Genomic DNA, 57671 nt, shown 5'->3' on the forward strand with positions numbered 1-57671 from the left:
CGTCGTAGTATCGTTGGCCTGTTTCAAAATTGAATTTGGGTATTTCAACTTCCTTGCCGGCCAGTAGTCCCAGTAACTGATCGTTAAAAAGTTCGACATCCAATGCATTTAATGCTTCAAAGTCATAATCTCCGTTTTCATCGAGTGGCGTATTTTCACGGTTCACAAAATAATTATCAAGTGAAAGGTTAAGCGGTTTCATACCGGCAACCATCAGTTGAATAGCCAGTCGCTTGCCAAAGGTGGTTTTGCCGCTGGATGAGGGGCCACTTATAAGAACCAGTTTAACTGACTTCTTGCGCTCATCGATCATATCGGCAATATGTCCGATTTTCTTCTCATGAAGCGCCTCCGAGATCTTTATTAGTGTTTCGGCTTTGCCATTGGAGCAGGAATCATTTATATCAGCCAGGTTACGTACGTTTAAAACGCGATTCCATTCAGCGAATTCCTGGAAAATATCGAACATCTTATTCTGAACAACAATTTCTTCCAACTCATTGGGATGTGTGCGCTTGGGTATTTGCAGCAACATGCCTTTGTAGTACTTGATAAGATCAAATACTTTTAAATAACCGGTAGATGGAACAAGGTGTCCATAGTATAAACCGATGTGTTTCTCAAGCTGATGATAGGATGTGTACAATTGTCCGCGATGGCGGATAAGGGCCGTTTTATCCGTCTGATTTTGCTGTTCGAAACGTTTCACCACATCTTCCGATTCCTCCTGTCGGTGAATAAAAGGCGTATCAGATTTAATTATCTCCTCCATGCGATCACGTATCTTCATCACATCATCAATGTCCAGCTCTTCGCCTTCCACCGAGCAATAGGTGCCTTTTGACACCGAATGTTCTATCCGAAGTTGTGCCATGGGGTAGATCTCATTAACAGCTTTGTATAAAACCAATGATAAACTGCGAATATACATGCGCATACCGTCAGGTCGGGTAATATCAATGAATTCAATGTTTTTTGGATGATAGATTTCATATGATAATTCACGCAGTTTATTGTTGACATAAGCACCAAGAAGAGGTGTTTTAAGCTTGATGTTCATGTCTTTTGCAATATCCTTTAATGATGTACCAACATTGTAGCAGATGGTTTTTCCATTATTGAGGCATTTTATATGTACGGTCTTCATTGTATGTATTATTTATTGGCTAATAAAAATATAACTTTTAATGAAGATATATTGAATTAAATGTTCAAATCGGCTGAAATGATGTATGGAATAATTGGCTTTCTGCAAGCAGGAGTGCATTTCAGTTTAGAGATTGTGTCAATTGCCAGAGAGAAGTGCCCTGTCAGCATGCGATAAATCCTTATTTTTGCATTGTAGTTTGCAAATATTAAGGAAAGGATAATCATCTCAAGGATGATGCCCGTAAAACAGAATATGAGAATAGGAGTTATAGGAGGTGGAGCAGCTGGTTTCTTTTCAGCTATAGCAGCTAAGGAGAATTATCCTGATGCTGATGTCATAATATTTGAGAGGTCGCGAAGAGTCTTGTCTAAAGTCAAGGTTTCGGGAGGAGGGCGTTGCAATGTCACCAATGGATGTACATCCATACCTGAGTTGTGTGAGGCCTATCCCAGGGGCGGACGCAGTCTGAAGAAGGTGTTCCATGTCTTTAGCACATCAGATACCATGAAGTGGTTTAAGTCACGAGGAGTCCCTTTGGTTATCCAGGATGATAATTGCGTGTTTCCTGTATCGCAGGATTCTCAAAGCATCATTGATTGCTTTTTAAAAGAGTGCCAACGTCTGGGAGTGAAGATAAAGACCCAAGCCGGTGTTAGTTCAATTAAAGAATGTTCCAATGGTTTTGAGTTGAACTTTGTGAATGATACCCACAAGGCGGAGTATTTTAATAAGGTTATTGTTACTACCGGTGGTTCACCCAGGGCTGCCGGTCTGGAATGGTTAAAATCACTTGGGCATAAGATTGAACAGCCTGTACCTTCATTATTTACTTTCAACATGCCCAATGAGAAAGTGACAAAGCTGATGGGGGTAGTGGTTGAAAAAGCCATGGTTGCTATACAAGGCACCAAGCTTAAAGCCGAAGGGCCATTGTTGATTACACATTGGGGGATGAGCGGACCAGCCATTCTTAAGTTATCAGCTTTTGGAGCACGCCTGATCAATGACATGAATTATAATTTTAAGTTTCAGGTCAACTGGTGTAATGAACAACGAAGTGATAATGTGCTTAATACCTTGCAATCCATTGTCAGGCAGTCTCCCAACAAGGTGTTGGCTAATGTTAAGCCTTATGGCCTGTCGGAGCGTCTATGGCTTTTCTTGTTGGAAAAGTGTGACTTGTCAAGCCGTAAAAAGTGGGGTGAACTCGGAAAAAAGGGTTTGAATAAACTCACTAATATTTTGATCAATGATGAATACACAGTTAAGGGTAGTTCGAGGTTTAGGGAGGAATTTGTCACTTGTGGAGGTGTAAGCCTTAAGAGTATACAGATAAGTACCATGGAAAGTAAGGTTTGCAAGAACCTCTATTTTGCCGGAGAGGTGCTTGATATTGACGCCATTACAGGTGGGTATAACCTGCAGGCGGCCTGGTCTACCGCTTATGTGGCAGGGCAATTAAAGTAATACGACAGGCAGGAATCCATATTTGCGCAAAAAAGGAGCTAACATAAACGAAAGCTCCTTTTGACAGATAAAATTAAATCATTATTTCGTCAACCATGAGTGCAGCATCCAGATGGTTTTTTCCTGTTGGCTGATGTAATCGGTCAATAGGGTGATAGTACCTTCATCTTCTGCTTCCTGTGCCAATGGTAACATGGCTTTTTCAAGCTTTACCAGGCTTGCCATATTTTCCAAGGTCAGTTCCATGCACTCCTGACCGTTGCTTACATTTTTAGCCGTTGTTATTTCAGCCGTATCCAGGTAGTCGGCAAAGGCATGCATCGGTGTCCCGCCTAAAGTTAAAATACGTTCGGCAATCTCATCTATTTTCACCACCGCGTCATTATACAGTTCCTCAAACTTGAGGTGTAATTCAAAGAATTTTTCACCTTTAACATTCCAGTGAAAACCTCTTAAATTCTGATAGAATAACTGGTAGTTGGCCAATAGCCCATTTAAGTCGTTAATTAATTGTTCGCTCTCTTGTTTTTTTAGTCCCAGAAGTTCGTTTATTGTCTTCATAATATTCTGTTTTTATTTGTTTTAATTTTCTGATACAAATATATCTACCGTGGCAATATCAATCAAATAGATAATTTTTATATATTGCATCAGTAATATTTATAATAATTGATTAACAGATGCTTGGACTGAATTTACAGCAGCTTGAATACCTGGTTGCGGTCGATAATTATAAGCAATTTACCATTGCTGCAGAAAAATGCTTTGTAACACAGCCCACCCTCAGTATGCAAATAAAAAAAGCTGAGGAGCAATTGGATATTGTGATTTTTGACAGAACTAAACAACCCATTTTAACAACCCCCGTCGGGCAAAAAATCATTGATCAGGCCAGGGTTGTTATCAATGAATACAATCGCCTTGAAGAAATAGTGCGCGAAGAATCGGGACGGATAGAGGGTAACCTGATGGTTGGTATCATTCCTTCACTGGCTCCCTATCTGTTGCCATTGTTTGTGGGACATTTTAAAAAGCATAATCCATTGGTGAATATTTCATTTAAGGAAATGATAACCGAGGAACTGGTCAAAGCCCTGAAGCAGGATTTGCTGGATGCTGCCATATTGGTAACTCCTTTAGAAGAGAATGATATCATTGAACAGCCATTGTTTTATGAAGATGTGCTACTCTATGTTCATCCCGAACATTCATTGAACAAGGTTGAGAATTTAACGGTTGATATGCTTACGCCTGCCGGCTTGTGGCTACTTGATGAGGGGCATTGCTTTCGCTCACAGGTATTAAATGTATGCCAGTTGCAGGCTGACGTGAGTGCAGAATCGCCGCTGCATTTTGAGAGTGGTTCCCTTGATACGATACGTAAAATGGTTGATACAGAGGGCGGATATACCTTATTACCCGGTTTGGCTACTGAAGAGCTGGCCTTTGATCTGCATAAGCAGGTTAAGGAATTTGACTCTCCGGTTCCATTGCGCGAGGTTAGTTTGGTGTATTCACGTGCTTTTTACAAGCGTTTGTTACTGGAGCGTTTATCTGATTCTGTAAAAGTCTCGGTGCCGGAAGATATGTTACTCAAAGAACGAGGTCATGTGGTTGAGTGGAAGTGAGATATAATGTAGTTAAATGCAAATTGCTTTTTACCCGTGTAATTATTTGGTTTGCAATGTACCTGGTATAAGTTGTTGATCAGACTTTGTTGCTTCCATGATCATTTGCATCTGTTCGTTGCTTAGCTGCAGGTTATGATGGATTTCATCAATATCAACATTAGCAGAAGACTTGCCTATGGACTCTAATGCATAATAAAGCGCATTGCAGGCTCGTAAAGCAACAAGGTATTCATTATTGCCATTGGAATGCTTGTTAACTTTCAGCGAGTTTCGTAATGATGCAGGAGCTTTTGATAAGCGTGTTGGCACCAGGTCGGTAGATGCCAGGGCACGAATAATCAGCATGGTGTCTTTTGAAAGAAACTGAAGCTTTACCGCTCTGTTGCGGGCATTTGTTGTTAATGGCTGTTGGTATTCCCTTTGCCGGTTATTGTATTTTTTATCTGTGCTTTTTAAGGAATCGGGTAATGAAAGCTGGCCAGTTTCAAGCCTTATGTTTTTAAAAGTTTTCAAGTCGGATAAGTAGCTGTCGAGCCAATGGATATGTATTGGCTTTTGATATTCATCGGGGCTAAAATGCATAAGGAATGTTGTATCAATAACAGGATATTGTCTTGCTACAGGCTCTTTTATCATCTCAACTGCATCGGTGATGCTGACATAGGCCTGTACTTCATCTTTTTTAGTTCCTCCTAATGAGTAGCCGGCCGATACTAACCGTATCTCCAATTCGCGTTCTTTGGGATGGGGGGGAAAGATCAAATCCTGGGTTTGTGGGTCAAATTTCACACCACTGGGGTATTTATACTCATTGCCCTCCTGGGTCCATTGTTGTGGAGAAGGGCCAAGCAGTTTAACCATATCCTGCAGTTTTTTCTCCGCATTGTCAATGGCTCTGTAGTCACTTGCCGATTCTTGTTCCAACTCTTTTATGCGCTGCTCTTTCTTACTAAGTGAACTTAGCCTGGTGTCAATCAATCGCAGCCGGTATTCAATGGCTTCCCTATTGTCTGGATCGTATTTTTTGAGTGTGTCAATTTCATTTTCAAGCTCCTCAATCTGACCGGCAATTAGGTTTTTACTATCATAAGCTTTCTCCAGCAATGTATTTGATTGAATTTTGAGTAATGGCTTTTCAATATTTTGAAAACGGTGCTGTTCAATGCGTTCAATATGTGAAATACCGTCGCTCAACAGTCTGTCGGGCGATAGGTTTCTAGTGTTTGAAATAGCAAACAGATGATAACTGACTGTATCATCACTTACAATTAGCATAGGCTTAAATGATGAGTCCAGTCCCCAAAGTGAGGTGTGTAAAGCCATAGGTTTGCCAGCGGGGATAGTCATTTTTTTCGATATATGCGGGCGCAGTTTCAGTTCATCTTTTCTTGTGCGTGTTTGATAGGTGAATAAACCAATACCTTTTCCATACCAGCGTCTGGTGCTGTCCTGGGGGTTGAGCTCCCATTCGTACAATAAGCCTGCTGTTCCGCTGCCTTCGCCAGCGGCCAGGAATGTTGTGTTTGTCAGGTTTTGACCATCAGATAATATGCTAAAATAATACTGACTTCTTTTATAGCTATAATCAGTTATCGTTTTACTCCATGTGTTAAGGAGCTGCTTTTGATGTTCAACATCAACTTTTAGTTGATTGAGTTGCTCTATTTTTTTAAATATTGGTAAAGATGGATGCATAACACTGGTGTATAGCTCCATTCTTTTTTTACTGTTCAGCCTGGCAGGAATATGTGGTTTTAAAGCCGATTGCAGTTGCGTAAATAAAGAATCATTGCATGGTTCTTTTTTATAGATGCATCGTTTTAATTGTTCGTTCAATTCCCAAAGTGTCAGTTTGATGGCTGCCTCAGCTATAAGTCCCCGGGATGAGTTTTTAATATTTACGTAATCAATTTCAAGGCTTTGAGGATTGTAGCTCTGGTAATAGGCGATAGCATCGTAATCTATAGAAACTTCTCCATAATGATCTTTTGTAAATGGCTGCTTGTCGAAAGACATGTAAGAGCCCCAGTTGTTCTTTAAAACAGGTGTTTTTTGTACAATGCGATACAACCATATTTCTTGTTGCAATGTGAGTTTTTGAGCCTGGGCTGTTAATGTACAACTTATCAACAAAGTTATGGTAAGGAAAATTTGGGGCATATAATATTATTTCCATTGCTATACGGGAAGTAATAAAAATAGTTTTCAAATTAATCAGACACTTCTTAATCAAGATTAAAGTGATGAAGAAGTACCCAGGTACAGATCACACTGATCGACTTTAACTTGTTTTGAACATGTGAATCATGGAACTGAGATATTGAGTTATAAAAACGGTGATTAGTAATGATCAAGACTAGCAAACTAAAACTTATCTTTGCAGCATGCAACAGTTACAGAAGATAAGTAAGGCAGCACTTCATAACCTGAAGATAAAGGCCATTAATCCCATGCAGGAAGATACCTTTGGCGCCATTAAGAGCAAACAGGATGTTATGCTGTTATCGCCAACCGGTTCTGGTAAGACCCTGGCTTTTTTATTGCCACTTTTGGAAAGCTTAGACCGTAATAATACTAAGGTTCAGGTTTTGATACTTGCTCCGGCTCGTGAACTGGCTTTACAAATAGAACAGGTATTTAAGCAGATGCGGACAGGGTTTAAAGTTAACTGTTGTTATGGCGGGCATTCGATAAAGACTGAGATTAACAACTTACAGCATCCTCCTGCTGTTTTGATTGGAACACCGGGACGTATTGCCGATCATATACGACGTGGCTCATTTAATCCTTCTTCCATTCGTTTTGTGGTCTTAGATGAGTTTGATAAAGCACTGGAGCTGGGCTTTCAAAAAGAAATGAAAGAAATAATAAATGAGCTGAAAGGTGTGAAGCAACGTGTTTTAACATCGGCTACAGCCATGGATGAAATACCTGCTTTTACGCAATTGAATAATCCTGAAGAGCTCAATTTTATTGACGAGGCAGACAATACTCCTAAACTGGAATTGAAAGCGGTGCGTGCAGAAGGAAAGGATAAGCTTGATGTATTTGTTCGTTTGATCTGTCATTTGGGTAATGCACCTATGCTGGCCTTTGTAAACCACCGCGACGCCGCTGACAGAATAAGTAATCATTTGAAACAACAAGGAGTGGAGCACGATGTGTTTCATGGAGGTATGAAACAGGAGGAACGTGAACGGGCGCTCTTAAAATTCAGAAACGGGAGTCATCATTTATTGATTACCACTGACCTGGCCTCCCGGGGTTTGGATATTCCGGAGATTCAATACGTCATTCATTACCATTTACCATCCAAAGAAGAGGCGTTTGTGCATCGTAACGGGCGCACTGCACGTATGCATGCTGACGGTACTGCCTACCTGGTGATGGCAGAGGAGGAAGCGATGCCTGAATTTGTGCCTGGTGATATTGTATTTGATGAGTTGGAAAGTGAGATGCCATTGCCTGAACTGCCTGAATGGCAGACACTCTACATTGGAAGTGGCAAAAAGGATAAGGTTAATAAAGTAGATATAGTTGGTTTATTCTTAAAAAAAGCAAAACTGCAGAAAGATGAACTGGGGCTGATCGATGTATTGGATCATAGTGCTTTTGTTGCCGTTCGTCGTTCAAAGATTAAGAAAGTGTTGCAGATGCTCAGGAATGAGAAGATCAAAGGGAAAAAGCTAAAAATGGAAATATCGAAATAGGGGAGTATCTGGTTTGGGCCTTTAATACAAACCTTAAATACCACAAACTTCATGTTTATTAGGAAGATTGTTTTACTTTCGAAACAACTTAAACAAATCTAACATGAATAATACCCCGATTAAGCCAACACAATCCAAAAACCGGATTGTATTTTTAGACGTGTTACGTGGGTTTGCACTGATTGGTATTTTATATGCCAACATATTAAGCTGGAGCGGACTCAAGTTTTTACCCTTTGATGATATCAGGGCCATGGGCAATATCGAAATTGATGCCATGCTCTATCGCTTACTCAAGTTTTTTGTCGATACCAAGTTTTACACCATTTTCTCCCTTCTTTTTGGTATAGGATTCTACATCCAATTCTCGCGCAATGGCCAAAAGGATGGATTCAATCAAACATATCTACGCCGATTAGCCATACTGTTTGTTATAGGTGTTATTCACGCCTTATGCTGGTCAGGAGATATCCTTACCTTATATGCCCTGATGGGAGTGTTTTTATGGAGTATGAGAAATGCAGAGAAAAAGAATATTTTCCGTATGGCAATCGTGCTCTTTACCATCCCTGTTCTGCTGGATGTTGTATATATGTACACCTTTGCACAGGACATTGTCAAGCCTGCAGGCACTGCCTTAAAGGTATATCCTGATATGGAACCGCTGGCGGTTGTTGAAGGCTTTAGAAGCTCCCATTATATTGATGTATTTAAAACAAACTTTCATAATCTGATATGGCGTTGGTACGACTTTATACCATCAGGTCGTCCGTTCAAAGTTTTGGGTTTGTTTATGCTTGGCTTCTACCTGCAAAGTACTGGTTTTATGACTGAAAGAAGCAGCAAAGCAAAAAATCTGATTCCATTGCTGATACTGGGTTTCGGTTTTACCGCCATCGCAGCTACCATGAAAGGAAGTGTCTCTTCTTTTTCACAAGACTGGAATAATGTATTATATAAGCTAATCCATGAAGTTGGACAGATCACCCTTGGCTTATCCTACATTGGCTTGCTTGCTCTGCTTGTTAAAAAACTACCTCAGTTCTTCTTGTTCAAGATCATGAAAAACTACGGCCAACAATCCATGTCGTCCTACCTGGGACATACCTTTATTGGCGTTTTTATCTTTTATCCGCTTATTGGTTTTGGTTTGTTTGGTGAACTTAACCTGCAGCAAACCTTCCGTGTAGCCGGTCTGGTATTGATTTTCCAATTTGTTTTTTCAACAGTCTGGTTCCGTTACTTTAGCTTCGGACCAGTGGAATGGCTATGGCGATGCGCCACTTATGGAAAATGGTTTCCAATCAGAAAATCATAACATAATAGTGTACTCTAATTAATAAACAAGGCCATTCATGTATAGCATTTAAATCTTAGCGATCATGAACGGCCTTGTTTATTTTATTTCTGCTCCTTCAAACACCTTTATGCCAATCACATTATTTTGGGCCTGATTGTGCATGGCCAATGCCACATCATGAGCTTGAATAGCTCTGTATTTCCTCAGGCGACCATTCAATAAGGGATTAAGAACAGACATCACTTTCTCCGAGACTTTTTCAGCCAATCGAAATTCATTGCGTTGCCCCAATAACAGAGATGGTCGGAACAGGTGCACTGTTGGAATTGTCAAGCTGCTTATGGCCTCTTCCATCTGACCTTTTGTGCGCAGATAGAAGTTAGATGTGTTTACTTTGGCACCTACCGAACTAACAACCGACAATAGTTGGCACTCATGTTTATCAGCCCACCTTGCCAGTTCAAGTACATAGGTGTAATCTACTTTTGAAAAAGCATCCTGGCTACCCGCTTTCTTTATGGTGGTGCCAAGACAACAAAATACGTCATGAACTTTACTTTCCAGGAACAGATTGTGCAAATCATCAAAGTCAATAAGCTGTTCATCTAATTTAGGATGAGGTGTTATTGACGGTTTCCTGACCAGCGCAATTACTTTTTGGTATTCATTGCTTTCAAGAAGGTATTGTACAAGGCTGCTGCCAATTAAGCCGGTTGCGCCTGCTATAAGTGCTGTTTTCATCTTAATTCGCTAATTAACAAAGGATAAGCACCAGCTTCACCAGTGCTTATCACTTGAGTTGGCCCATTCAGTTCAGGCATGGCTTGTTAGATAGTAGGTTAATAATCCCAATCCAATCCGTAATGATCACTTATGTCAAGTGGCGGCATAGGACCGTCAAAGGGTTTAAGGTCTTTTACATACCAATCCATCCAGTTAATCTGACGATAAAGTACATCAATTCGTCCTACCTGCTTTCTGTTGCCATGTCCTTCTCCCGGATACTGAACAAGGCGAACTGCCGGATGCTCATTCATTTTCATGCGTCGATACAGTTCCATGCTTTGCGAAGGGTGGATGCGCGGATCTGCAGCTCCTCCGTAGATGAGTGTTGCCGTTTTACTTTTATGCGCATGATACACGGGGCTGCGTTTCAGGTTCATCTCCCATTGTTCTTCTAATGGTTTACCACTGTGAACATACAGCTCTTCATAGGCAATATCGGTTGTTCCTTTCTTACTGATAATATTGGTAATACCCACAAATACTGCAGCGGCCTTAATGTAGTCGGTATAATAAGTGGCAAACCATGCTGAAGCATAACCTCCATATGAACCACCAGCCATGCCCACACGGTTTTTATCGGCACCATAGTTTTTAACCAGGTAATCGATACCATCGGCCAGGTCATCAAACTCTTTGCCTGCCGGATCTTCGAAACCTTCCATGGCAAAGTCCACACCGTAACCTGTACTGGCGCGATAGTTAAAGTAAGCCACCATATAGCCTTTGCCCGCCATCACCTGGCCCGGAGTAGAATAGCCGGTCAGCCATCCGTTGGAGTGGTGTGATTCCGGACCGCCGTGCACATATACGATCAGTGGGTATTTTTCCCCGGTTTTATATCCGACCGGTTTCATTAATAAGCCCTCGATGTTTAAACCATCGCGCGCCTCGAAGTTGATTACTTCCTGTTTACCCAAGGTGTTTTTAGACAATTCAGGATTAATATCAGTGACCTTTGTCAGCTCTCCTTTTCCTTGCCATTTGTATATATTTGACATGTCTGTAGGAGTGCTTGCACTGAAAGCCAGTGATTTAAAGCCATTGGAAATGACAGGAGTGCTAAAAATAATCCCACCTGTTTTAGCATCTAAAATCAGCTTACGCTTCTTGTTTTTAACAGCAATCGTATATAGTTTTGGATAGACGCCTTCGTGTGCCAGGTAAACTATTTCTTTGTTGTTTTTCCAGCCGCACCAACTGATATGTCCTTTGTAGTTTTGTGGTGTCAGATTAATGGTTTCGCCATTTTCGATGGTGACATTATAAACCTGACTAACAGCATGGTCGTTGATGTTCAGTGCGCCGGTGTATGTCAGGTACAAACCGTCAGGGCTAAAGTTGTAATTACCCAGTTTTCCAACATTGTTTAAGACACGTTTTACCTGTCCGGTTTCAAGATTGTAAACATGGATTTTGCGGAACATGTATTTTTGGTCGATCAGCTTTAAACCGGTGGCAGAATAGGCCAGCTGCTTTCCCTTATTGTCAAAGTTAAAATCCCATACATTAACGTCATTGGTAAGCTGTTTTTTAGCTGTTTGCTTATAGCTGTCATCTATTTTGATCAGGAAAAGGTTATCATTTTTGATATTCTCTTCATAATAGATAAAATCATAGCCTCTCTTTTTTAAGGCCTTTTCTTTTTCTGACGCCGGAGTTGTTGACAGGTATGCAAAACCTTTACCATCCGGGTTCCATTGAAAACTGTTAACGCCATTACTTTCACTGGTAACTTTGACAGCTTCCTTTTCCCCCTCCGGTAAAACAAAAATCTGGTATGCACCATCTGTTCTCATTCGAAAAGCCAGGTGTTTACCATCATGGCTCCATTGGGGCGATACACCTTTAACGCCACTATTAAAAAGCGGTGAGCTTTGATTGCTTTCTAAATCCAGCAGCATGTATTTGACATGTGAACCTCCGGGTGCCTCATTGGCAGTTCGGGGAGTGTAAACTACGTAAATCAGTTTAGAACCATCGGGGTGCATCTGCACTGTTCTGCTTGATTTAAGCTGTAGCAGTTCGTCAGGACCAAGTACATCCTGAGCAATTGTTTGTGTGCTTACTATCAGAAGCATAGCCAGGAATAACCCGGCAATAGAATATGAACGCATAATTGTATGAATTGAATGTGAAATAAAGATAGAAAGATATAGCCTGATTGGGTATGATATTAGTTAGTATCGTCGTAATTTTCTTTTGCTACAATCAAGAAGTGTAATTATAATGCGTAGATTAGTAGGTTGTTACAGAGTAATCAGATGCCTGGGTTTCCGAAAGTGTTTTGATGTCGACCAGGGCCGTGTGGCATAAACTTATCGGCTCCTGAATTAATGGTAAGCAAAAAAACATTAGTTTCGCTGAAAAATTCGCTTATGCCTTGGGAAAAAAAATGGTTTCAATTTTCTGTTTTATTGTTACTTGCTTTTATATGGGGAAGTTCGTTTATTCTGATGAAAATTGGCTTAAAGAGTTTTACCAGTGTACAAACAGCATCACTACGTATAGGTTTTGCATCACTTATTCTTTTACCATTATCAATTAAATACCTCAGGCAACTTAAGCGAAAAGACCTTCTTCCTTTATTTATAGCTGGTTTTCTGGGGAATTTTCTTCCTGCTTTTCTTTTTACCAAGGCTCAAACCCGCATTGATAGTGCTTTAGCCGGTATGTTAAACTCACTCACACCTGTTTTTACGATGATTGTTAGCCTGGTGTTTTTCAAGCTTAAGGTTAAAGGAAGACAGGTGATTGGTATTTCGCTGGGTTTGTTGGGTGCTTTAGGTCTTATTACATCAGGAAAAGATGTGGCTTTGAGTAATATTAACAGTTATGCTTTTTTTATTGTGCTGGCAACCATCTGTTATGCCTTTAACATCAATGTTGTCAAGTCATTTCTGGGACATTTATCCGGGGTAAGAATAACGGCTCTCTCTTTTTTCTTTATAGGCCCGCCTGCGATAATCTACTTTTTTATGTCCGATCTGCAAGGCATAACTGCAGGTACAGATTGGCAATGGCACTTAGCCGCTTTGGCTTTGTTAGGAATAGTAGGAACGGCTGTGGCAATGTTAATAATGAACACGCTCATAGGCTATGCATCGCCGGTTTTTGCCTCATCAGTGACCTATGTAATACCAATTTTCGCTATCTCATGGGGCTTGTTTGATGGAGAAATAATCAGTGCTTTTCACCTGCTGTTTATGGGAGTTGTGCTCCTGGGGGTTTATTTGATCAATCGTAAAAAATAAAGGCTGCCGATATTTCGACAGCCCTGTACAATGTTGGATATCTTGTCAGATACTATTTGTTTTGCTCTTTAATCAGGTTTAAAGCAGAACCTGCTTTAAACCAGGCTATTTGCTGTTCGTTATACGAATGGTTAGCAATAATGACATCCTTGGAACCATCGGCGTGTACAACTTCAATTTGTAATGGTTTACCTGGTGCAAAAGCATCCAGATCAAGGAAGTTAAAAGTATCATCTTCCATGATTTTATCATAGTCGGCTTCATTGTCAAATGTTAAGCCAAGCATACCTTGCTTTTTAAGGTTGGTCTCGTGGATACGTGCAAAACTCTTTACCAAAACAGCTCTGACACCCATGTGACGAGGCTCCATGGCAGCATGCTCACGCGATGAGCCTTCACCATAGTTGTGATCACCAACAACAATAGTAGGAATGCCTTCAGCCTTATAGTTTCGCTGTGTTACAGGTACTTCATTATATTCACCCGTTACCTGGCTTTTTACCTTATTGGTTTCATCATTAAAGAAGTTAACGGCACCAATCAACATGTTATTGGAGATATTATCCAGGTGACCGCGGAATTTCAACCATGGACCAGCCATTGAAATGTGGTCGGTTGTACATTTTCCTTTCGCCTTGATCAGCAATTTTGCTCCGCTAATATTTTTTCCATCCCATGGAGTAAAAGGTGTCAACAACTGCAGGCGCTCGCTATCTGGATTAACAACAACTTCAACACCTGAGCCATCTTCAGCTGGTGCCTGGTAACCTGCATCTTCCACATCAAAGCCCTTTGGAGGTAACTCATAACCTGTTGGCTCATCTAATTTTACTTCCTCACCTTTTTCGTTCTTAAGGGTATCAGTAATAGGGTTAAAGCCAAGATCACCGGCAATGGCCAAGGCAGTCACCAATTCTGGAGAACCAACAAAGGCATAGGTGTTAGGATTACCATCAGCACGCTTGGCAAAGTTGCGGTTGAAAGAGTGAACGATGGTATTTTTCTCTTGTTTTTCAGCACCTACACGCGCCCACATACCAATACAAGGACCACATGCATTGGCATACACTTCGCCACCCATCTGGTTAAATGTGTCAATCAGGCCGTCGCGCTCAATGGTATAGCGTACTTGTTCGGAGCCAGGTGTTATTTTAAATTCACCGGCCGCTTTAAGGTTTTTCTCGGCTGCCTGCTTTGCTATCGAAGCTGCTTTTGAAATATCTTCGTAAGATGAGTTGGTACATGAACCGATTAATCCTACTTCAACCTTTAAAGGCCAGCCATTCTTTTTAGCTTCTTCACGCATTTGGGATATGGGCGTTGCTTTGTCAGGAGTAAACGGACCGTTTAAGTGTGGCTCAAGCGTATTTAGGTCTATTTCAATTAACTGGTCAAAATAGTTTTCAGGATCAGCGTAAACCGCGGCATCGGCAGTCAGGTGTTCCTTGACTTCATTGGCAGCAGCGGCAACATCGGCACGACCGGTGGCTTCCAGGTAACGGGCCATTGATGCATCGTAACCAAATGTAGATGTTGTGGCTCCTATTTCAGCACCCATGTTACAAATCGTTCCTTTACCAGTGCAACTTAAGGACTCTGCTCCATCACCAAAATACTCAACAATGCATCCGGTTCCACCTTTTACTGTCAGCAATCCGGCAACTTTTAAGATAATATCCTTGGGAGCAGTCCAGCCATTTAACTTACCTGTTAGTTTAACACCAATAAGTTTAGGGAATTTAAGTTCCCACGGCATACCGGCCATGACATCGACGGCATCGGCACCACCAACACCAATGGCAATCATACCTAATCCACCGGCATTAACAGTATGGGAATCAGTACCGATCATCATACCACCCGGAAAGGCATAGTTTTCAAGGACCACCTGGTGAATAATACCGGCACCTGGTTTCCAGAAACCAATGCCATACTTATTTGATACTGAACTTAAAAAGTCGTAAACCTCTTTGTTGGTAAGCTCGGCTGTGGCCAAATCTTTATCAGCGCCAACCTTGGCCTGAATCAAATGATCGGCATGTACTGTAGAAGGAACTGCTGCTTTTGATTTGCCCGCCTGCATAAATTGCAACAGTGCCATTTGTGCAGTGGCATCCTGCATGGCAACTCTGTCCGGGTTAAAATTTACGTATGAGGCACCTCGTTCATACGCACTTGCCGGCAAATTATCAGCAAGGTGAGCATACAATATTTTTTCTGTTAATGTAAGCGGTTTGTTAAGCATTTGGCGAGTTTTTTCAACTTTGCCAGGTAGCTCACTATACACCTTTTTAATCATTTCAATATCAAAAGCCATTTTACTATCGGTTTAATATTATTAGTTTTGATTTACTAACGAATTATAAGGACAACAAACTTACTAAAAAACTACATAGTTATTGTCATGTTTGTAACAGTTCAAAACGCTTTTGGTTGTCTAGTTGGCAGAGGATGTAAATACTTTTACTAACTTGATGCCTGAATTTAACTATAGCCGAATCTGCCATCATGAAGTTGACATTAGTTTATGAAAATCTTCGCATTGCTCTTGGTTCTATCCGCACAAATCTTTTAAGAACCATTTTAACGATTCTTATTATTGGTATAGGACTAACAGCCTTGATTGGGATATTGACTGCTATATCATCTATTCAGGCAGCTATAAGCAATAAGTTTACGGGCATGGGAGCCAACTCCTTTACCATTGAAAACAGGGGTATAAATGTACAGATAGGCAAGCGTAAATTAAGAAATAAACGCTACGGCTCAATTACCTTCAGGGAGGCCATGCAGTTTAAGGATGAATTTGATTTTCCGGCTGTTGTTGCAGTTTCGCATACAGCGACAGGAGCTGCAACTGTTAAGCATGAATCAGATAAATCGAATCCCAATGTGATGGTGATTGGAGTAGACGAGAATTTTATGGATGTTGAGGGGCATACAATTTTGCGTGGGCGAAACTTTACACAACAAGAGATAAAGGATAACCGCTATGTCGCGGTATTAGGCAGTGCATTGGCGAAAAAAGTTTTTCCCAATAGTCAAAATCCGCTTGATAAGGTAATCGTTTCAGGAGGTGCCAAATATCGTGTTATTGGCGTTTTAGAAGAAAAAGGCGCAGGTTTTGGCTCCCAAAGCGATAACATATTACTGCTGCCGATCACGAATGTACGCCAGGTATTCAGCCGGCCTAATATGTCGTATAAAATAGTCGTAAAAGCGAACGATAGTCAGCAGGTTGATGCGGCGATCTCTGAAGCAACCGGTGTATTCAGGATTATTCGTCGTCTGACGGTTCATGATGAGGATAATTTTAATGTCAACAAAAGTGATAACCTGTCGCGCTTGTTAATTGAAAGTACAGGGCAGGTAACAATCATTGCCTTTGGAATTGGAGTGATAACATTGCTGGGAGCAGCCATTGGCCTGATGAATATTATGCTGGTTGCCGTTGCCGAGCGTACCCGGGAAATAGGTATTCGAAAAGCAATTGGAGCAAGCAGTAAAGCCATACGTAATCAGTTCTTATTTGAATCCATAATTATTGGTCAGATTGGTGGTATAGTAGGTATAGTAGTGGGTGTTATGGTCGGTAACCTTATGTCAATGGTGATGAAATCCAATTTTATTGTACCCTGGCTTTGGGTGATAGTCGGTGCTCTTGTATGCCTTGCGGTCGGTGTACTTTCGGGATTGTTACCGGCATTAAAGGCTTCTAAATTAGATCCTATTGATTCGCTTCGTTATGAATAAGCTGATTTTATTGTTCTGATTATCGTACTGAATATTAAACAAAAGTACGGTTTCTAAGTTTCTTTAATAAAACAGCTTAATGACTTGAGCTATTATTTGCTTTTGGTTTATTTAAGGTGTTAGAAACTTAAAGTGAGCAACAATGGCATTTTACCAGTTTCAACGACGTCAACTTATACAAGCATCTTTAGAAGATGTGTGGACTTTCATTGCTACCCCGTCTAACCTGAATAAGATTACCCCGCCATCAATGGGCTTTGATATTCTAACACCTGATCTACCCTCACTGATGTATGAAGGTATGATCATTCATTACCGGGTTAAACCTTTACCATTCTACAATACAGAATGGGTAACAGAAATAACCCATATCAGGCATGGAGAGTACTTTGTTGATGAGCAGCGGGTTGGTCCCTACAAATTATGGCACCATATGCACCGCTTGCAGGAAACCACCAGTGGTGTTGAAATGACAGATATCGTCAGTTATCAATTGCCGATGGGAGTGCTGGGCCGATTGGGGAACCAACTGCTTGTTAGGAATCGCCTGAATCAGATATTTGAATATCGGGAAAAAGCCATCATCAAATACTTTGCTGAATATGGTCAGTTGCACATTTAAAGTACCAAGTTATGCATTACTCAATCCTTTTATTGCTGGTTATTATGAACACAACAACTGTTAAAATGCTCCACGATTTTAATAAGAATGATGATTTATCAGCCTGGACAATTGTGAATGATGGTGTTATGGGAGGACTGTCAAAGGGCAATATTAGCATTAATGGTGAAGGACACGGGGAGTTTTCTGGTTATATATCACTTGAAAACAATGGCGGTTTTTCATCCTTGCGTACAAGGTTTGCGCCTTTAAGTGTTGTGGCTTTTCAGAAAATTATAATACGAGTTAAAGGAGATGGTAAACGTTATCAATTGAGAGTTAAAACAGATACTTACGATGCACATTCGTATATTACCTATTTTACAACTTCAGGACAATGGGAGGAAATTGAACTGGATCTTGAAACTTTTTATCCATCATTCAGAGGCAGAAAATTGGCAATGAGTAACTATCCTAAGCTTGAAATGGAAGAATTGGCATTTCTTATAGCCAACAAAAAAGAAGAAAGCTTTCTGCTTCAAATTGATTATATTCAACTGAAATAATTAGTGGTTTTATTGGCAATAGTGATATTATTCAGAAAAAATGACGATAAAAAAGTCTTTTTTTGCGCAAAAATATTGACAGGGGTGGCATTATGGCTTATACTGCGTGGTGTTTAAACCAAATCGTCATATACCCTTGTAAAGAGATAAAGCAGGTTATCATTAGTTGTTGAAGGTTTATTAATAAGTAGGACAATTTTTAAATCTTTACTTTTGGCTTAGGGAACTTAAACGGATAGAACTCGTCCAGATGCTATTGATACCTGTTTTAATTATTTTCTCTCATGCTATTTTCCTTGATTTTAAGGTTTTGATTCTGCCATGTATTTAAAAGATAAGTACATAGTCGTTACTTATTTGTTTTTTGAATGTCTCAACTAAATCAAGATCAGTAATTGTCATCATAATTTTTTACTTGTGAATTAAAAAAAAAGAGTCACCTGTAAGAGGTTGATAGGCAGTATTATGGTTTGATTTTCCAAGTGTATTCACAGACCTTACTTGCTAAAAAATGTAATCGTCTTTGCAACTTTTACAGTTTAAATACCGTAACAAAAGGAAGATGTGAAAATTCCTAAGGGGGTTAATAGTGAAGGTGGTTATACTTATTGTAAAAATTGGTAATAACAAGTGAGAGTTTGGACGGTAACTTACTTCTCACCTAACATTAACCATAATGAGAAGAATATGTATTTATCTTCTGCTACTTATGTTTTATACAACAGTAAGTGGTCAGATTGGTCGTGAATTTTGGTTTGCAGCTCCCGATGTATGGGAAGGCTGTGGTGATGAACCTGTTGTTTTAAGGGTTACTACCTTTGATGAGGCAGCGACTGTTACGATTAGTTTACCTGCCCAGGGTGGTAAGGTATTAGGCACACACACAGTAGGTGCCCACTCTCATTATGGCTTTCAGCTTAATAAGAGTGATGTCGAAAAAAGCCCGGCTAACCAGGTAAATAACAAAGGTATTTTAATAACGGCCAGTGCCGATATTGCAGCCTATTATGATGTCAGTGCTGTTGATAATCCTGACAAGTTTATCCTTAAAGAAGATAATGCTTTGGGATTTGAATTCTTTATTCCATCGCAAAATGTATATGCCAATAATTCAGAATACAGCAGTAATGCCAATGAGAAAGCTGATATTGTTGCCACCGAAGATAATACGACGGTAACCATCACCCCATCTGTAGATATTACCGGTCATTCTGCCGGTAGTTCGTTTGATATTATTCTAAACCAAGGACAGACATATTGTATTGAATGCAGGGATATCACATCAACAGGCTCTTTGGCAGGAACTCACGTCACTGCCGATAAGCGTATTGCAGTCACCATATCAGATGATGCCATTATTGAAGATATTGACAGTTTTCCCAATGATTTAATCGGAGATCAGCTGGTACCTGTTAATGTGATTGGTAATGAGTATGTGGCTATTAATACCAGTAAGGCAGCATCGAGCTATAAAAATCAAAACTCCGTTCAAAAGGTTTTTGTAACAGCCATTGAAGATAATACTCTGGTTTTTACCAATAATACCACCAAAAATACGAAAGCATTAAACAGAGGGGAGATCGCTGAATTTGATATCTCAGACCATGCCCTGTATATTTATGCCACCAAAAGAGTGTATGCCTATCAGCTTACGGGCCTTGTTAATCCAAATGCAGCAACTATTGCCAATGAAATGGGTAGTGCTATTTTACCAGCATACAGCTGTAATGGCTCCAACAGTGTTTCATTTACACGGGTTTTTAATCGCGATTTTTGGGTTAACATTATCATCAAACGCAAAGATGTCAAGAATTTTAGCTTGTATGATAATACCGGTCGTGATATAAATGTTGGCAAGTATATTAATAGCTGGCAAACAGTACCTGGGCAGGATACAGGTCAGGAAGCGTGGGTGTGCTGTGCCGTTAACTTAAATAGCTTAAGTACGGGTGTACCTTATCGTTTGGAGAATTCAACAGGTTTATTCCACTTGTGCATCCTCGATGAAAGTGACTCGGATATTTCAGGTGGTGGTGCCAGTTTCGGTTATTTCTCTTCTTATAATTCCTTTTATGCTGGTGGAGCCGGTGATAAGTGTCTGGGCGAAAATATTCAGCTGGAAGCTAAAGAAGGCATGGGATCTTATACCTGGTATTCAACTGCAACAGGCAGCCAGGTATTATCAAATGACAGAATTTTTACGGTAACAGAACCAGGTACATACTGGGTTGAGGCAGAAACTGCATTCGGAGGTTGCATTATTGCAGACACTTTGGATGTTAATTTTTTGTTTCCTGAAGTAGAGTTGGGGAATGATACCCTTGTGTGTGAAGGCGAAGTGATCGATTATGCCATAGATAATACCTATGCATCTTACTTATGGAGCAATGGTGATAGTGATGCTGAAACACAGTTTTTTGCCGATGGAACAAGCTCTGAATTGAGCGTTGTGGTTACCGATGCAATGGGGTGTACTAACAGCGATACTGTATATGTTGCCATAGCTCCCGTTCCTGATATTGTGCTCAGTGCAACAAGTGTTTGTGAAGGGACTGCCGTTATAAATACCACAGATTTTGAACGTTATGAATGGAGTTTTAACGGAGTGGTATTAAATTCCGATGAATCACAAAACTGGATTTATCCCACTCAGACCGGTACCTATTCGCTCACTGTCTGGACATCGGAAGGATGCTCGAAGACAGAAACAATTGATATAACTGTTATGGCTGCACCTGTTTTGTCTCTTGATGATCAAACAGCGTGTGAAGGCAATGTGGCAATGCTTACTGCGCCGGCCGGATATACTTCATATAACTGGAGTACAGGAGAAACAAGCCAATCAATAAGTGTTAGTTCTTCAGCAACATATACCTTGGAGGTAACTGATGCCAACGGGTGTGTTGCCAGTGATGATGTACAGGTTACCTTTTACGAGCCATTGGCTATTGATTTGGGGCCAGACCGGGAGGAGTGTGTTGGTATCTCCATCAGTATTGCGAACGAGTCAAATTACACCAATTTTAAGTGGACATTTGAACCGGACAGTAACCCGGGTACAACAGTTGATTTAAATCCTTCACCTGCTTACCAGTACGATATTCTTAACTCAACAATTGATAATAGTGGTTTGTACAGGGTTGAGGCAACAGATATTAACGGGTGTCCGGTAAGTGATGAGGTGGTGTTTACGTTTCAGACTGCAAACCCTGTTGACTTAATAATTACAGAGAACCTTTGTGCTGGAAATACTGTAGATGTAATTGCCAGCCCGGGATATGATACTTACTCGTGGACTATTGACGGGGTCGTAAGACCGGAATTCGATAACCAGAATCAAATTACAAATGTATCGTCTGAAGCTGTTTATGAAGTGATTGCCACATCGGGTACATGTCAAAAACGCAATCAGATTACCGTTGATGAACATGAACTTCCTGTAGTTACGCTTCCAGCCGTATTTTCTCTTTGCAATGGTACCTTTAAAGAGCTTAGTGTTGAATCATACAGTTCGCCTGCTTCCGCTGCTTTTGATTACTTGTACTGGAATGGAGATGACAGCAGGCGCCATAGTGATTGGCAAACGGCCAGTTTGGAAGTTAATGCTCCCGGAACATATACAGTAACTGTAGTTGATGAGTTTGGTTGTGAGGCCGCTGATCAGGTTGATGTAAGTGCTGTTGCTCCTGTCAATGTTGAACTGGGACAACCGCAGACAGCCTGTGATTATGAAAGTGTAACGCTCATTAATCCGGAGGCCGTAAATTCACAAACCTATAGCTGGTATCGTTCTTCATCATCAGGAGAAACCCTTTTGATCAATGATTCACCCCTGGATGTTGTTGAATCAGGAACCTATATCTTACGTATAGTTGATGTCAATGGGTGTGAAACATCCGATGATGTGGTGGTTAATGTCTATTCTTCACCAACAGTTGATTTAGGTGATGATGTTTGGGCTTGTGAAGATACTACCCTAAGAATTGTACCTGATGCTATGTTTGCCCGCTATGAGTGGAATGATGATCCGGTATTGGATTCTTATGAGTTACTGGTCACACAGTCGGGTACCTATAAATTGGAAGTATGGAATAATTTCGGGTGTGTGGCTGAAGATACTATTAATGTTACCCTAACTGCTGCTCCTGAGGTGAGCCTTTCAGATCAAATAGATTGTGCCGGTACTGAACACACCCTTACAGGACCATCCGGTTCATATCAGTATTTATGGAGTACTGGTGAGACAACTCAAAGTATATCTGTCGCTAATGGTCATTTTTCATTGCGTGTGACTGATGAAAATGGTTGCGTAGGCACAGGTGAGAGTTCTATTGTATGGCGTCCGGTTCCTGAAGTAGACCTTGGGCCTGACATGATTATATGCCCATCGGAATTATGGACGCTTAATGCAGGTGATGGTTATGCATCATATGACTGGCACAACGGTGAAACATCACAGTATATAACCGCCAACCTTATGGATACGGTCAATACCGTGGTGGTTACTGATGAGTTTGGATGTCAGGGCTTTGATTCGCAAACTGTAAAGCACAAGGTGGCAGCTCCTCTGGCACTGCTTAATGATACATCAATTTGCTCCCTTGAAAGCATATGGATAGATGCGGATGCAGGCTTTGATCAATATGAATGGAGTACAGGTGACATTTCACCTAATGTGGAGTTGAGTGAGGAGGGCATCTATTGGCTAAGAGCCTATGATGGTTGTGTTTGGGCTACAGATACCATGCAGCTTCTTGTTAACCCAACGCCTGTAATTGCAGCCCTTGATACAAGTGTTTATGCCCAGGTGGTTGTTTTGGCCAATGGCGGTACAATGCCTTATCAATATGCCATTAATGAGGATGATTTGCAGGAGAATAATGTGTTTTCCAACCTGTCAAATGGAGAGCATGTGTTCACCGTCGAGGATTTGAACGGCTGTATGTCTGCAGATACGATCATGCTTAATAATATACTGGATATAGAAATACCGCCGGTTTTGACCCCCAATGGAGATGGTTATAATGACACATGGGAAATTGAAGGTCTGGACAGACTGCCGGATACGATCATCAGGATTTTTGACAGGTATGGTAAGTTGTTGACTGAGTATTACGCCAGTGATCCGCCATGGGATGGCAAATATCTTGGCAAACCAGTGCCATCGGATGCCTACTGGTATGTGATACAATTGATGCCAGTCAATAAAATTTTGAAAGGTCACCTGACGATTAAGCGATAACCTTAACAGAGATATTGTGCGGAAGATTACAGTTATACTATTCTTATTATTTCTGTTTGTGAAGCCTTGTTGTTCGCAGAAATATTATCTGACAAATCAATATGTATATGATTTGTTTCAGATGAACCCTGCTGCTGCAGCTTTTCATAAAAACTGCGTTACTGCCACCGGTATTTTTCAGAAACAATGGTTCGGAACCGACCTGGCTCCTACATACCAGTTGTTTAGTTTTCAGATACCGGTAATGCAGCAGTTAGGCTCTGGAACCTATGTTTATAATGACAGAAACGGTTATTACAAGGAAATGGGTTTGCACCAGGCATTTTCCTATGAGTTACAACTTAAAAAATCTAAACGAAGGGCGATAACCTTATCATTTGGATTGGCTTTTACCTTAGAGCAAAGTTCCCTGCAAATAGAAGAGCTGATGGATCCTGACTATTTTGATCCTGTTATATCAGGAAGTAATGAAAGCGGATGGGGCTTCAATGCCAGTACTGGTATCCTGCTGAAGTATAATGATTATCATATAGGTCTTGGAGTAACGAATCTGCTGCCACAAAACAACCCGATGTATACCCATGAGGATGAGCCCAAACTCACCACAGATATGCATTTTCATGCGGGCGGTAGCTATAAGATACCTGATCGTGATTTTTACATTGAACCAACTTTTCTATATCGGCGCAACATGTATGTGGACAGTAGAATGGATGCCAATCTGAAACTTTACATGCCTACACCTGATCCTGACTGGGCATTATGGGGTCTGGTTTCGTATCGTCATACCACGGAAGAAAAGATCGGTAAATCACTAGGGATGGCACTTACCGGCGGTGTTGTATTTAAGAATGTCAGTGTTGGGCTTGAGTATCAGTTTGGTCTAACTAAAGCCCGCTCGGCTTATGGAAATACTTACCAGCTTGTTATTAATTACCGCGTATGTCGTGACAAAAGTAAAAGTGCGATCCCATGTTCTATCGAAAGACGCAATAAACGCCATAACTACAAGTTTCTGAGTTATTAACCTGATGTCGACAATTAATATCGAATTCAGGTTGTTGACACATCAGATTAGCGGTACCCCTTATAGCACACATTCCCATGTATGTTAACACCCTTTAAAGGTAAAAGCAGACCGGTTGTTTGGCCTGGCATCAAAAAAAAAGGCTCCCCGAAGGAAGCCTTTTTAATATGATTGAGGGAATCAATTATTTTACTGATTCCATGTACTCGATCAATTCACATACTTTAGCTGAGTAACCCATCTCGTTGTCATACCATGAAACAACTTTTACGAATGTGTCAGTTAAAGCGATACCTGCTTTAGCGTCGAATACTGAAGTTTGAGTTTCACCGATGAAATCGTTAGAAACAACAGCGTCTTCAGTGTATCCTAAGATACCTTTTAATTCGCCTTCAGAAGCTTCCTTCATTGCAGCGCAAATCTCATCGTAAGAAGCACCTTTTTCTAAGTTTACAGTTAAGTCAACTACTGATACATCAGGAGTTGGTACGCGGAAAGCCATACCAGTTAACTTACCATTCAACTCAGGAATTACTTTACCTACAGCTTTAGCAGCACCAGTTGATGAAGGGATGATGTTCTGACCAGCACCACGTCCACCTCTCCAGTCTTTCATAGAAGGACCGTCAACAGTTTTTTGAGTTGCAGTAGTTGCGTGAACAGTTGTCATTAAACCATCAACAATACCAAACTTGTCGTTTAATACTTTAGCGATAGGAGCTAAACAGTTAGTAGTACAAGAAGCGTTTGACACGAAAGTCATATCGTTAGTGTACTTTTTGTTGTTAACACCCATTACGAACATAGGAGTGTCGTCCTTAGAAGGAGCAGACATAACAACTTTTTTAGCACCAGCGTCGATGTGACCTTGTGCTTTTTCTTTTGTTAGGAAAAGACCAGTTGACTCAACTACATAGTCAGCGCCAACAGCACCCCATGCAATGTCAGCAGGGTTTCTTTCAGCAGTAACGCGGATTTCGTCACCGTTTACGAATAATTTACCGTCTTTTACTTCAACAGTACCGTCGAAACGACCGTGAGTTGAATCGTACTTCAACATGTAAGCCATGTAATCTACATCGATCAAATCGTTGATAGCAACAACTTGAACTGTTCCTTTAGCTACAGCCTGACGGAAAACGAAACGTCCGATACGGCCAAACCCGTTAATCCCAATCTTGATTTTTGACATTTTATTGCTTTTTTAAGAATTGTTTTAATAAGGTCTTCAAAAATGCAACGCAAAAGTAGCAAATCATAATTAAATCATCAAGAAATACGAAAATGATTTTCTTAATAAAGTTTAAAATAAGGATATGAAAACTACTGGTTGGAAAACAAGCAGATAACGGTGGGGGTATAAAACAAAAAAAAGTAACATAAAAGCGAGTGTCATACTCCTTTTATGTTACTGTAATGCTTTTCTGAACTGTATTATTTATGCTCTTTCTGAGTTGTCCACAACTTCAGTAGTACTGTAAGCCGGACAATCTTCTGTGCTTTTGCATGAACTCATCCCCAACACCATCAAAAATAAAACAGCGGCAATCAACGAAATCTTTTTCATCTTAATATCCTTTACTTTGTCTGTAAAAATAGAAGATAATTCTATATCTCCAAAATATTTTAGTATTACAACATGGTAAACGCAAAATGAGTTGAAGGGTTTCATTTATTATTGGCTACTTGGGCAAAGTATGGATATCCTACATGAATAACGTTTTTTTTTACATGAATGATACAGAATAAAAAAGCCCTGTCGAAACAGGGCTTTAAAAGAGTTTAATGTCTTTATTTTTCAGGCCAGCGGATGGTTTCATCATCTACCCACTCAGGACCGATCTGAATAGAAGAAACAGCTTCTTCATCCATCCAGATATTGATATTTTCTTTTTCGAAAACGTACAACTCCTTATCATCAAAACCATCATCACTCATTTCTTCAAGATCATACTCACCCATATCCAGCTTTTCAAGCGATGTTAGGAAGTCTGCTTTGGGCATCCCAACTTTTATGGCATCGTGCAGGATAAAGTTTTCTGTTTCAAAAGAAATTTCAACTAATTTGTAATCTTCTTCCTTGTCGAAAGACATGGAAACTCCCATTTCATCGAAATAAAGTACATTAGCTTCAGCGCCCTCGCCGTAATCTTGTACTTCCGTTTCATCAGGATCGCCTAAGAAATTAGATACTTCATGTTCTTCCATCCCGAATTTGATGCTGCCGAATCCAATGTGCGGCAAAATGGCTTTTGGTGTCATTTTATTTTATAAGTATTAAAAGTTAACGTGGTAAATATAGAAAACCCCTTTGAGATAATCTACTGTTTTTGTTAATAGAACTTTAATTAGTATTGACTATAGAAAAGGTGAGAGATGCGAGTTGAGAAGTGAGCGGCAAAAACCATACTTTTTATTGCCTGGTATGTTGTATATATTCTCAACTCTCACCCCTCAACTCTTACTTTCTTATTAACATTACTTCCACTGTGGAATGCGTCCTTTTGTATATGGAGCATTCATTTGGTCCAGTAGTTGTCGTGCTTCCGGCAGTTTAGTTTCTGCAATTATTTTTACCTTCTCCAATACAGGAGGAAACTTTTCCTTCAGTATGTCAAAACTTGTTTTGGAGGTGGTAGTGATGTCAGATGTGCTGTTAATTTGTGCCCAGATTATGCTGTTCAGACGATTCATCAATGGCATATCAGCCGGAGGAATTTCTTCCCAGCTTGCTTTGGCTTTTAGACCTCTGAAAGCAAAATAGATATCATCAAGCTCCTTTTGAATGGCTTTTAACTGAGGCAATACTTCAGCATGAGCATCAGGCAGTACCAGGGCTGTCTGTTTCATTGCAGCCACTTCCTGCTTCATTTCATTAACAAGAGCAAGTGTTCCGTTCATGGCTTTTGAAAGTTCACTCACTTCCTTTTGGAAGGCTACCATGGCCGGACGATCATTGGCCGGTAATGTGGTATTGTTTAAAGCAACCACATTAAATGATTTTGGAGCGGCTAACTGCACTGCTTCGCCATTTTTTACCTGGGCGATTTCAACAGTATATTTGCCAGGAAGAACAAAAATCCCTCCCTCTGATTTTTTGAAAGGATCAAACTCTTTGGCTTTTACAATGTCTGTACTATTGTATTGTAAATCCCAGTTAAAACGAGTAATGCCCTTTGCCGGCTTTTTAGTGAAGGTACGAACCACGCTGCCCGTTTCATCTTTAATGGTCACCAACAGATATGCCGGCAATTCTTGTTCTTCGGCTTCTAATTCTGCCCATGATGGCTGAGGGATACGTTCTCCGTTTTTAAAGAGCTCTTTTTCTTTTTTACGACGGATCTGACGTTGTGTCTTTGGAGTATCCTTCTGGTAAAAAGTAAATGTGGCGCCATATTCAGGGTTGGGTGCTCCATAATAAGTGGCTCCCTGACCGTATATTTTATCCACTTGCATAAATAATGGAGCGTCTTTTATTTCAAATAAATATGCATCCTTTTCTGTTAGTTCTTTGCTTAACTCACGAAGCGGGGCATAGTTGTCAAGGACATAAAAGCCCCTTCCGAATGTTGCCATTACAAGATCATTCTCGCGTTCCTGAATAGCCAGGTCACGAACGGCTATTGTTGGGATACCGGCTTTTAATTGTGTCCAGTTAGCTCCATCGTCAATTGAAAAGAAAATACCAAACTCGGTACCTGCAAACAAGAGCTCCTGACGCTCAGTATCCTGCTCCAGGGTATGAACAGTTCCGTTTTCAGGAAGACCATTTGTGATTGGGGTCCAGCTTTGTCCTTTATCTGTACTTTTCAGGATATAAGGCTTAAAGTCGTCACTTTTCATTCCGTCAAACGTGGCGTAGACAACGTTCTCGTCGAAACGCGATGCATAAATATCACTCACATAAGTATATTCAGGAACACCGGGGAATGATGCTATTTTACGCCATGTTTCGCCATCATCTTCGGTGACCTGAATCAGGCCGTCATCTGTACCGGCATAAATCAAGCCGGCTTTTACCGGTGATTCATCCAATGAAACAATCGTATTGTATTGTGACGTTGAAACATCCTTGGCAACAGCATCGACACTCCAGTATTTACCCATCACCGGCCAGGTGTTACGGTCTGTTTGAGCCGTTAAGTCTTCTGAAATAACTTCCCAGGTATTCCCCCTGTCGGTGCTTTTAAATACCTTGTTGGCTGCCATGTAAATGGTTGTTGGGTTGTGCTTGCTAAGAATTAAAGGAGCATTCCAGTTCCAGCGGTAGGTTTTTTCATCTTTGCGAGGTTGAGGTTTCACCATAATCTTCTCACCGCTTTTTTTATCGTATCGCACGACATTACCATACTGCCACTCGCTATACACAATATTGGGGTCAGTGGGATCAACCCTTGACCAGAAGCCATCGCCAAATACTGTTACATACCATTCACCTGATGTAACACCAAACTCGGATGTATTACGTACAGGGCCACCTTGCGTGGCATTGTCCTGGGTACCGCCATAGACATTGTAGAATGGCGCGTCATTATCAACCGTAACACGGTAGAATTGGGTAACAGGCAGGTTACTGACCTGTCTCCATGCTTTACCGTTGTCATATGTAATGTATACACCACCGTCACCACCAATCATAAAGTGTTTGTTATCCCTTGGGTCAATCCATAAGGCATGATCATCAACATGGCGGTCTTTGGTGCTTAGCCTGGTCCATGTTTTACCTCCGTCACTTGTAAGGTGAGAGAATGTTTCAACTGAATAAACTTTGTCAAACTCAACCGGGTCGCAGAATATCTCGTTGTAATACTGACCACTGGAATGGTGATCACTCATCTTACTCCATGATTCACCACGATCGCTTGTGCGAAAGAAACCGCCTGATTTATTGGCAGCCTCTACAATAAGATATAAAACATCAGGGTTTTGAGGCGAGATGGCAATGCCCATGCCACCAATATGTTCAGATGGCAATCCTTTCATGATTTTGCGCCAGTTCTGACCTGCATCAGTCGACTTGTAAACCGCTGATTCAGGACCACCACCAATTTTGGTATGAACGTGGCGACGGCGTTGTTCAGAGGTGGCATATAAAATGTCAGGGTTACGCGGATCGCAAATGATGTTGTTGATACCTGTGTTTTCACTTACGTCAAGAACTTTTGTCCAGTTCTTACCGCCATCGCTTGTTTTATATAATCCGCGCTCACCACCTGGTCCCCATGCAGAACCTTCAGCAGCCACATATACTACATCAGAATTTCTCGGATCAATCAGGATCATGCCAATCTGGCGTGATTCTTTTAAGCCCATATTTTCCCATGATTTACCACCGTCAACGGTTTTGTAAACACCATCGCCATAACCTAAAGCACGCTGGTGGTTATTTTCGCCGGTCCCTGCCCAAACCACATTGCTGTTGTTGGGATCCATGGCCAGGCAGCCTATGGAGTAGGTACCATATTTATCAAATACAGGCTCAAATGTGATGCCCTTATTGGTTGTTTTCCAGATGTTACCGCTGGCAACGGCCACATAAAATTCAGAGTGGTTGTTCGGATTAACAGCAAAATCTGCAATACGACCCGAGGTAAACGACGGACCGATGTTGCGTAGTTTTAATCCTGAAACTAATTCACTGTTAATGGCTGACTTTTCTTCGTCAGCTTCTTTGTTCTTTTTTTTCTGTCCAAAAACAGAAGCATTACCAAGTAATAATGCACTCACCAAGAGGAGAGAGGTGAGTTTTCCTAATGATCGATTTATCATCATATTATGATTTGGGGTGAAAACTTAATTGATAAAATCGAAGATAGGGAAAAAATAACTATTACTCAGCTTTTAAAAAGTGAGATAGTTAATATTTGACCGATTGCTAATCCCGCCTTAATCCTCTTCATGGTTCCCGTAACCATAGCCATAACCGTAGCCATAGCCATAGCCTTGCCCGTATCCAAAGCGATTAGGCTTAACCTTAATGCCATTAATGACTACCTTGAATGAGTTGATATTCTTCTCCTGTAAGTCGCTGAATAATTGTTTCAATTGATGTTTCCGAGAGAGGTTGTGTCGAACCACAAAGAGGTGGGTGTCAGCATAAGGCAGTAATGAAATGGCGTCTGCCACCCTGCCTATTGGGGGAGTATCAAGAACTATATAATCAAATTGTTGATGTAGTTGGTTTATTAAATCTTCTATTAATGCGCTTTTTGTTAATAACTCGGAGGCATTAAGAGGCCTGGTGCCGGCAGCTATAAAATACAGGTTTTCCTGCCCGGTTGGTTTAATTAATTCATCAATGCGGGTGTTAAAACCGGTCAGGTATTCGGTAATACCCTGACAATCGTCTGTTTGTTTGTTAAGGTATAGCTCTAATTTAGGCTTGCGAAGATCAAAATTAATTAACACTACCTTTTTGCCAGTTTGAGCGTAAGATGCAGCCAGGTTGATGGACATAAAGGTTTTCCCTTCACCCATATTACCCGATGTGGTTAAGATAACATGTTTATTATTTGTGCCGTTTTGATGCTGTATATTGGTTCTTAATGACCGGAATGATTCTGCCACAAGCGAATTAGGTCGGGCTATGACAATGGCAGGATCGTACCTTTTATTATGAATGATATGTCCCATGGCAGGATAGTCAGTTATCATCTGTATATCCTCATTGCTTTGAATACGATCATTGAAAAAAAGCAACACCCAAATAAAACCGGCAGGTATAAGTAATCCGAACGCCAGGAATTTGGAGTAGATTTTCGATGGTGGTGTACTGACCAGTTTAGCCATGTCTTCACGCGCCAGATCCAGTATTTCATGACTTGGCAAGGTGGATGCTTTAGCTATTTGTAACTCCGACTTTTTCGTTAAAAGCAAAGTGTAAAGTGTTTCGTTAATAGCGTGTCGGCGTTGAATTGAAACAATTTTTTGCTGGTGTTGAGGAAGTTGACCCAGATCACCCTGTACTTCAATCAGTTTGTTCTCAAGGGTACTGATTTCATGTCTCAGCGTAGAGGCTGACATATCAAGGGTCTCAATTATGGTGCGTTTAAGCTTTTTAATTTCAGCCCTGTTGTGGGCAAGGTGTGGAATGTCTTTTTTGGTAATGCTTTCAATATCTTCGTTTTCCATGTAGGCCGAAAATAGCTGCGACAATAATTTGCTTAATTGGGGGTTGTCGAGTTTAATTGATGTTGGCGGAACTACATTTTCCAATGAATTGTTCTCATTCAGATAACTTTGCAAATAATCGTAATAGCGCAGTTGCATATTCAACTCGGAAAGCTTGGCCTGGTAAGTGTCCAGCTTACCGTATATAGCGCTTCGTTTCACCTCCAGTTCTACGCCTCCATTGTTATCGATTACTTCCTGGATAGAAGATTCGGTATAGCTTAGAGAATCATGAACCTGTAATAACTGGTCATTGATAAAATCGATGGTACGTTCTTTGGCCTTGTTTTTCCCTTCTACATCTTTATACAGGTAGGCTTGGGTTAGTTGATTAAGAAAGGTCGCGCCAATAGCTGTATTACTGGTTTTAAATGACAGGTTTAAAATGGATGATTGCGGCTCTTCCTCAATGGAAAATTGACTGAATTGCTGCACGCATTGGTGGTGGTTAAGGAATTCGAACTTAAAGCTCTCACCCTGCGGTACTGCCCTGTCTGAAGATAGGGTAAACCTGCAGATGTCGTTACTGAACGGTTCATTTAGCTTTACGATGGTGTCTATATGAGATACAATACCTCTTCTGACGAGTTTCTCAGTATAGTAGTTATACAGTGATCCGTTTTCTGTTGTAGTTTGAATGTGCACCTGATCATTGTCCAGAAACTCGATAGTAAAAGGAGTATTGATCAGTTGAGGGTGAAATACATCGTATTCAATTCTGTAAGCAGAAAGAGGATAGATGCGCCTGGGGTTGCCATACCTGTCTTCCTTATAGGCATTGATCTCGAAATTCAGATTCCTGATCGCATTTTTAATGAATTCATAGGATTTGAGAATACCTTTCTGGTTGGCGATTTTGGTTTTTGATTTGTTGAATTCGCTCAAGCCTAAAATACTGTTAGGATCAACCTGTTCCTCATCAAGCACAAGTACTTTAGTCGATACAAGATACTCAGGCAAGGTGGTGGCATTGATGTAAAATGCCGCCAGCAGAGCTATAATGACTGAAACAGTCATTATGGGCCAGTATTTACTGGCTTTGATTATTTGCTTCAGATAGTAATCAAAGCTTGCCTGAGAGCCTGTATTCGGATTCATATTATACCATATTTTAGTATGACATCAGCATTATAATATTGATTGTTATAATGCATCGTGTTTTCAACTATCGGTATTATTTAGTTATTGCATAAATGGACAACGCAATACTTAATACACCTGCAAGAAGTGCATACGGGAATTTCTCGAATGCATATGATTTAGATGTACGGGGAGCAACATATACCACATCATCAGGCAGTAAAAAGAAGTATTCAGACTCCAATAGCTTACTGTCTGTCAAATCCAGGTTTTTAACAACTGTACCGTTAGCGCTCTTTCGTACTAATCTAACTTCATCGGCCCTGGCAAATTCCTTAAGTCCACCTGCCATACTTATGGCCTGAAGTATGGTTATTTGTTCGCGGTCAATGTTGAAGTTACCAGGTTGGTTTACTTCACCTATGATTGAAATGCTGAAATTGACCAGCTTAATTTGTACTGTAACGTCTTCAAAGTATTCTTCAACGGCTGTTTGCACCGCTGTTTGGGCCTCTTCGATAGATAAGCCTTTAACCATTACCTTGTCAATAAAAGAATATTTGACATAGCCTTGCTCATCCACTTTGTATGAGTTTAAATAAATGTACGAGTCATTCATTAACTCGGGAAAGTCAGTTCTGAAAAACTTTGAGGTCTTAACATCAGAACTGTACACTTTCATGTATAGGTTATCGCCAATGTTTATCCGGTACGAATCGCGCTGTTCATTTACAAATTCGCTATCGTAACCAGGAATCGAAATAGGTTGAATCAATTCGCTTTTCTTAAGGCTTATGCACGATGTGCCAAATAAAGCCAAACATCCCAGCACAAGTAATGTAAACCTGCGCATTGTTAATGTTTCTTTCATGATATTAGTTGTTAGTTATTGTCATTTTTATTGCCTTTGCCATATCAATTTTTTCTCCATTGAGGTAGGCGACAGGGAATGATTTAGAAATTCCGATCACTTTACATTTGCTGAGGGCCAGTTGATAGGATGGACCAACTATGATTTGGTATTTATGCCAACCGTCTTCTGTTATAATTCTTAAATTATCTCCTGGCAGAAGCAGTTGATTTTTTTCTTTTTCAGAAAGAAGGTCACGGCTTGCGGCAACCTGAACCACAAAAAGCAGTTCGTCTCGCTTAGCTGTTTTTAACTCGATGTGTTTAACTGTTTCCCAAAGATTAAGGCGTTGGTCACTTTTGTAGGCCACTAAAAATGCCTGCTTACCCGGGTATTCATTGATGGTTTGGCGTGCTGATATGTAATCAGAGCCTATGGGTACCTGGTATTTATACCAGCCGTTTTCATTGGTAATTCTGTATTCAGCTTGCGTTTTATTGACGAGATCAATTTCCGACGAAGACAGCTCTGAGCGGGCTGCTGCTATCTGAATGTAGAATACAACATCGCTTTCAATACTGGTATTGTTGACTGAAGCTCTCGTTTTTACTACAGGGGTATTGTTAGAGGTGACTGGCGGATAATCTGATGATTTCGTATTTGTTGCCTGAAGTAACTCCGGGTTTTGTTTAACAACAAGCTTGTTGGCTTCGGTACTTGTGTTTTCAGCAATAAGATCTTGTTCGTTAGTGCTTGTATTTGAAGTATACGACGCATTGATATAATTGTACCACAGTTGTGTTAACGATGTTTTAGAGTAACCAATGTTATTTTCATGAATAAAATTGTCCGTTGCCTGGTCGTTTGTTGTAGCATTCAGGTTGGCAATAGCTCTTTGCAGTCGCAGGTTTACTTTTGGGGATGTTGTGTCTGATGTTGGAGTTGCAACAACAAAGGTATCTGTGTAGTTGGTAAAGGGACTATATCCTTTAATTACAGTTGTTGATGATTCTTGTTTGGGCTGTATGGTATCTGTTACAGCTTGATTTTGCGGTGCCGGTTCCAGGGCGACCGTAGCGGTGGTGTCAACCAATTCAGGTTCGGCACCAAAAAAAACAGGCACATTTGCGCTTGTGTCAACTTCCAGAGAAGTGGTATCTCTGAGGAACGCCTCAAGATTCTTTCCATTCGCTTTTTCAGCCTTAAGGATAAGGCAATACAAAGCCAGGAAGCAACATATTGCTATTGCTTTCAAATTCATAAACACTTTATTTTCCCAACGATGTTTTGTTACGGATTGATAATTCCTTTGTTACATTAAAATTGTGATTTATTATAATTTATTAAAAGTTGGTGTCTGGAATAATAAATACTATAAATATAGTTGCAATACTAAAAAGATAGTATTATAATTGTAGTAGAATATATCAGACAGCGAATGAGCATGAAACAATTAACAAAAGCGGAAGAAGAGGTAATGCAGATCCTATGGGAGATGGGAGAGGGTATTATTAAGGATATTTTAAAGGGATTTAAAGAAAAGCAACCGGCTTACAATACAGTGGCTACTGTATTAAAGGTGTTAAAAAATAAAGAGGTGGTCGATTTTAAGAAGGTGGGAAATATCTATGTTTATTTTCCTCTTATAAGCAAGGAAGAATATTCCTCATACCAGATGAAACACCTGCTTAAGAATTATTTTGGTGGAAGTTTTGCTCGTTTGGCAGCGTTCTTTGCCAAAGATAATGATATGGATATCGAACAATTGGAAGAATTATTAAAGGAAGCCAATAACTCAAATTAAAAGCTATGGAGTTACTAACTTATTTCGCAAGGTCTTTTCTGATATTGTTTTTGTTTTTAGTCATTTATCAGTTGTTCCTGCGCAATGATGCCCATTACAAAGCGATTCGATTCTTTTTGCTGTTTGGTCTGGTGACGGCCTTGTGTTTGCCACTTGCCGAACTAAAATATACCATACTGCTTGAACCTGTTGCCAAGAGTGAATTGTTTCAGGAAGTGGAAGTTGGAGAGGCTGCGCCTGTTATGGTTGAAGAGGCCACTTCAGACTCGTTTAACTGGTATGGAGCTGTATTTTACCTTTACAGCTTCATCACTGTTATCTTTTTGCTTAGAATAATAGGGATGCTGTTTAATATGTTTAAGCTGCTCCATAATTCCCGCAAAATTGAATTCGAGGGTTCTGTTGTCTGTATTAATTCCAGGGTTGACATGCCTTTCGTATTCGGGAAATGGATTTTTATAAAGCATGAGCGCTATTTAAATTCACAACATACAGAAATCATAAATCATGAACGGGTACACCTGTATCAACAACACTGGATTGATGTGCTTGTCAGTGAGTTATTCATAGTATTTCAATGGTATAACCCGTTTGCCTGGCACTATGCGCGCCTGATAAAGCAGAATTTAGAGTTTCTGGCCGATCAGGGGGTATTGGAAAGCGGGCATAGATATGAAGATTATTTGCAGACAATTATTTGTGAAACAATGGGAGCGGAAGCGTCAGTGCTAGCCAATCACTTCCGGTTCTCCCAAAATAAACGACGATTAAAAATGATGAAAAACAACAGAAAATCCAAATGGCGACTCTTAAAGCTGCTGTTGGTACTGCCTCTGATAGGTGGTTTGCTATGGGCTTTTAGTGAGCCTGTATATGAATATCGTTCCAATCCTGAATCAATAAACGACACTTCTGTTCAGGATAAGAATGAAACTTTTATAGTTAAAGGGTATGTGTATAGTCAGATAGACACACAGTTGATTCAAAACGCTAATTCAGGAATGTGGGATGAAAATATAGTTAAGTCAGCACTTCCTGGCACCAGTATCATCCTTAAGGGCAAAACAATTGGAACAGTAGCTGATCGTGATGGACGATTTGAACTGGAACTAACTAAAGATGATGTCATTGTATTTTCTTTTGTGGGATTTGAAACCCGGGAACTTGTTCCCGAAAAGGGTAAGGAGATTAGTGTTATTCTAAAGAATTCAGCTTATGAGCTTGATCCGTCTGCTTATCGGGCCAGGTATAAAAATAAGGTGACGCCACCTCCTCCACCTCCTGTTAAGAAAGAGAAGGAGATGGTTCCTCCACCACCACCTCCTCCTCCAACGAAAGATGGAAAGCCGGTCTTTTACGTAGTTGAAGAAATGCCAAGCTACAAAGGAGGAATGGATGGTTATTTTGCTAACTTATATACGCGAATAGAACAAGAGAAAAAGGCTAAAAAGTTAAGCGGAACCGTTAAAGTTCAATTTACAGTAAGTCACAAAGGAGGTATAACTCAAACAAAAGCACTTGAGAGATGGGATGACAAAGAGGCTGCAATAGCCGTTAAAATCGTGTCAGAACTGAAAGATTGGAAACCAGGTGTTCAGCGAGGAAAACCTGTTTCAACGACTCTGGTTGTACCGGTGGAATTTAACTAATTAATACTGATTAGTATGAGGCAGTGAAAAGCAAAATTCACTGCCTTTGTTTTTTTCACTCTTTGCCCAAATATGCCCCTGGTGCTTTTCAGCAAACTCTTTGCACAAAATTAAACCCAGACCGGTGCCCTGTTCGTTTTCGGTGCCTGCTGTGCTATGGTTCTGGTCAATTACAAAGAGTTTTGGTAAATCATCGATATCAATACCCACACCGCTGTCAGCAACTGAAAAAGAGATTTCTGCTTCAGTTATTTGTGAAGTAATTGAAATTTTCCCACTGGTATTGGTGAATTTTAATGCATTGGAGATCAGGTTGCGGAAAATGGAACTAATCATATACCTGTCTGCAAAAATTATGGTACCTGTCTCAATCGTATTGCTTATTTTTATCTGCTTCTGTTTGGCAATGGCTTCAAATGCTGATAGTTCCTCCTGTAATATGCTTGTTACATCAAAATGATCAGGGCAGAAAGTCATTCGTCCTGACTGTGAACGTGACCATTCAAGCAGGTTGGTTATCAGGTTCATTGCCTGGTGGGAAGACTTTTGTATGATTTTGGCAGTATCTTCCAGGTTTTCGAAGTTTCTTCCATTTTGGGCTTCGCAAACAAGCAGGTCGCTTAAGCCAGCGATACTTGTAAAAGGGCTTTTCAGATCGTGGGCGATAATTGAGAAAAACTTGTCTTTGGTAATGTTTGATTCTTTTAAGCGCTGTTCGTTTTCTTCCAGTGCTTTAAGAGCGTTAACGCGTCGTGAAATATCATTGGCGAAAAAGGAAGCGCCAATAACTTTATTATCCCTGATTATAGGGTTCATTGACACTTCAATATAAATGATCTTGTCTCCGATATCAATTTCATCAACAAATGAGAAACGTTCGTTATTCAGGGCTCTGTCATACCTGGCTTTCCAGATTGGCTGAAGTACTTCTGGCAGTGACTTTAGGAGGTTGCTCCCTCTTTCGAGTCTGACCCCAAAACTATTATAGAACTCTCTTGTGAAAACACTGTTGGAATATAAAATCTCATAGGAGGTATTGATCGCCCATATGCTCTCAAGTGTATTCTCCATAATAGCCATCATGTTGGTGTTGTTTTCCAACAGACTCTGCTTAATGCTTTTTTGCTCTGTTATATCAACACTTAAGGCTGATACCCCAATGATCGTGTTGTTTGAAATAACCGGGTTTAATGATACCTTAAATGTATAAACAATGTTGTTGTGTTCATTATTGAATTCAAAACTTATTTGATGGCCTTTAAGTGCTGTATCATATTTTTCCTTCCAGTATGCTGCCAGTTCGGGTGAGAGTATTTTAAGGGAGTTAAGTCCTTTTTCCAGGGTAATGCCAAATGTCTCCTTGTAGGCATTTTTAAAATAATCATTAAAAATGACGTAATTATAATCACAGTCAATTGACCATATTGATGCGTCCTGGTTGTTGATTAATGCGTTGAGGTTGGAGTTTGTTTCTTCAAACTGACAATCTTCACCGTTCTTGCATTTAATGGATGGCCTATGTCCCTGATCTTTATTTATTAATCCCTCCTTTGATAACTCACTCTCGTCCATCATTCATTACCTTGGTTAGCCTCCCGGTTGTTTATACCGGAAGTTGTTGATATGGTTGTTACTATTAACAACGCTTAAGGAACGAAAAAGGTTAGGCTTTATAGCTCTTTTTTGCAGGTGCAGAGAAATAAACCAACCTAAGAATGATATAATTGCGTTGAATCTTACTTCTTTTTGTAAGCAGTTTTAAGGTTCTTCAAGATTGTGAAACCACGATCAACATCTTCGTCATTTACAATAATGGTAAATTCATTTGTTGTTGAGATGACTTCTTTGATATTAACGCCTTCCCAGGCTATGGCCTTCATAATGTGGTAATAGAAACCGGTGACCTGCACATTGTCTGCGGGCAACTTTAAGGTAATGGCCGATAACTCACCCTGTTTGAGCAGGCACTCCTCGCCGGCAAAATATTTCTCAACTAAACTTTCATAAGCTGAACTAACAACAAGGTTCGATTCAAAAACACCACGCACTAAAGTGTAAAATACATCCTGATGTGTGCTGATTTCCTGCATGACCTTTGTGTGGCTGTTAAAAATGGTATTGCTGTTTCTGAATGTATAATCTGTCAGGTTCGAACGCACTATTATATCACCCAGTGATTCCAGTAATTTTTGTAAGTTGCGGTTAAGCGAGTAATCAAGCTGCGGAGCAAGCCTGTTCAATGCCATAACTATTGCTCCCTGTTTCACCGGTTTCTCGGTCAGTTTTTCAACCATAGGTTGGATCTGGCGTGCCAGTGACGAGATATTCAACAAGCCTTCACATAAGGCTTCGATAACAAACGGCTTCACTTTTATAACCGACTCTACGGCCTGACTTACAGTTTTCATACGTTAAAGTTTTGTGCAAATATATAGAATGTTAAGATATTAACAAAGTGTTATAAAGAAGTTTTTTTTGTTGAAAAACTTTCATATGCTCATTGCAATTGATATTTTTGACACGAGAAAAGTAAGATTAACTAGTTGAATTTGACTTGTGTCAACGGAAAAGGGAAATAAAAAGGGAAAGAATTGCAGCATTATAAAGTTGAATGCATAAGCCTTTGTGTTAGTCAGGTGGTAAAATTCATTGCAGAGGATTGCCATCGTACCCATTCCCTCTGATTTGAGGCCGGTTTTTATAAATAAGAAAAAATAAACACATGAAAAACTTTGATTTAAAAGGTTCGATTGTTGCCATAGTGACACCATTTCAGGAGAATGGAGAGATTGATGTTGATGCTTTCGATCAATTGATCGACTGGCATTTGGAAAATGGAACAAATGGGCTGGTAGTATGCGGTACTACCGGTGAAACACCTGCATTAACAGGTGACGAAGATGCCTTTTTGATCGAGCGGGCTGTGAAGAGAGTTGCAGGTCGCATTCCTGTCATTGCCGGAACCGGAAGTAACTCTACACAAGAGTGTATTAAGTATTCCAGAAAAGCTGAAGCAATTGGTGTTGATGCAGTATTGGTGGTTGGGCCATATTACAATAAGCCAACTGAAAAAGGAATGTATATGCATTTTGCCACTGTAGCCGAAGCTATTGATGTGCCAATTATACTGTATAACGTTCCGGGAAGAACAGGTTCAAAAATATCAGTTGACAATGCTATCAAATTAGCCAATGACTTCGACAATATTATTGGTATTAAAGAAGCATCAGGCGACCTGGCATTGTTTGTTGATTTGGTTGCGCGACGCCCTGAAGGGTTTGTGATATATAGCGGGGACGACTTTTTGGCTTCATCAGCTAACCTGCTTGGTGCTGATGGTTGTATATCTGTTATTGCCAATGTTATTCCAAACGCATTTGCTCAATTAATGAAAGCGTCGCTGGAAGGTGATGTTGCAACTGTGAATGATATTTTTTACAAGTACCGCGTGTTGATGGATCTGATGTTTATTGAGTCAAATCCGATTCCTGTAAAAACAGCATTGGCTGAAATGGGCAGGGTAAAAGAAGTATTTCGCTCGCCAATGTGTTCAATGGAAGATGTGACGAAGCGAAGCCTGCTAAACGAATTAAGAAAACTAAATATTATATAGATAATTTAGTTGTTGTTGGATTGGATAAAAAAGAGTGTTTCAACGGAAACACTCTTTTTTTATGTCAATGCTCAATTTCTGGCGGCTTTATAAGGAATAACAGGTATTTTTTCGGGTCAAGGCTAAATGGACTGTATTGGTAATTTGTCGAATTGTTTAATCGTCGAATAGATTTGAGCATGGCCGTCTATTGTTCAGAAAGACATCTGATCTTGCATTGGCAGCATCTTACATGGGATGTGTCTTATGGTCCAATGTGAAAATATGCCGAACGCGCAACTCAAACCAGCCTCACATATATCGAGTGATACCTTTGGTCTTTATGTAACGGCAATCAACGCACCGGCTTGTTACTTAACAATAATCACATTCATGTATAGGCGATATAAGTCCGTTTACACTTTCTTTCTTTAAATTATCTTCTTTAATTTTCTGTAAAAATATGGTGTCGCTTCGGAAAAATTGCAGGATGGCTTCGGTAAATGCAAGGGGTGGCTTCGGTAATTCTTCGACCCTCCTTCGGTATTTCTTCGGTACCGCTTCGGATCAACCTCGCTCCTGGCGAGGTTGATCCCGAATAAGACCCCTACCAGACTGCAGGTAGGTACGCTTGTGACAAAAAGAAGAAAGTGAGTTATTGGCTGATATTTTGATAAACAGACAAAGTGAGTTCAGGGCCTTATTTCAGTATAAGGCTTGCCGATGCTATGTTTAGTCTGAAGCAGTCAGGGACGTTTTCGTTCTTATTCGTTTGTTTGCCTGATAATGGAATGGCGTAGTTTATTTAGTGCTTAAAGTAATAATCCGGGATAAATGGCGGTGGATAAGTATTCGGTGTTAATGCCGGGTTAAGTCATGGATTTGTCGTGATTAATTTTTTACATTTGGTGCTCAATAAAAATAATCCACACCATGATAGATGTTTTAAAAGACCACAGGACAATACGTAAATACGCAGAGCAGGAAATTGAAGCCTCTGTGTTGAATGAGATATTGGAAGCCGGAATAAGGGCTTCAACAACGGGAAACATGCAAGTTTACAGCATTGTTGTTACCCGGGATGAAGCAATGAAAGAAAAATTGGCCCCTTGTCATTTTAACCAGCCAATGGTTAAGCAGGCACCGGTAACATTAACTTTTTGTGCCGATTTTAACCGTTTTAACAAGTGGTGTAAGCAAAATAATGCGGAGCCTGGCTATGATAATTTCCTGTCGTTTGTAACAGCGGCTATCGATGCATTACTTGTAGCCCAAAATGTTTGCGTTGCTGCCGAAGCAAAAGGCTTGGGAATATGCTATTTAGGTACTACAACCTATTTGGCTGATAAAATCATTGATGTGCTTGAATTGCCAGCAGGAGTTGTACCGGTAACAACGGTTACCATTGGTTATCCGGATGAGGATCCGAAACAGGCGGATCGCTTACCGCTTGAAGCTGTCGTGCACAATGAGACTTATAAAGATTATTCAGCGGAGCGTATCAATGATTTATATTCAGAAAAAGAAAACTTAGAGGAAAATAAGGCCTTTGTTGCTGAAAACAGTAAGGAATCCCTGGCGCAGGTGTTTACTGATGTAAGGTATAAAAAAGCGGATAATGAGCATTTTAGTGCTGCATTATTAAAGGTGTTGAAAGATCAGGGATTTATGTAACAAAATATAATATAAGACAGGAACAGGCAAGCATTTAGTTGCTTGCCTGTTTTTTTTGTCCATTGGTCAAAAATACCTTGCCACATGTGAGGATTCGGTTGTAAATTCTATAGAAAAAACATGAAAAACTTAGTGTGTTTAATGGTGTTGAGCCTATTTATTTCATGTGCATATGCTCAAACAGTAGAAGAAATTCTATCGAAGTATACCGAGGAAAACGGGCAAATGTATCTTCAGCCTTTTGCCGATGCTTTTTCAGCGGATTTTAACAGCGGATTGTTCCACAATGCCAAGGTTAATAAAAAGGGATTTAGTATTTATATTGGTGTTGTCGCGCAGGTTGCTACTATTCCCAATAGTGCCAAATATTTTCAGGCTTATACCGATAGCGATCTGTTTCCTCAGCAAGGACCTTATAAGGTTCCATCAGTATTTGGACCGACAGAAGGTGTAAGTGTGCCGATTGAAGGAACCGGAGGAATGTATGAATACGTATTTCCCGGAGGATTTGATGTAGATTACCTGCCTCTGGCCATGCCGCAGATAACGGTCGGTTCACTGTTTGGTACCGATTTTACAGCCCGATACATTACACTTGATGTTGATGATTATGGCAAGATAGATGTGTTTGGTTGGGGTGTACGCCACAGTATCGATCAGTACATTACAGCACTGCCCGTTGCTTTGTCGGTGGGCTACTATAACCAATCTTTTAAAGTTGGTGATTACATGGATGCCAAGACGAATGTGGTCAACCTGCAAACAAGTATTTCCATCCCGGTTATAACGTTTTATGGCGGTTTGGGATATGAAACGAGTAAGGTTGATGTGCAGTATGTTTATGAAGGTTCTGATATTTCCGGATTAAGCGAGCCGGGTGATGAGATCAGGTTTGAGCTTGAAGGAGCCAATACCATCCGAGGAACCATAGGTTTGTGTTTCAACTTTGGTCCGGTAAAAGTTCATGGTGATTATAATATGGCGAAGCAAAATACTTTTGCCGTTGGTTTAGGAATAGGTATTAACGAAAACTAGAAAGCAATGAAAAAGTTAATGATATTGATGCTGCTTATAATGGCTTGGGGGTGTGAGGAAAAAGATATTTTGCTTTATCCTACCATAGAAGAGAGTGGTGTATTTAGTATAACTACTTCCGGTTTTGAAGAGAAGGTGGTGATACCTGTTAGTGAAATCAATGATGCCATTTATGATGTGAGTGATGGTTCATCTATTAATGAGATTATATTGGAGGCCATTTGGGTTGAAGTTACACCCAAACAAGGCAATACTGCCACCAGGGTAAGTATGGACTTATCCATTCAATCGTGGAGTACAAAGGAATTTATAGGAGTGGTTGAAGGCTTTGAAGTGACTATTGGAGATGAGCCAATGAAAGTAGCGGTTGTGAAAGGCTTGCAAGAAGCCGGAGTTAATGAATTGAAACTACAGTTGAATGAAATAGCAAAAGGCAACGGCTGGCAGGATGTTGTATTTGAAACAGAAGGAGTGGTTACTCCACCGGATGGTGTTATCAACGTAGATATTGAGGTGTTTGTAAGAGGAACGCTTGTGTATGCTGAAACCATTTAAATGCTGCGCCTTAAAGCATAAGGAAGTGAGTGTTAAGCTCACTTTTTTTATGCGTATACGCAACCCAAAGGTCCGATTTTTAGTCTGGTTCTGTAAAGACTTTATTATGAATACTTTTAAAAGCCTGACTCTTTTCTTTCTTTTTTATGTCGCTATAGCGTGTTCCGACTCCCATGAACCGGAAACATACAGATCTATTAATCTTGACCTAAAATCCCAGGAAGCGGTTGAAGCTTCTAATCAGTTTGGATTTAACCTGTTTGGTATCTTATCAAAAGAGACGAATGAAAATCTGATGATTTCGCCATTAAGTATATCGCAGGCCTTATGTATGGTCTCAAATGGAGCAAATGGTTCAACTTTTAATGAAATGACATCGGCACTCAGTTTTCCGGATTATCAAATTGGTGAATTAAATGATGCAAACCAAACTATCAGGGACGAGCTGCTTGGTGCGGACTCAAAAGTTACGATGGATATTGCCAACTCAATCTGGTATCGTGATAGTTATCCAATATCTGCCGACTTCGTTTCTTCGAATCAGGTTTATTATGATGCAGATGTTAAAGCACTTGATTTTTCTGACGGCGCCAGGGCAAAAGAGATTATTAATGATTGGGTGAATAGTAAAACAAAGGGACGGATTGAAGAAATAGTTGAAGAAATAAATGATGCACATATGATGTTCCTGATTAATGCTATCTATTTTAAAGGAAGGTGGACTTATCGTTTTGACAAAGAGAATACGAAGGATGATGCATTCTTTCTGATGGATGGTTCAACGATCCATGTTCCAAGTATGAGTGTTGAAGCTGATCTCGGTTATTATTCAGGGGCTGCAGGTAAATGTGTGTCAATTCCGTATGGTAATGGTCATTTTGAGATGGTAATTGCTATGCCAAATAATGGTGAGGGGCTCGCGCAATTTGTTGATAATTTGAATGATGCTCAATGGAAAGAAATGACTGATAACATGGTTGAAAGGGGGGTGGCATTGTCATTGCCAAAGTTTTCATTTGCCAGTAAACAGCAATTAAACGATCCATTAATTGCTTTGGGTATGTCAACGGCTTTCTCTGATAGGGCTGATTTTAGTCTTATGAACGAAAATGGAATATCAGATCTAAAGATCAGTAAAGTATTACACAAAAGCTTTGTAGAGGTTAATGAAGAAGGGACAGAAGCAGCTGCTGTTACAAGCGTTAGTATGGAGCTTACCTCTATTGGAGGTGAAGGAGCATCAATTATATTCAATGTTAACCAACCTTTTGTTTTTGCCATTCGTGAAAAAGACACAGGAGTCATTCTGTTTTTAGGGCAGGTCTATCAGCCAGAGGCTGCGAACTGAAACTTAAAGTGAAGAGCCATGTTGAGAGAATCATCTTACTCTATAGCTTTGACTTGAAATTTAAATGAATGGCTAAATCTTTCAGATCCTTCAATACTGTTGGATGCAGGTTTATGCCATTTGTTAATCTATCTGATTCAATGCGTCTTTCCTGATCACCGGGAATCTCAACCCTTGGTTGTCCATCAATGTTTTGAGCACTCCTGAAGGTTCTGATCCAGTTGTCCATATGTGTTTTAAACTCCCCGGCGGGTCTGAAGGCATCAATGCGAACGGCACCAATAAAATGGCCGATGCCTTCACCTACAGGATTGGGGGGTGGTGACAAGAAAGATACAAATGGAGGTACCCAGGGGCCATAATTGGCTCCTGATAAAACAGCCGAGAATATATCCACCCAGGCGCCCAGGCAATACCCCTTGTGTGAACCATGTTCCCTGTCAGAACCTAATGGTAACATGGCACCCCCGTTTTTAAGGGCCCTGTTATCGTTTGTTGTGTTTCCTTCTTTTGTTTGTGCCCAGCCTTCAGGAATATTTTTGTTTAAACGTTCGTTAACTTCAAGCTTGCCATTGGCAGCAGGCGTGGTTGCCATATCCATAACGAAAGGTGGTTCATGCAGTGCGGGTATAGCTACGGCAATGGGATTGGTACCCAGCATTCGATCTTTTGAAAAAGTTGGAGCAACCAAAGCACTGGCGTTGGTCATGCTAATGCCAATCATATCATGTTTCAGAGCTTTCATGGCATGATAACCTGCAATGCCAAAGTGATTGGAGTTTTTGACAGCCACCCATCCGGTACCAACATTTTGGGCTTTTTCAATGGCTATATCCATGGCATGTTGCGCTACGATCAAGCCGGCTCCCAGATCGCCATTAACAACAGCTGTGCTTGGCGTTTCATGCTCAATGCGAATATTGGGCTGCATATTAAGGCGTTGTTGCTGCCAAAGTCTGATATAGCCGGAGAGGCGGGCGACACCATGGGAGTCCACACCTCTTAAATCGGCCGCAATAAGTGCTTCGGAAGCCAATGAAGCATGTTTTTCACTGGCTCCCGCTGCTCTGAAAGTATTGTAGACAAAATTCTTTAGCTCTTTGGCTGTATATACCATTTCTATCCTTCTCTGTGATTATATACCGCACTGGCCTGTGCTGAAGGCATTATCAGCATATCGTTAATGTTAACATGGGGTGGACGTGTGACCATGAATTCAATTGCATCAGCGATATCTTCGGCATAAAGTGGGATCAGACCTTTGTATACATTGTCTGCTTTTTCCTTATCACCATGATAGCGAACAATGGAGAATTCTGTTTCTACCATACCCGGAGAAACTGATGAAACCTTAATGTTGTATGGTAGCAGGTCAATGCGCATTCCTTTGGTAATGGCTTCTACTGCATGCTTGGTGGCACAATATACATTGCCATTGGCATAGGTTTCTTTACCGGCAATTGATGAAACATTAACGATATGTCCTTGCTTGCGTTCCATCATACCTGGGATAATCTTTTTCGAAAGGTACAAAAGACCTTTGATGTTGGTGTCAATCATTTGTTCCCAGTCACTCCACAAACCATCTTGAATGGGGTCGGCACCGGCTGCCAGGCCTGCGTTGTTAACCAGTACATCAATGTTTGTCCAGTTATCTTTTATGGCAGTAATAGCTGAATCAACGGCATCGGTATTTCTGATATCAAAAACAAGAGGCAGGACCTGTATGTTGTTGGCTTCCAATTCAGCTTTTAATGCGGTCAGCTTCTCTTCTCTTCGCCCTGTGATGATGAGGTTAAATCCTATTTTAGCCAGTTTTACTGCTGTGGCTTTACCAATGCCGGATGTGGCTCCGGTAACCATTGCTATTTTATTCATAGATGCGTGTTTTTATATTATTCCTCAATTAAAATCGAAAGTTCGCGTAATATATTTCGACGTTTCTCAAGTGTTCCGTTTAAATGTTTTTTTCCGTTTGGCGTTTGAGTTATTTTTTATACTTTCAACATATAATATCCTTAAGCCTGAAACCTTACAAATGTATACTAAATTGTTTCTGTAGAAAAGGACAATTCTAAAATGCTGAACTATGAGTACAACTTTACCTACAATAGAAGAAGCGGCGAAGTTAGAGTTAACTTCAGAGGAATTTGAAAAGATAAAAGAACTCTTGAATCGCCATCCAAATTCCCTTGAATTGCAATTGTTTTCCCGATTATGGTCAGAACATGCCACCTATAAAAACTCTATAAAGTGGTTGCGTACATTGCCAACTAAGGGAGATCACGTTTTGGTTGAAGCCGGTGATGAAAATGCAGGTGTAATTGATCTGGGAGATGGTAAGGCTTGTGTTTTCAAGGTTGAATCACATAACAGTCCTTGCGCTATTCAGCCTCGATTAGGAGCCCTTACAGGTCTAAGGGTAGTTATGCGTGATATTTTCTCGATGGGAGCAAAGCCCACCGCGTTTTTAAGTTCATTGCGTTTTGGTGATGGCAAACGAGATACGGCCCGATGGTTGTTTGAAGAGGTGGCAGAAGGTATATGCGAATACGAGCGTGGAGCTGAGGTGCCTATAGTAGGAGGTGAAACATTCTTCTCAAGAGGTTACAATACAACCCCTATCATAAATAATATGGCCATTGGAGTTGTGCCAAAAGATAAATTGTTATCGGGTGAGGCCAAAGGAAATGGTAATATGGTTTTGATCATTGGTGCACGCACCGGAAAAGATGGTGTTGATACTGATGTTTTCGAAACAGATCTACTGGCTGAAATTGATTCGCCGCCTGTTTCGATTGATCAAATGATGGATGTATCCATCGAAAAAGAGTTGCAGGAGGCTATTTATCAGATTGCCGAAAAGATTACCGTTGTTGGTGTTCAGTCAATAGGCACACAAGGTGTTGTAGGTGCGGCTATTGATATGGCCAATCGTGGTAAATCGGGTATAAGTCTTAATGTGGACCAGGTTCCGCTAAGACAGGACAATTTAAAGGCCATGGATGTGCTGTTGTCTCAAACATGGGGGCGTGTATTGCTATGTATCTCGCCGGATGATTTAAATACCGTAAAAACAATTTTGGAGCCTTTACAGGTTGCTATGGCTGTTGTTGGTGAGGTTAACAATGACGACAAGATAAGTTGTTATGATAATGGAGATTTGCTGGCTGAAGTACCGGTTGGAATCGCCATGCTGGGAGAGTTGGCCCCTGAATATGAGCGTGAAGTGGAAGAGGCTGTTGCCCAATCACCTGACATTAACCTGGATATTTACGATGAACCAGATCAGTATACTGATGTTGTGAAAAGGATGTTGTCGAATCTGAATGTTACTTCTAAAAGTTGGCTGACCAATAAATTCAGTAAGCCGGCCAATTCGGAGAGTGAAAATACCGATTATCCTTCTGATGCCGCATTTATCTGCATTGATGGCTCGGATAAATCATTGGCAGCAACGATGGATTGTAACTCTCGTTATATGAAGTCAGATGCCTATGTGGGAGCTCAGATTGCAGTAGCCGAAGCAGCGCGTAATATAGTTTGTGCAGGAGGAAAACCATTGGCATTATCAGACTGCCTGAACTTTGGTAATCCGTATGATCCAAAAGTGTACAAAACATTTGTTGATTCTGTAAAAGGAATCACCAAGGCATGTAACGATTTTGAGGTGCCTGTGGTAAGCGGGAATGTCAGTTTTTATAATCAGCGTTCCGAGAATGGGCATTTGAAACCAATTACACCAACACCGGTGATTGGCATGGTGGGTATTGTTAATGATAAAAATAACCACAGTACTTTATCCTTCCGTCACAAAGGGGATATGATATTCCTTGTCGGGCGATCAAGAAATGATGTTAACTCATCGGAATATGCCAGCAGTATATTGAACATTAAAAAATCGGCAGCACCCTATTATGATGCTCAGGAGGAAAAGGAACTGCAAGCCGCTGTTTCTGAAATAATTCAGCAAAATTTGGTTCGTTCGGTACATGATGTGTCAAACGGAGGCTTGTTTTTTAGTTTATTGGAATCGGGAATACCAATGGAATTTGGCTTTGATATAACCTCAGATGCCGAAATCAGGAAAGAGGCTTTCCTGTTTGGTGAATCCCAAAGTAGGGTCGTGGTTTCAGTGTCGCCTGAAAAGCAGGATGATTTTGTTGATTTTATGATGAGCACAAAGGTACCATTCTCGATATTGGGTCATGTTACCAAAGGAGAGATCAGGATTGATGATGAATCGTATGGCTATATTGATGAGCTGAAACAGGCTTTTGAACAAAAGTTGGAAGTCTGGGTTGAAGGAGAATAAAATTTACACACAAAATAATCTATGAAGTCTAAATTAAGAACTCTGCTGCTTTTTATAGCAGTGATCTCAACAGCTTCACTGGTGGCCTGGGTGGGTGCCGATGAAGCAGATGTTGTTAAAGTTGGAGATGTTGCGCCTGATTTTACTGTTATTACACCCGATGGCCATGTATCGACAGCTGATTTGAAAGGTAAAGTTGTATTGATCAATTTTTTTGCAACATGGTGTGGCCCATGTATCAAGGAATTACCGGTACTGGAAAAAGAGGTTTGGAAGCCATTTAAAGACAATAAAGATTTTGTTCTTTTGGTGATAGGGCGTGAGCATACACCAGAGGAATTGCAGAAATTTGCTAAGGAGAAGGGATTTGAGTTACCTTTTTGTCCTGATGAAGGTCGTAAGATATTCAGTCAATTTGCCAAACAAAGCATTCCGCGCAATTATATAATCAATAAGGGTGGAAAGATTGTATATGCCTCGAAGGGCTATAGCCATGAGGAGTTTGAGCATATGATTGATGTTTTAAAGAGACAGTTGTAAAAAAATAATAAAAGTATACTCAGAGAGGATGTTTATTATGGCATCCTCTTTTTGTTTCATGAGGAAAATCCTTGCTTTTTTATACTTTTGACGGAAAATAGATAGAGATGACGGTTAAACCATATACAGCAGAAGGCTCCAAAAAAACGCAGGTAGCTGGAATGTTTAATAATATTGCTCCTAAATATGATTTCCTAAACCACTTTCTTTCATTGGGGATTGATAAAATCTGGCGGAAAAGAGCCATTAACCTGTTGAAAGGAATTAATGAGCCTGTGATCCTGGATGTTGCAACAGGAACGGGAGATTTAGCCTTGGAAGCTAATAGACGCCTGGGGTGTAAGGTTGTTGGAGTTGATATTTCAGTTGAGATGCTTAAGGTTGCTGAAGAAAAGATCAGGAAGCGTGGTTTAAGCGATTTGATTTCCGTTCAGGAAGGTGATTCAGAGAATCTGCCATTTGAAGACGATAGTTTTGATGCCGTTATGGTGGCTTTTGGAGTGCGAAACTTTGAAAATTTAAACAAGGGCTTAACAGACATGGCGCGAACTCTTAAGGCAGGTGGAAAGATGGTTGTATTGGAATTTTCAAAACCTTCTTACTTCCCTTTTAAGCAGCTGTATATGTTCTATTTTCGATATATTTTGCCATGGCTGGGAGGAGTGATTTCAAAAGATAAGGCGGCTTATACCTATTTGCCTGAATCAGTTCTTACTTTTCCTGACGGGCAGCGTTTTGACGATGAATTGCTAAAAGCAGGTATGACACCATTGAAGCGCTATAAGCAGACCATGGGAATCGCTACAATTTATTTGTCAGAAAAGAAAGCGCAATAAAAAACAATTTTGTCAGTTATAATGTAAAGTCATTTTGCATCCATTGAAAAAGTTAATATTTACCATATTCTTGTTAGTTCAGATTAGTGCTGTTTTTTCTCAAGGTAAAAACAGTAGAATAGCTAATCTTCGCTCTTTTGACGAACGACCATTGCATTTTGGTTTTTTGATTGGTATTAATACCATGGATTTTCGTGTTTACAATACGGGAGTACCGGTTAATGATAATAATGAAATACTGTATGCTGATGTCGTTGACCTGACACCGGGTTTGAATATCGGTATTGTTTCCAGTTATAAGCTAACGAGTGATTTAAACTTACGTTTCCTGCCTGGTATTAGTTTTGGGCAACGCAATATGAGTTATATCCGTTATGATGAAAATGGTTTGGAGACCGGAGAACGGAAAACCTTTAAGATAAAATCCACTTACCTGGAATTTCCGTTGCTGCTTAAATATAATGCATTCAGAATGCACAATGCGAAACCGTACCTGGTAGGAGGTTTCAATGTACGCTATGACCTGGCAAAAGACAAGCAGGAAGTATTGTTGCTTAATTCGCTGGATGGTTATCTTGAGTTTGGAGCAGGATTTGATTTCTACCTGACTTACTTCCGTTTGTCTGTTGAAGCTAAAATGTCAATTGGATTGGCAGATATGCTCAACGCCAGCGGACCAAATGAACCAACTCCCGCAGAGATGGAGTATACCAAGGCGCTTGATAAGCTTAATTCGCGAATATTTTGCCTGACCTTCTATTTTGAATAATTTCAATTACTTTTGCGTCTTAATTGACTCATTTCTTATGGTGAGTCCTAATAAATTGCATCAATGAAGCGCGAAATAGTTCTACGTTTATCACCCAAAGAGGCTGCAGATAATAGTATTATAAAGAATCTGGTAGCTAAAAAAATGAAGGTTGCTCCTAATAAGGTGACCCACTTTCGTGTTGTTAAGCGATCTATTGATGCAAGACAAAAGACAGTATTGGTTCAGTTGCATATTGAGGCCTATGCCAACGCTAAACCGCCCAGGTTAGAACCTGTGAAATTTGAGTATCCTGATGTGACGAGCGGAGCTGAAGTTGTAATTGTAGGAGCCGGCCCGGGTGGATATTTTGCTGCTTTGCGACTGATTGAGCTTGGACTTCGCCCTATTGTGCTGGAGCGTGGCAGGGGTGTGAATGAGCGTAAAAAAGACCTGGCATTACTGAATCGCAATGAGTCGGTCAATACAGAATCGAACTATGCTTTTGGAGAAGGAGGAGCCGGAACATTCTCAGATGGGAAACTGTATACCAGGAGTACTAAAAGGGGTGATTTTAAAAAGGTGCTGGAGGTTTTTAACTTTCACGGGGCAAGCGATGAGATCTTAATTGATGCGCACCCGCACATTGGCACCGATAAACTTCCGGAAGTTATAAAGGCAATGCGTCAATCCATCATTGAAGCAGGTGGTGAAGTACATTTTGATACAAAGGTTACAAACCTGATCCTGGAAGATAATCGTATTACTGGTGTTGAGGTGGAATCGGGTGACAAGGTATTGGGGCAGGCTGTTGTTCTGGCAACCGGTCATTCGGCCCGCGATATTTATTATATGCTGGACGAGAACCAGGTCGAATTGGAAGCCAAGACATGGGCCATGGGTGTCCGCGTTGAGCATCCGCAAGAGTTAATTGACCAGATACAATACCATAGTCCCAAAGGGCGCGGAGAATATTTGCCGGCTGCAACATACAGTTTGTCTTGTCAGATGGAAAACCGGGGTGTTTATTCTTTTTGTATGTGCCCGGGTGGTTTTATTGTGCCTGCTATGACCGATGCTGATGAGATGGTTGTGAATGGCATGTCCCCTTCCAAGCGTAATTCACCATGGGCCAATTCGGGTATGGTTGTGGAAATAAAGCCTGAAGATATTGGAGAATTTCAGAATAAAGGCGTTTTAGGAGGTCTGGAATATCAGAAAGAATTGGAAAGGCTGGCATTTGTTAACGGAGGGCAGGGAGTTGTTGCTCCGGCCCAGTCTTTAGCTGATTTTGTAGATGGCAAGTTGTCATTTGATCTGCCCGAGTGTTCATATGTGCCTGGTTTGGTAGCTTCTCCTTTGCATTTTTGGCTACCTGAGAATATTAGTATGAGATTAAGAAAAGGCTTTGAATATTTTGACAGGCGTGCACGTGGTTTTGTTACTAATGAAGCCCTGGTTGTGGGTGTTGAAAGCCGCACATCTTCGCCAGTACGTATCCCCCGTGATAGAGTTACATTTCAGCACGTTCAGGTGAGCGGTCTTTATCCATGTGGAGAAGGTGCAGGTTATGCCGGTGGGATCGCTTCTTCAGCTATTGATGGAGAACGCTGTGCAGAAAAAGCCTGGGAGTTTATTACGGGGAAGAATATCGCTGATCAGTCATAGCCTCCTAGTTGTTTTGTCTTCTGAATTCGGCACATGTAATTGCAGTAGCAACAGAAACGTTTAAAGATTCGGAAGTTGGCTCATTGGCCGGGAAAGGAGGTATGTATAGTCGTTGGTTAATAAACTGTTCAACTTCTTTGGATATTCCTTTTCCCTCGTTACCCATAATGATCAATCCTTTTGACGACAGTTCTTTGTTATAAAGATTGTCACCGTCAAGAAAAGTACCATAAACAGGTAGCCCGAGTTGCGAATAGGAGCTAAGAAAATCTGATGAGTCAGAATAATGAACATTGACCCGGCTGATCGCTCCCATGGTTGACTGTATTGTTTTGGGGTTGTAAATATCAGCGCAATTGCTTGAGCAGATAATTGTTTTTATACCAAACCAGTCAGCCAATCGAACAATCGTTCCCAGGTTACCCGGATCTTGCACTTCATCGAGGAAAATGCATAACTGATCATTCAGCTGTTTGATATCAAGTTCAACTTTTTGTTGCTTAAACACAGCAATGACATCAGGTGGGCTTTTAAGTGCACTAACCTTTTTGATTTCGTCATGCTTTGACTCTATTACTTCGCAATTACCGGGTATAAGTGCTTTGTTTGCATCAAGCCATTGTGAGGTTCCAATGATGATTGATGTTAAGCACTTGCTGCTAAGTAAGTCGCTTACCAACTTATGGCCTTCAGCAACGAAAAGTTCATTTTGCTCGCGTATCTTTTTTCTGTTTAATGACAAAATGAATTTCTGTTTGTTTTTACTTAGCATATTTAGAGGTGTTAGAATATAGAATTGCGTTTATGTTGTACAAAGTTATATCTTATCGTGCTAATTAAATATCTTTATGGCAAATTAACGGGATTCATCGTAAAAACTTCTGTTTTTATATCGGTTTTAATAGCATGGGGAATAGGATAAAAGTATTCGTTGGGGTAATGTTGGCTTTCGTGGCTTTTGGCTGTCGAACAACCAAATATGTGCCTGATGATGCCTATTTACTGAATAAGATTGAAATAGAAAACGAAGCAAAAGATCTTTCAAAGGAAGAGTTGCGCTATTATGTACGTCAGCGGGAGAATGTTAAGATCCTTGGTTTTTGGCGTTTTCATTTGGGTCTTTATAACTTATCGGGACGGGATAATACCAAGGGATTTAATAAGTGGTTGCAGCGCATTGGTGAGGAGCCGGTTCTGTATGATGAGTTGTTAAAGCAAAAGTCCAATGAACAACTTCGCCTCTACCTGAAGAATAAGGGGTATTATCATGCTGAAATTACGGATACAATGATGGTTGTACGTAAGAAGAAGGCCAAAGTAAAGTATACCATTAAAGCAGGTGAGCGTTATAGTGTTAACAAAGTTGCCTATAGGATTGAGGATGATTCTATCAAGCCATATGTATTGGGAGATACGATTAATTCGTTGTTGAAGAACGGAGTTCCGTTTGATGCGGATTTACACGATAAAGAGCGTTCCCGTATTACCCGTCAAATGCGAAACAATGGATATTACGGATTTCGTAAGGAGTTTATCTATTTTCTGGCTGATAGTACCATCGGTAATTACAAGGTGAATGATTCGCTGGTTGTGGTCAAGGACAGGCTTCAGATGGCAGGTCGCGAGGATTCCATAATTAACCATCGTAAATACCGGATAAAGGACGTTTACTTTTTGGTTGGATATGAGCCGCAGAGAGCTGTGAGGGAAGGCGCCTCCTATCTTAGTAGTTTCGATAGCCTGGAATACGAGCAATGTAAGATACTTTATGGGGAGAACCTGAATTTTAGAGCTGATGTGTTGATCAATTCCAATTATATATTTCCCGGCGACCTGTATAATGTGGATTTGGTTGAAAAAACACAATTGCTGTTGGCGGAATTACAACTGTTCCGATTCGTAAATATTCGTTTCAGAGAATTGGAGGGGGAGACTGATGAGCACGGGAATGGCCTGTTGCAATGCTACATTCAACTATCGTCTTCTAAACCTCAGAGTTATACTGTTGAAGTTGAAGGGACCAACTCATCTGGTAATCTGGGTGCTGCCGGTAGTTTTAATTATAAGCATAAGAACTTCCTGCGAGGAGGAGAGGTGTTTGATATGCGATTCAGAGTGGCGGGCGAAAATCAGCGTTCGCGTGCCGGTGATCTGTTTCAAACGCTCGAGGTTGGTGGAGATGCCACTCTGACTATACCAAAGTTTTTAATGCCCTTTAAGATTGAGAACTTCAGGAAGCGCTATAATCCTCGTACTAACTTTACATTGTCGTATAACTATCAGCGCCGGCCCGACTATACCCGTACGATTGCAAACAGCCGTATAGGATATACCTGGAAATCGACCCCTCTTGTGACGCATTTCTTATCTCCCATTGATTTTAGTGTTATTAATGTGCCATACATTGATCCTGCTTTTGAGGAACAGATCGAGAATACCTTTCTTAAGTACAGTTACCAGGATCACTTGATCAGTAGCACGTCTTATACCTATATTTATAATGAGCAATCATTGTCAGGGGCGAAAAACTATCATTATTTTCAGGCTAACTTGCAATTTGCCGGTAATATACTTGACGGTGTAAGTTCTTTGGTGTCGAGCAACAGGGGAAATGAATTCAATGAAGTATTTGGTATTCGATATGCTCAGTATGTTAAGGCAGATATAGACTGGCGCTATCACATAAGAGTCAATAATATTAACTCATTCGCCTATCGTATTTTCATGGGGGCCGGTTATCCTTATGGTAACTTAACGGTATTGCCATTTGAGAAACGTTATTTTTCAGGTGGAGCAAACAGTCTGAGGGCCTGGCCTGTGAGAGGTGTAGGACCAGGTTCTTATGAAGAGACACAGCTGGATTATTATAACCAAACTGCAGATATAAAACTTGAGGCCAATGCAGAGTATCGCTTTAAGCTGTTTTGGCTGCTGGAAGGCGCTTTTTTTATTGATGCCGGTAATATCTGGACCATTCGATCAACCGATGATCCGGAGATCGATTCAAAAGGCTTATTTGACTTTAATAGCTTTTACAAGCAAATAGCGGTTGGTGTTGGTACCGGAGCCAGACTGGATTTCGATTACTTTGTTTTCCGTTTGGATATGGGGGTGAAAGCACGTGATCCTATTTTACCTTCCGGTCAGCGCTGGATTTTAGGAACCAGATCAATTACATGGGATGATGTGGCATTTAACTTTGCTATTGGATATCCATTCTAATAAATGACTTCGATGTTAAATTTTGATTGCGGGTTAACAGTTTGTAAATAATCGTTAAACTTCTTTTAAGAACACAAAATAATCATTGTTAAAACTGAATATTTTGTGTCCTAAATATGTCTCTTTTTATTTCAGAAAATTTGCAGAGTTTATTTGAAAAGTATTGACAAACAAGTTGATATGTGATAAATATCATACTTTTTGCTTTCGATTTGAAATGATCAAATAAGAATAAGTGTAAGTAATAGGAGCTTACGGACTAAAAAAGTGTAATCATTTTTCAATGATTTTCACTAATTTCGTAGAGTTTTTTGGAAAATTATTATTTCGAACTATAAATTAAAAGCTATGAAGCGAGTATTAGATGTTGTGAAGCCTGGTGTTGTTACTGGTGATGACTTAGGTAAACTTTTAGCAGTAGCAAAAGAAGAAGGTTTTGCAATGCCTGCTGTTAATGTTGTTGGTACAGATTCAATTAATGGTATTCTTGAGGCTGCAAAGGCAGTAAACTCTCCGGTTATGATTCAGCTTTCAAACGGTGGAGCTGCATTCTACGCAGGAAAAGGTTTAAAATTAGATGGTCAGGAAGCTCAGATTTTAGGAGCTGTTTCGGCTGCTAAGCATGTTCACACTTTAGCAGAAGCATATGGTGTGCCTGTAGTTCTTCACACAGATCACGCTGCTAAGAAATTATTACCTTGGATCGACGGACTGTTAGATGCAAGTGAAAAGCATTTTGCTGAAACTGGTAAGCCATTATTCAGCTCGCACATGCTAGATTTATCTGAGGAGCCACTTGAGGAAAATATCGCAACCTGTAAAGAGTACTTAGTTCGTATGAGCAAAATGGGTATGACTTTAGAAATTGAGTTAGGTATTACCGGTGGTGAAGAAGATGGTGTTGATAACTCTGATGTAGATAATGCTTTGTTATATACTCAGCCAGAAGAGGTGAGCTACGCATACGAGCAATTATCAGAGGTTTCTCCAAACTTCACAATCGCTGCTTCATTTGGTAATGTACACGGTGTTTATAAGCCAGGTAATGTTGTATTGAAGCCTTCAATTCTTGATGCTTCACAGAAGTATATTCAGGACAAG

42 protein-coding genes (2 of these 42 running past the window's edge) are annotated in these 57671 nt (G+C 40.4%); 24 read left to right on the forward strand and 18 right to left on the reverse strand.

Annotated elements, in window-relative coordinates; translation table 11 throughout:
* Positions 1-1147: the 5' portion of a uridine kinase family protein gene (locus ACRD69_RS03085; protein ID WP_430813598.1), read on the reverse strand. 512 nt of this gene lie to the left of the window's left edge; 1147 of the gene's 1659 nt are visible here — the first part of the coding sequence; its start codon is at positions 1145-1147; the stop codon falls past the left edge of the window.
* 255 nt (positions 1148-1402) lie between these two features.
* On the opposite strand from ACRD69_RS03085, the gene ACRD69_RS03090 reads away from it, so the two are divergent.
* Positions 1403-2617, forward strand: a complete 1215-nt coding sequence (locus ACRD69_RS03090) for a BaiN/RdsA family NAD(P)/FAD-dependent oxidoreductase (protein WP_430813599.1) — start codon at positions 1403-1405, stop codon at positions 2615-2617.
* A gap of 81 nt (positions 2618-2698) precedes the next feature.
* On the opposite strand, the gene ACRD69_RS03095 is transcribed toward ACRD69_RS03090, so the two are convergent.
* Positions 2699-3178, reverse strand: coding sequence for a Dps family protein (locus ACRD69_RS03095; RefSeq protein WP_430813600.1), 480 nt, complete (start codon positions 3176-3178; stop codon positions 2699-2701).
* Positions 3179-3297: 119 nt separating this feature from the next.
* On the opposite strand from ACRD69_RS03095, the gene ACRD69_RS03100 reads away from it, so the two are divergent.
* Positions 3298-4245 carry a hydrogen peroxide-inducible genes activator gene (locus ACRD69_RS03100; RefSeq protein ID WP_430813601.1) on the forward strand — a complete coding sequence of 316 codons (948 nt, stop codon included), beginning with the start codon at positions 3298-3300 and terminating at the stop codon, positions 4243-4245.
* Positions 4246-4287: 42 nt separating this feature from the next.
* On the opposite strand, the gene ACRD69_RS03105 is transcribed toward ACRD69_RS03100, so the two are convergent.
* On the reverse strand, positions 4288-6408 hold the full coding sequence (locus ACRD69_RS03105) for a hypothetical protein (RefSeq protein ID WP_430813602.1): 2121 nt from the start codon (positions 6406-6408) through the stop codon (positions 4288-4290).
* 224 nt (positions 6409-6632) lie between these two features.
* Between ACRD69_RS03105 and ACRD69_RS03110 the strand changes: the two genes are divergently transcribed.
* Entirely contained in the window at positions 6633-7958 is a 1326-nt protein-coding gene (locus tag ACRD69_RS03110) for a DEAD/DEAH box helicase (protein WP_430813603.1), read from the forward strand.
* 103 nt (positions 7959-8061) lie between these two features.
* The gene (locus ACRD69_RS03115) at positions 8062-9276 is read left to right on the forward strand and encodes a DUF418 domain-containing protein (protein ID WP_430813604.1); all 1215 of its coding nucleotides are present in this window, start codon (positions 8062-8064) and stop codon (positions 9274-9276) included.
* A gap of 78 nt (positions 9277-9354) precedes the next feature.
* On the opposite strand, the gene ACRD69_RS03120 is transcribed toward ACRD69_RS03115, so the two are convergent.
* The gene (locus ACRD69_RS03120; RefSeq protein ID WP_430813605.1) at positions 9355-9999 is read right to left on the reverse strand and encodes an NAD-dependent epimerase/dehydratase family protein; all 645 of its coding nucleotides are present in this window, start codon (positions 9997-9999) and stop codon (positions 9355-9357) included.
* Positions 10000-10097: 98 nt separating this feature from the next.
* Entirely contained in the window at positions 10098-12158 is a 2061-nt protein-coding gene (locus tag ACRD69_RS03125) for an alpha/beta hydrolase family protein (protein ID WP_430813606.1), read from the reverse strand.
* A gap of 261 nt (positions 12159-12419) precedes the next feature.
* On the opposite strand from ACRD69_RS03125, the gene ACRD69_RS03130 reads away from it, so the two are divergent.
* Positions 12420-13295 carry a DMT family transporter gene (locus ACRD69_RS03130; protein WP_430813607.1) on the forward strand — a complete coding sequence of 292 codons (876 nt, stop codon included), beginning with the start codon at positions 12420-12422 and terminating at the stop codon, positions 13293-13295.
* Between the two features lie 52 nt (positions 13296-13347).
* Here ACRD69_RS03130 and ACRD69_RS03135 read toward each other — a convergent pair whose 3' ends face one another.
* Positions 13348-15612 (reverse strand): aconitate hydratase, encoded by a 2265-nt coding sequence (locus tag ACRD69_RS03135; protein WP_430813608.1) that lies wholly within the window; start codon positions 15610-15612, stop codon positions 13348-13350.
* Positions 15613-15803: 191 nt separating this feature from the next.
* Between ACRD69_RS03135 and ACRD69_RS03140 the strand changes: the two genes are divergently transcribed.
* The 5 genes from ACRD69_RS03140 (at position 15804) to ACRD69_RS03160 (ending at position 24484) form a co-directional block, all read left to right on the forward strand.
* Positions 15804-17048, forward strand: a complete 1245-nt coding sequence (locus ACRD69_RS03140; protein WP_430813609.1) for an ABC transporter permease — start codon at positions 15804-15806, stop codon at positions 17046-17048.
* A gap of 142 nt (positions 17049-17190) precedes the next feature.
* Positions 17191-17670 (forward strand): SRPBCC family protein, encoded by a 480-nt coding sequence (locus ACRD69_RS03145; protein WP_430813610.1) that lies wholly within the window; start codon positions 17191-17193, stop codon positions 17668-17670.
* A gap of 11 nt (positions 17671-17681) precedes the next feature.
* Complete coding sequence (locus ACRD69_RS03150; RefSeq protein WP_430813611.1) at positions 17682-18215, forward strand: CIA30 family protein; 534 nt, start codon at positions 17682-17684, stop codon at positions 18213-18215.
* Between the two features lie 676 nt (positions 18216-18891).
* Entirely contained in the window at positions 18892-23457 is a 4566-nt protein-coding gene (locus tag ACRD69_RS03155) for a T9SS type B sorting domain-containing protein (protein WP_430813612.1), read from the forward strand.
* 16 nt (positions 23458-23473) lie between these two features.
* Positions 23474-24484, forward strand: coding sequence for a PorP/SprF family type IX secretion system membrane protein (locus ACRD69_RS03160; RefSeq protein ID WP_430813613.1), 1011 nt, complete (start codon positions 23474-23476; stop codon positions 24482-24484).
* A gap of 184 nt (positions 24485-24668) precedes the next feature.
* Here ACRD69_RS03160 and gap read toward each other — a convergent pair whose 3' ends face one another.
* The 7 genes from gap to ACRD69_RS03195 all read right to left on the reverse strand — a co-directional run bounded on the left by gap (position 24669) and on the right by ACRD69_RS03195 (position 34845).
* Complete coding sequence (gene gap, locus ACRD69_RS03165) at positions 24669-25676, reverse strand: type I glyceraldehyde-3-phosphate dehydrogenase (RefSeq protein WP_430813614.1); 1008 nt, start codon at positions 25674-25676, stop codon at positions 24669-24671.
* Between the two features lie 246 nt (positions 25677-25922).
* Positions 25923-26051: a hypothetical protein gene (locus ACRD69_RS03170; protein WP_430813615.1), complete on the reverse strand. Its 129-nt coding sequence runs from the start codon at positions 26049-26051 to the stop codon at positions 25923-25925.
* A gap of 224 nt (positions 26052-26275) precedes the next feature.
* Positions 26276-26746 carry a hypothetical protein gene (locus tag ACRD69_RS03175; RefSeq protein WP_430813616.1) on the reverse strand — a complete coding sequence of 157 codons (471 nt, stop codon included), beginning with the start codon at positions 26744-26746 and terminating at the stop codon, positions 26276-26278.
* Positions 26747-26962: 216 nt separating this feature from the next.
* Complete coding sequence (locus ACRD69_RS03180) at positions 26963-30253, reverse strand: YCF48-related protein (protein WP_430813617.1); 3291 nt, start codon at positions 30251-30253, stop codon at positions 26963-26965.
* 117 nt (positions 30254-30370) lie between these two features.
* A complete protein-coding gene (locus ACRD69_RS03185; protein ID WP_430813618.1) occupies positions 30371-32752 on the reverse strand; it encodes a polysaccharide biosynthesis tyrosine autokinase in 2382 nt (793 codons plus the stop codon).
* 76 nt (positions 32753-32828) lie between these two features.
* A complete protein-coding gene (locus ACRD69_RS03190; RefSeq protein ID WP_430813619.1) occupies positions 32829-33605 on the reverse strand; it encodes a polysaccharide biosynthesis/export family protein in 777 nt (258 codons plus the stop codon).
* 4 nt (positions 33606-33609) lie between these two features.
* Positions 33610-34845, reverse strand: coding sequence for a hypothetical protein (locus ACRD69_RS03195; protein WP_430813620.1), 1236 nt, complete (start codon positions 34843-34845; stop codon positions 33610-33612).
* Between the two features lie 183 nt (positions 34846-35028).
* Here ACRD69_RS03195 and ACRD69_RS03200 point away from each other — a divergent pair, with 183 nt between their 5' ends.
* Positions 35029-35388, forward strand: a complete 360-nt coding sequence (locus ACRD69_RS03200) for a BlaI/MecI/CopY family transcriptional regulator (RefSeq protein ID WP_430813621.1) — start codon at positions 35029-35031, stop codon at positions 35386-35388.
* 5 nt (positions 35389-35393) lie between these two features.
* Positions 35394-37037, forward strand: a complete 1644-nt coding sequence (locus ACRD69_RS03205) for a M56 family metallopeptidase (protein ID WP_430813622.1) — start codon at positions 35394-35396, stop codon at positions 37035-37037.
* On the opposite strand, the gene ACRD69_RS03210 is transcribed toward ACRD69_RS03205, so the two are convergent.
* Together ACRD69_RS03210 and ACRD69_RS03215 are read right to left on the reverse strand one after the other, a co-directional pair.
* Entirely contained in the window at positions 37038-38612 is a 1575-nt protein-coding gene (locus ACRD69_RS03210) for a sensor histidine kinase (protein WP_430813623.1), read from the reverse strand.
* A 161-nt stretch (positions 38613-38773) separates the two neighbouring features.
* Positions 38774-39445: a hypothetical protein gene (locus tag ACRD69_RS03215; RefSeq protein WP_430813624.1), complete on the reverse strand. Its 672-nt coding sequence runs from the start codon at positions 39443-39445 to the stop codon at positions 38774-38776.
* A gap of 314 nt (positions 39446-39759) precedes the next feature.
* On the opposite strand from ACRD69_RS03215, the gene dapA reads away from it, so the two are divergent.
* The 5 genes from dapA to ACRD69_RS03240 all read left to right on the forward strand — a co-directional run bounded on the left by dapA (position 39760) and on the right by ACRD69_RS03240 (position 45241).
* Positions 39760-40650: a 4-hydroxy-tetrahydrodipicolinate synthase gene (dapA, locus tag ACRD69_RS03220; protein WP_430813625.1), complete on the forward strand. Its 891-nt coding sequence runs from the start codon at positions 39760-39762 to the stop codon at positions 40648-40650.
* Between the two features lie 912 nt (positions 40651-41562).
* Complete coding sequence (locus ACRD69_RS03225; RefSeq protein WP_430813626.1) at positions 41563-42303, forward strand: NADPH-dependent oxidoreductase; 741 nt, start codon at positions 41563-41565, stop codon at positions 42301-42303.
* Between the two features lie 120 nt (positions 42304-42423).
* Positions 42424-43338, forward strand: a complete 915-nt coding sequence (locus ACRD69_RS03230) for a DUF6588 family protein (protein WP_430813627.1) — start codon at positions 42424-42426, stop codon at positions 43336-43338.
* A 6-nt stretch (positions 43339-43344) separates the two neighbouring features.
* Positions 43345-43893 (forward strand): hypothetical protein, encoded by a 549-nt coding sequence (locus ACRD69_RS03235; protein WP_430813628.1) that lies wholly within the window; start codon positions 43345-43347, stop codon positions 43891-43893.
* Positions 43894-43999: 106 nt separating this feature from the next.
* Positions 44000-45241 (forward strand): serpin family protein, encoded by a 1242-nt coding sequence (locus ACRD69_RS03240; RefSeq protein WP_430813629.1) that lies wholly within the window; start codon positions 44000-44002, stop codon positions 45239-45241.
* A gap of 40 nt (positions 45242-45281) precedes the next feature.
* On the opposite strand, the gene ACRD69_RS03245 is transcribed toward ACRD69_RS03240, so the two are convergent.
* Together ACRD69_RS03245 and ACRD69_RS03250 are read right to left on the reverse strand one after the other, a co-directional pair.
* A complete protein-coding gene (locus tag ACRD69_RS03245) occupies positions 45282-46358 on the reverse strand; it encodes an Ldh family oxidoreductase (RefSeq protein ID WP_430813630.1) in 1077 nt (358 codons plus the stop codon).
* Positions 46359-46360: 2 nt separating this feature from the next.
* The gene (locus ACRD69_RS03250) at positions 46361-47119 is read right to left on the reverse strand and encodes an SDR family NAD(P)-dependent oxidoreductase (RefSeq protein WP_430813631.1); all 759 of its coding nucleotides are present in this window, start codon (positions 47117-47119) and stop codon (positions 46361-46363) included.
* A gap of 211 nt (positions 47120-47330) precedes the next feature.
* On the opposite strand from ACRD69_RS03250, the gene purL reads away from it, so the two are divergent.
* The 5 genes from purL (at position 47331) to ACRD69_RS03275 (ending at position 53348) form a co-directional block, all read left to right on the forward strand.
* Entirely contained in the window at positions 47331-49556 is a 2226-nt protein-coding gene (gene purL, locus ACRD69_RS03255) for a phosphoribosylformylglycinamidine synthase subunit PurL (protein ID WP_430813632.1), read from the forward strand.
* Positions 49557-49577: 21 nt separating this feature from the next.
* A complete protein-coding gene (locus ACRD69_RS03260) occupies positions 49578-50096 on the forward strand; it encodes a TlpA family protein disulfide reductase (RefSeq protein WP_430813633.1) in 519 nt (172 codons plus the stop codon).
* Positions 50097-50203: 107 nt separating this feature from the next.
* Positions 50204-50932 carry a bifunctional demethylmenaquinone methyltransferase/2-methoxy-6-polyprenyl-1,4-benzoquinol methylase UbiE gene (gene ubiE, locus ACRD69_RS03265; protein WP_430813634.1) on the forward strand — a complete coding sequence of 243 codons (729 nt, stop codon included), beginning with the start codon at positions 50204-50206 and terminating at the stop codon, positions 50930-50932.
* Between the two features lie 43 nt (positions 50933-50975).
* Positions 50976-51701: a type IX secretion/gliding motility protein PorT/SprT gene (gene porT, locus ACRD69_RS03270; protein ID WP_430813635.1), complete on the forward strand. Its 726-nt coding sequence runs from the start codon at positions 50976-50978 to the stop codon at positions 51699-51701.
* Positions 51702-51764: 63 nt separating this feature from the next.
* Positions 51765-53348, forward strand: a complete 1584-nt coding sequence (locus tag ACRD69_RS03275) for an NAD(P)/FAD-dependent oxidoreductase (RefSeq protein ID WP_430813636.1) — start codon at positions 51765-51767, stop codon at positions 53346-53348.
* Positions 53349-53352: 4 nt separating this feature from the next.
* On the opposite strand, the gene ACRD69_RS03280 is transcribed toward ACRD69_RS03275, so the two are convergent.
* Entirely contained in the window at positions 53353-54120 is a 768-nt protein-coding gene (locus ACRD69_RS03280; protein ID WP_430813637.1) for an RNA methyltransferase, read from the reverse strand.
* A 134-nt stretch (positions 54121-54254) separates the two neighbouring features.
* Between ACRD69_RS03280 and tamL the strand changes: the two genes are divergently transcribed.
* Positions 54255-56570 carry a translocation and assembly module lipoprotein TamL gene (tamL, locus tag ACRD69_RS03285; protein WP_430813638.1) on the forward strand — a complete coding sequence of 772 codons (2316 nt, stop codon included), beginning with the start codon at positions 54255-54257 and terminating at the stop codon, positions 56568-56570.
* Positions 56571-56918: 348 nt separating this feature from the next.
* On the forward strand, positions 56919-57671 hold the 5' portion of the coding sequence (fbaA, locus tag ACRD69_RS03290) for a class II fructose-bisphosphate aldolase (protein ID WP_430813639.1). It continues 324 nt past the right edge of the window; only the first 753 of its 1077 coding nucleotides appear in the window; the start codon lies at positions 56919-56921; its stop codon lies off the right edge, out of view.

This window comes from Carboxylicivirga agarovorans (assembly GCF_050589845.1).
Lineage (GTDB): Bacteria > Bacteroidota > Bacteroidia > Bacteroidales > Marinilabiliaceae > Carboxylicivirga > Carboxylicivirga agarovorans.

Bases quoted from the DNA above. Each gene is read 5' to 3' on its own strand.
- ACRD69_RS03240 (WP_430813629.1), top strand. From the start codon at position 44,000: ATGAATACTTTTAAAAGCCTGACTCTTTTCTTTCTTTTTTATGTCGCT.
- ACRD69_RS03200 (WP_430813621.1), top strand. From the start codon at position 35,029: ATGAAACAATTAACAAAAGCGGAAGAAGAGGTAATGCAGATCCTATGG.
- tamL (WP_430813638.1), top strand. From the start codon at position 54,255: ATGGGGAATAGGATAAAAGTATTCGTTGGGGTAATGTTGGCTTTCGTG.
- ACRD69_RS03095 (WP_430813600.1), bottom strand. From the start codon at position 3,178: ATGAAGACAATAAACGAACTTCTGGGACTAAAAAAACAAGAGAGCGAA.
- ACRD69_RS03145 (WP_430813610.1), top strand. From the start codon at position 17,191: ATGGCATTTTACCAGTTTCAACGACGTCAACTTATACAAGCATCTTTA.
- ACRD69_RS03180 (WP_430813617.1), bottom strand. From the start codon at position 30,253: ATGATAAATCGATCATTAGGAAAACTCACCTCTCTCCTCTTGGTGAGT.
- ACRD69_RS03120 (WP_430813605.1), bottom strand. From the start codon at position 9,999: ATGAAAACAGCACTTATAGCAGGCGCAACCGGCTTAATTGGCAGCAGC.
- ACRD69_RS03175 (WP_430813616.1), bottom strand. From the start codon at position 26,746: ATGACACCAAAAGCCATTTTGCCGCACATTGGATTCGGCAGCATCAAA.
- dapA (WP_430813625.1), top strand. From the start codon at position 39,760: ATGAAAAACTTTGATTTAAAAGGTTCGATTGTTGCCATAGTGACACCA.
- gap (WP_430813614.1), bottom strand. From the start codon at position 25,676: ATGTCAAAAATCAAGATTGGGATTAACGGGTTTGGCCGTATCGGACGT.
- ACRD69_RS03100 (WP_430813601.1), top strand. From the start codon at position 3,298: ATGCTTGGACTGAATTTACAGCAGCTTGAATACCTGGTTGCGGTCGAT.
- ACRD69_RS03090 (WP_430813599.1), top strand. From the start codon at position 1,403: ATGAGAATAGGAGTTATAGGAGGTGGAGCAGCTGGTTTCTTTTCAGCT.
- ACRD69_RS03140 (WP_430813609.1), top strand. From the start codon at position 15,804: ATGAAGTTGACATTAGTTTATGAAAATCTTCGCATTGCTCTTGGTTCT.
- ACRD69_RS03230 (WP_430813627.1), top strand. From the start codon at position 42,424: ATGAAAAACTTAGTGTGTTTAATGGTGTTGAGCCTATTTATTTCATGT.
- ACRD69_RS03260 (WP_430813633.1), top strand. From the start codon at position 49,578: ATGAAGTCTAAATTAAGAACTCTGCTGCTTTTTATAGCAGTGATCTCA.
- ACRD69_RS03110 (WP_430813603.1), top strand. From the start codon at position 6,633: ATGCAACAGTTACAGAAGATAAGTAAGGCAGCACTTCATAACCTGAAG.
- ACRD69_RS03185 (WP_430813618.1), bottom strand. From the start codon at position 32,752: ATGAATCCGAATACAGGCTCTCAGGCAAGCTTTGATTACTATCTGAAG.
- ACRD69_RS03205 (WP_430813622.1), top strand. From the start codon at position 35,394: ATGGAGTTACTAACTTATTTCGCAAGGTCTTTTCTGATATTGTTTTTG.
- ACRD69_RS03150 (WP_430813611.1), top strand. From the start codon at position 17,682: ATGCATTACTCAATCCTTTTATTGCTGGTTATTATGAACACAACAACT.
- ACRD69_RS03250 (WP_430813631.1), bottom strand. From the start codon at position 47,119: ATGAATAAAATAGCAATGGTTACCGGAGCCACATCCGGCATTGGTAAA.
- ACRD69_RS03280 (WP_430813637.1), bottom strand. From the start codon at position 54,120: ATGCTAAGTAAAAACAAACAGAAATTCATTTTGTCATTAAACAGAAAA.
- ACRD69_RS03225 (WP_430813626.1), top strand. From the start codon at position 41,563: ATGATAGATGTTTTAAAAGACCACAGGACAATACGTAAATACGCAGAG.
- ACRD69_RS03170 (WP_430813615.1), bottom strand. From the start codon at position 26,051: ATGAAAAAGATTTCGTTGATTGCCGCTGTTTTATTTTTGATGGTGTTG.
- ACRD69_RS03190 (WP_430813619.1), bottom strand. From the start codon at position 33,605: ATGAAAGAAACATTAACAATGCGCAGGTTTACATTACTTGTGCTGGGA.
- ACRD69_RS03275 (WP_430813636.1), top strand. From the start codon at position 51,765: ATGAAGCGCGAAATAGTTCTACGTTTATCACCCAAAGAGGCTGCAGAT.
- ACRD69_RS03115 (WP_430813604.1), top strand. From the start codon at position 8,062: ATGAATAATACCCCGATTAAGCCAACACAATCCAAAAACCGGATTGTA.
- ACRD69_RS03155 (WP_430813612.1), top strand. From the start codon at position 18,892: ATGAGAAGAATATGTATTTATCTTCTGCTACTTATGTTTTATACAACA.
- purL (WP_430813632.1), top strand. From the start codon at position 47,331: ATGAGTACAACTTTACCTACAATAGAAGAAGCGGCGAAGTTAGAGTTA.
- ACRD69_RS03125 (WP_430813606.1), bottom strand. From the start codon at position 12,158: ATGCGTTCATATTCTATTGCCGGGTTATTCCTGGCTATGCTTCTGATA.
- ACRD69_RS03210 (WP_430813623.1), bottom strand. From the start codon at position 38,612: ATGATGGACGAGAGTGAGTTATCAAAGGAGGGATTAATAAATAAAGAT.
- ACRD69_RS03235 (WP_430813628.1), top strand. From the start codon at position 43,345: ATGAAAAAGTTAATGATATTGATGCTGCTTATAATGGCTTGGGGGTGT.
- ACRD69_RS03245 (WP_430813630.1), bottom strand. From the start codon at position 46,358: ATGGTATATACAGCCAAAGAGCTAAAGAATTTTGTCTACAATACTTTC.
- ACRD69_RS03130 (WP_430813607.1), top strand. From the start codon at position 12,420: ATGCCTTGGGAAAAAAAATGGTTTCAATTTTCTGTTTTATTGTTACTT.
- ACRD69_RS03135 (WP_430813608.1), bottom strand. From the start codon at position 15,612: ATGGCTTTTGATATTGAAATGATTAAAAAGGTGTATAGTGAGCTACCT.
- ubiE (WP_430813634.1), top strand. From the start codon at position 50,204: ATGACGGTTAAACCATATACAGCAGAAGGCTCCAAAAAAACGCAGGTA.
- ACRD69_RS03105 (WP_430813602.1), bottom strand. From the start codon at position 6,408: ATGCCCCAAATTTTCCTTACCATAACTTTGTTGATAAGTTGTACATTA.
- ACRD69_RS03215 (WP_430813624.1), bottom strand. From the start codon at position 39,445: ATGAAAACTGTAAGTCAGGCCGTAGAGTCGGTTATAAAAGTGAAGCCG.
- ACRD69_RS03195 (WP_430813620.1), bottom strand. From the start codon at position 34,845: ATGAATTTGAAAGCAATAGCAATATGTTGCTTCCTGGCTTTGTATTGC.